The organism is Prochlorococcus marinus XMU1405 (assembly GCF_017696275.1).
GTDB classification, from domain to species: domain Bacteria; phylum Cyanobacteriota; class Cyanobacteriia; order PCC-6307; family Cyanobiaceae; genus Prochlorococcus_A; species Prochlorococcus_A marinus_AB.
Window position 1 is genome coordinate 1 of record NZ_JAAORF010000002.1, and the last position, 55723, is coordinate 55723.

Annotated in this window: 73 protein-coding genes and 1 other RNA gene (1 of these 74 cut by a window edge); 34 read left to right on the plus strand and 40 right to left on the minus strand. The window is 30.5% G+C overall.

All coding sequences use genetic code 11. The annotated features are described in order from the left end of the window. Window positions 1-2103 (minus strand): lectin-like protein (locus tag HA148_RS03410; protein ID WP_209130250.1); only part of this gene is annotated, 2103 nt, incomplete at its 3' end. Between the two features lie 302 nt (window positions 2104-2405). Here HA148_RS03410 and HA148_RS03415 point away from each other — a divergent pair. Genes HA148_RS03415 through HA148_RS03425 form a run of 3 tightly spaced genes read left to right on the plus strand, consistent with a single transcriptional unit; the run spans window position 2406 to window position 7038 of the window. Further along, entirely contained in the window at window positions 2406-3125 is a 720-nt protein-coding gene (locus HA148_RS03415) for a peptidylprolyl isomerase (RefSeq protein WP_209130252.1), read from the plus strand. A 2-nt stretch (window positions 3126-3127) separates the two neighbouring features. Continuing rightward, on the plus strand, window positions 3128-6040 hold the full coding sequence (locus tag HA148_RS03420) for an ABC transporter transmembrane domain-containing protein (protein WP_209130254.1): 2913 nt from the start codon (window positions 3128-3130) through the stop codon (window positions 6038-6040). Then, window positions 6040-7038 (plus strand): HlyD family efflux transporter periplasmic adaptor subunit, encoded by a 999-nt coding sequence (locus tag HA148_RS03425; RefSeq protein ID WP_209130256.1) that lies wholly within the window; start codon window positions 6040-6042, stop codon window positions 7036-7038. Before HA148_RS03420 ends, HA148_RS03425 begins: the two co-directional genes overlap by 1 nt. Window positions 7039-7049: 11 nt before the next feature. On the opposite strand, the gene HA148_RS03430 is transcribed toward HA148_RS03425, so the two are convergent. The 3 genes from HA148_RS03430 to HA148_RS03440 all read right to left on the minus strand — a co-directional run bounded on the left by HA148_RS03430 (window position 7050) and on the right by HA148_RS03440 (window position 7736). Then, window positions 7050-7277 carry a DUF6447 family protein gene (locus HA148_RS03430; protein ID WP_209130258.1) on the minus strand — a complete coding sequence of 76 codons (228 nt, stop codon included), beginning with the start codon at window positions 7275-7277 and terminating at the stop codon, window positions 7050-7052. A 76-nt stretch (window positions 7278-7353) separates the two neighbouring features. Next, window positions 7354-7503, minus strand: coding sequence for a hypothetical protein (locus HA148_RS03435; protein ID WP_179850896.1), 150 nt, complete (start codon window positions 7501-7503; stop codon window positions 7354-7356). Window positions 7504-7634: 131 nt separating this feature from the next. Then, the gene (locus tag HA148_RS03440; RefSeq protein WP_011862700.1) at window positions 7635-7736 is read right to left on the minus strand and encodes a DUF4278 domain-containing protein; all 102 of its coding nucleotides are present in this window, start codon (window positions 7734-7736) and stop codon (window positions 7635-7637) included. A 305-nt stretch (window positions 7737-8041) separates the two neighbouring features. On the opposite strand from HA148_RS03440, the gene HA148_RS03445 reads away from it, so the two are divergent. Beyond that, the gene (locus tag HA148_RS03445) at window positions 8042-8236 is read left to right on the plus strand and encodes a hypothetical protein (RefSeq protein WP_011818162.1); all 195 of its coding nucleotides are present in this window, start codon (window positions 8042-8044) and stop codon (window positions 8234-8236) included. A 5-nt stretch (window positions 8237-8241) separates the two neighbouring features. On the opposite strand, the gene HA148_RS03450 is transcribed toward HA148_RS03445, so the two are convergent. Continuing rightward, a complete protein-coding gene (locus HA148_RS03450; RefSeq protein WP_209130260.1) occupies window positions 8242-8499 on the minus strand; it encodes an RNA recognition motif-containing protein in 258 nt (85 codons plus the stop codon). A gap of 88 nt (window positions 8500-8587) precedes the next feature. Continuing rightward, entirely contained in the window at window positions 8588-10921 is a 2334-nt protein-coding gene (nrdJ, locus tag HA148_RS03455) for a ribonucleoside-triphosphate reductase, adenosylcobalamin-dependent (RefSeq protein WP_209130262.1), read from the minus strand. 134 nt (window positions 10922-11055) lie between these two features. On the opposite strand from nrdJ, the gene HA148_RS03460 reads away from it, so the two are divergent. From HA148_RS03460 to HA148_RS03470, 3 genes are read left to right on the plus strand one after another with little or no spacing between them, the layout of a single operon-like run. Next, window positions 11056-11748, plus strand: coding sequence for a class I SAM-dependent methyltransferase (locus HA148_RS03460; protein WP_209130264.1), 693 nt, complete (start codon window positions 11056-11058; stop codon window positions 11746-11748). Between the two features lie 31 nt (window positions 11749-11779). Next, a complete protein-coding gene (locus tag HA148_RS03465) occupies window positions 11780-13417 on the plus strand; it encodes a peptide chain release factor 3 (RefSeq protein ID WP_209130266.1) in 1638 nt (545 codons plus the stop codon). A gap of 51 nt (window positions 13418-13468) precedes the next feature. After that, complete coding sequence (locus HA148_RS03470; protein ID WP_209130268.1) at window positions 13469-14143, plus strand: CPP1-like family protein; 675 nt, start codon at window positions 13469-13471, stop codon at window positions 14141-14143. Here HA148_RS03470 and hslO read toward each other — a convergent pair. Both hslO and HA148_RS03480 read right to left on the minus strand, forming a co-directional pair. Further along, window positions 14138-15046: an Hsp33 family molecular chaperone HslO gene (gene hslO, locus HA148_RS03475; protein WP_209130271.1), complete on the minus strand. Its 909-nt coding sequence runs from the start codon at window positions 15044-15046 to the stop codon at window positions 14138-14140. The genes HA148_RS03470 and hslO overlap by 6 nt on opposite strands. Then, window positions 15036-15683 carry an ABC transporter ATP-binding protein gene (locus HA148_RS03480; protein WP_209130273.1) on the minus strand — a complete coding sequence of 216 codons (648 nt, stop codon included), beginning with the start codon at window positions 15681-15683 and terminating at the stop codon, window positions 15036-15038. The genes hslO and HA148_RS03480 overlap by 11 nt, the downstream gene beginning before the upstream one ends. 83 nt (window positions 15684-15766) lie before the next feature. Between HA148_RS03480 and HA148_RS03485 the strand changes: the two genes are divergently transcribed. Genes HA148_RS03485 through HA148_RS03495 form a run of 3 tightly spaced genes read left to right on the plus strand, consistent with a single transcriptional unit; the run spans window position 15767 to window position 17741 of the window. Next, window positions 15767-16210: a DUF3531 family protein gene (locus HA148_RS03485; RefSeq protein WP_209130275.1), complete on the plus strand. Its 444-nt coding sequence runs from the start codon at window positions 15767-15769 to the stop codon at window positions 16208-16210. Between the two features lie 7 nt (window positions 16211-16217). Then, window positions 16218-16991, plus strand: a complete 774-nt coding sequence (locus HA148_RS03490; RefSeq protein WP_209130277.1) for a 16S rRNA (uracil(1498)-N(3))-methyltransferase — start codon at window positions 16218-16220, stop codon at window positions 16989-16991. Window positions 16992-16997: 6 nt separating this feature from the next. Then, complete coding sequence (locus HA148_RS03495) at window positions 16998-17741, plus strand: TIGR00297 family protein (protein WP_209130279.1); 744 nt, start codon at window positions 16998-17000, stop codon at window positions 17739-17741. A 16-nt stretch (window positions 17742-17757) separates the two neighbouring features. Here the strand turns inward: HA148_RS03495 and HA148_RS03500 are convergent, their stop codons facing one another. Genes HA148_RS03500 through HA148_RS03520 form a run of 5 tightly spaced genes read right to left on the minus strand, consistent with a single transcriptional unit; the run spans window position 17758 to window position 22779 of the window. Further along, on the minus strand, window positions 17758-18402 hold the full coding sequence (locus tag HA148_RS03500) for a GDSL-type esterase/lipase family protein (protein ID WP_079317603.1): 645 nt from the start codon (window positions 18400-18402) through the stop codon (window positions 17758-17760). 48 nt (window positions 18403-18450) lie between these two features. After that, window positions 18451-19953, minus strand: a complete 1503-nt coding sequence (locus HA148_RS03505) for a PhnE/PtxC family ABC transporter permease (protein WP_245152004.1) — start codon at window positions 19951-19953, stop codon at window positions 18451-18453. A gap of 4 nt (window positions 19954-19957) precedes the next feature. Then, on the minus strand, window positions 19958-20698 hold the full coding sequence (locus HA148_RS03510) for an ATP-binding cassette domain-containing protein (protein ID WP_209130282.1): 741 nt from the start codon (window positions 20696-20698) through the stop codon (window positions 19958-19960). After that, window positions 20695-21588, minus strand: coding sequence for a putative selenate ABC transporter substrate-binding protein (locus tag HA148_RS03515; protein ID WP_209130284.1), 894 nt, complete (start codon window positions 21586-21588; stop codon window positions 20695-20697). The genes HA148_RS03510 and HA148_RS03515 overlap by 4 nt, the downstream gene beginning before the upstream one ends. A gap of 12 nt (window positions 21589-21600) precedes the next feature. Continuing rightward, window positions 21601-22779: a pyridoxal phosphate-dependent aminotransferase gene (locus tag HA148_RS03520; protein ID WP_209130286.1), complete on the minus strand. Its 1179-nt coding sequence runs from the start codon at window positions 22777-22779 to the stop codon at window positions 21601-21603. A 161-nt stretch (window positions 22780-22940) separates the two neighbouring features. Between HA148_RS03520 and HA148_RS03525 the strand changes: the two genes are divergently transcribed. The 3 genes from HA148_RS03525 to HA148_RS03535 all read left to right on the plus strand — a co-directional run bounded on the left by HA148_RS03525 (window position 22941) and on the right by HA148_RS03535 (window position 26097). Further along, window positions 22941-23444 carry a uracil-DNA glycosylase gene (locus HA148_RS03525; RefSeq protein ID WP_209130289.1) on the plus strand — a complete coding sequence of 168 codons (504 nt, stop codon included), beginning with the start codon at window positions 22941-22943 and terminating at the stop codon, window positions 23442-23444. A 35-nt stretch (window positions 23445-23479) separates the two neighbouring features. Then, window positions 23480-24697, plus strand: coding sequence for a (E)-4-hydroxy-3-methylbut-2-enyl-diphosphate synthase (ispG, locus tag HA148_RS03530; protein WP_209130291.1), 1218 nt, complete (start codon window positions 23480-23482; stop codon window positions 24695-24697). Between the two features lie 65 nt (window positions 24698-24762). Further along, the gene (locus HA148_RS03535) at window positions 24763-26097 is read left to right on the plus strand and encodes a S41 family peptidase (RefSeq protein WP_209130294.1); all 1335 of its coding nucleotides are present in this window, start codon (window positions 24763-24765) and stop codon (window positions 26095-26097) included. On the opposite strand, the gene nadA is transcribed toward HA148_RS03535, so the two are convergent. Next, on the minus strand, window positions 26094-27053 hold the full coding sequence (gene nadA, locus HA148_RS03540) for a quinolinate synthase NadA (RefSeq protein ID WP_075507860.1): 960 nt from the start codon (window positions 27051-27053) through the stop codon (window positions 26094-26096). The two genes, HA148_RS03535 and nadA, sit on opposite strands and share 4 nt — an antisense overlap. Window positions 27054-27171: 118 nt before the next feature. On the opposite strand from nadA, the gene HA148_RS03545 reads away from it, so the two are divergent. Further along, window positions 27172-27945, plus strand: a complete 774-nt coding sequence (locus HA148_RS03545; protein ID WP_245152005.1) for a TIGR04168 family protein — start codon at window positions 27172-27174, stop codon at window positions 27943-27945. Window positions 27946-27968: 23 nt separating this feature from the next. Here the strand turns inward: HA148_RS03545 and HA148_RS03550 are convergent, their stop codons facing one another. After that, entirely contained in the window at window positions 27969-28766 is a 798-nt protein-coding gene (locus HA148_RS03550) for a methanol dehydrogenase (RefSeq protein ID WP_079337248.1), read from the minus strand. 31 nt (window positions 28767-28797) lie between these two features. Here HA148_RS03550 and HA148_RS03555 point away from each other — a divergent pair, with 31 nt between their 5' ends. After that, a complete protein-coding gene (locus tag HA148_RS03555) occupies window positions 28798-29988 on the plus strand; it encodes an SAM-dependent methyltransferase (RefSeq protein WP_209130296.1) in 1191 nt (396 codons plus the stop codon). Here the strand turns inward: HA148_RS03555 and aroB are convergent. After that, window positions 29985-31076 (minus strand): 3-dehydroquinate synthase, encoded by a 1092-nt coding sequence (gene aroB / locus HA148_RS03560; RefSeq protein ID WP_209130299.1) that lies wholly within the window; start codon window positions 31074-31076, stop codon window positions 29985-29987. The genes HA148_RS03555 and aroB overlap by 4 nt on opposite strands. A 125-nt stretch (window positions 31077-31201) precedes the next feature. Between aroB and HA148_RS03565 the strand changes: the two genes are divergently transcribed. The 5 genes from HA148_RS03565 (at window position 31202) to HA148_RS03585 (ending at window position 33334) form a co-directional block, all read left to right on the plus strand. After that, window positions 31202-32392: a 5-(carboxyamino)imidazole ribonucleotide synthase gene (locus HA148_RS03565; protein ID WP_209130301.1), complete on the plus strand. Its 1191-nt coding sequence runs from the start codon at window positions 31202-31204 to the stop codon at window positions 32390-32392. Between the two features lie 17 nt (window positions 32393-32409). After that, window positions 32410-32594, plus strand: a non-coding RNA gene (ssrS, locus tag HA148_RS03570) — 6S RNA. A 161-nt stretch (window positions 32595-32755) separates the two neighbouring features. Then, the gene (locus tag HA148_RS03575) at window positions 32756-33055 is read left to right on the plus strand and encodes a DUF1651 domain-containing protein (protein ID WP_011818187.1); all 300 of its coding nucleotides are present in this window, start codon (window positions 32756-32758) and stop codon (window positions 33053-33055) included. Beyond that, complete coding sequence (locus HA148_RS03580) at window positions 33052-33192, plus strand: hypothetical protein (protein WP_209130304.1); 141 nt, start codon at window positions 33052-33054, stop codon at window positions 33190-33192. Before HA148_RS03575 ends, HA148_RS03580 begins: the two co-directional genes overlap by 4 nt. Next, the gene (locus tag HA148_RS03585) at window positions 33182-33334 is read left to right on the plus strand and encodes a hypothetical protein (RefSeq protein WP_011862727.1); all 153 of its coding nucleotides are present in this window, start codon (window positions 33182-33184) and stop codon (window positions 33332-33334) included. Before HA148_RS03580 ends, HA148_RS03585 begins: the two co-directional genes overlap by 11 nt. A gap of 123 nt (window positions 33335-33457) precedes the next feature. Here the strand turns inward: HA148_RS03585 and HA148_RS03590 are convergent, their stop codons facing one another. The 4 genes from HA148_RS03590 to HA148_RS03605 all read right to left on the minus strand — a co-directional run bounded on the left by HA148_RS03590 (window position 33458) and on the right by HA148_RS03605 (window position 35008). Continuing rightward, entirely contained in the window at window positions 33458-34207 is a 750-nt protein-coding gene (locus HA148_RS03590; RefSeq protein WP_209130306.1) for an NAD-dependent DNA ligase, read from the minus strand. Then, on the minus strand, window positions 34208-34414 hold the full coding sequence (locus HA148_RS03595; protein WP_209130308.1) for a hypothetical protein: 207 nt from the start codon (window positions 34412-34414) through the stop codon (window positions 34208-34210). Between the two features lie 30 nt (window positions 34415-34444). Then, complete coding sequence (locus HA148_RS03600; protein WP_209130310.1) at window positions 34445-34702, minus strand: Notch domain-containing protein; 258 nt, start codon at window positions 34700-34702, stop codon at window positions 34445-34447. 69 nt (window positions 34703-34771) lie between these two features. After that, a complete protein-coding gene (locus tag HA148_RS03605) occupies window positions 34772-35008 on the minus strand; it encodes a hypothetical protein (RefSeq protein ID WP_011862731.1) in 237 nt (78 codons plus the stop codon). A gap of 191 nt (window positions 35009-35199) precedes the next feature. Here HA148_RS03605 and HA148_RS03610 point away from each other — a divergent pair, with 191 nt between their 5' ends. Continuing rightward, complete coding sequence (locus tag HA148_RS03610; protein ID WP_075439804.1) at window positions 35200-35490, plus strand: DUF1651 domain-containing protein; 291 nt, start codon at window positions 35200-35202, stop codon at window positions 35488-35490. Between the two features lie 731 nt (window positions 35491-36221). On the opposite strand, the gene HA148_RS03615 is transcribed toward HA148_RS03610, so the two are convergent. The 8 genes from HA148_RS03615 to HA148_RS03650 form a co-directional block, all read right to left on the minus strand. Beyond that, entirely contained in the window at window positions 36222-36404 is a 183-nt protein-coding gene (locus tag HA148_RS03615) for a hypothetical protein (RefSeq protein ID WP_209130312.1), read from the minus strand. 6 nt (window positions 36405-36410) lie between these two features. Further along, entirely contained in the window at window positions 36411-36608 is a 198-nt protein-coding gene (locus HA148_RS03620) for a hypothetical protein (RefSeq protein ID WP_011818197.1), read from the minus strand. Window positions 36609-36704: 96 nt separating this feature from the next. Beyond that, window positions 36705-36959 (minus strand): chlorophyll a/b-binding protein, encoded by a 255-nt coding sequence (locus HA148_RS03625; RefSeq protein WP_025933361.1) that lies wholly within the window; start codon window positions 36957-36959, stop codon window positions 36705-36707. A gap of 525 nt (window positions 36960-37484) precedes the next feature. Next, window positions 37485-37658 carry a hypothetical protein gene (locus HA148_RS03630; RefSeq protein WP_011818200.1) on the minus strand — a complete coding sequence of 58 codons (174 nt, stop codon included), beginning with the start codon at window positions 37656-37658 and terminating at the stop codon, window positions 37485-37487. Window positions 37659-37758: 100 nt separating this feature from the next. Next, window positions 37759-37971 (minus strand): TIGR02450 family Trp-rich protein, encoded by a 213-nt coding sequence (locus HA148_RS03635; protein WP_025931683.1) that lies wholly within the window; start codon window positions 37969-37971, stop codon window positions 37759-37761. A 181-nt stretch (window positions 37972-38152) separates the two neighbouring features. Then, window positions 38153-38362, minus strand: coding sequence for a hypothetical protein (locus tag HA148_RS03640; protein WP_209130314.1), 210 nt, complete (start codon window positions 38360-38362; stop codon window positions 38153-38155). A 9-nt stretch (window positions 38363-38371) separates the two neighbouring features. After that, window positions 38372-38542, minus strand: a complete 171-nt coding sequence (locus HA148_RS03645) for a hypothetical protein (RefSeq protein WP_209130316.1) — start codon at window positions 38540-38542, stop codon at window positions 38372-38374. Between the two features lie 63 nt (window positions 38543-38605). Beyond that, window positions 38606-38812 (minus strand): hypothetical protein, encoded by a 207-nt coding sequence (locus HA148_RS03650; protein WP_209130318.1) that lies wholly within the window; start codon window positions 38810-38812, stop codon window positions 38606-38608. A 174-nt stretch (window positions 38813-38986) separates the two neighbouring features. Between HA148_RS03650 and HA148_RS03655 the strand changes: the two genes are divergently transcribed. Further along, a complete protein-coding gene (locus tag HA148_RS03655; RefSeq protein ID WP_209130320.1) occupies window positions 38987-39652 on the plus strand; it encodes an SDR family oxidoreductase in 666 nt (221 codons plus the stop codon). Between the two features lie 42 nt (window positions 39653-39694). Here HA148_RS03655 and HA148_RS03660 read toward each other — a convergent pair whose 3' ends face one another. The 5 genes from HA148_RS03660 to HA148_RS03680 all read right to left on the minus strand — a co-directional run bounded on the left by HA148_RS03660 (window position 39695) and on the right by HA148_RS03680 (window position 41182). Continuing rightward, the gene (locus tag HA148_RS03660; protein WP_245152007.1) at window positions 39695-39895 is read right to left on the minus strand and encodes a hypothetical protein; all 201 of its coding nucleotides are present in this window, start codon (window positions 39893-39895) and stop codon (window positions 39695-39697) included. A gap of 291 nt (window positions 39896-40186) precedes the next feature. After that, a complete protein-coding gene (locus HA148_RS03665; RefSeq protein WP_209130322.1) occupies window positions 40187-40441 on the minus strand; it encodes a hypothetical protein in 255 nt (84 codons plus the stop codon). After that, window positions 40441-40668, minus strand: a complete 228-nt coding sequence (locus tag HA148_RS03670; RefSeq protein WP_011862743.1) for a hypothetical protein — start codon at window positions 40666-40668, stop codon at window positions 40441-40443. The genes HA148_RS03665 and HA148_RS03670 overlap by 1 nt, the downstream gene beginning before the upstream one ends. A 91-nt stretch (window positions 40669-40759) precedes the next feature. Continuing rightward, the gene (locus HA148_RS03675; RefSeq protein ID WP_209130324.1) at window positions 40760-40915 is read right to left on the minus strand and encodes a hypothetical protein; all 156 of its coding nucleotides are present in this window, start codon (window positions 40913-40915) and stop codon (window positions 40760-40762) included. Between the two features lie 15 nt (window positions 40916-40930). Next, entirely contained in the window at window positions 40931-41182 is a 252-nt protein-coding gene (locus tag HA148_RS03680) for a hypothetical protein (protein ID WP_025931689.1), read from the minus strand. 947 nt (window positions 41183-42129) lie between these two features. Between HA148_RS03680 and HA148_RS03685 the strand changes: the two genes are divergently transcribed. Both HA148_RS03685 and HA148_RS03690 read left to right on the plus strand, forming a co-directional pair. After that, window positions 42130-42366 carry a hypothetical protein gene (locus HA148_RS03685; protein ID WP_209130326.1) on the plus strand — a complete coding sequence of 79 codons (237 nt, stop codon included), beginning with the start codon at window positions 42130-42132 and terminating at the stop codon, window positions 42364-42366. A gap of 21 nt (window positions 42367-42387) precedes the next feature. Beyond that, window positions 42388-42630, plus strand: coding sequence for a hypothetical protein (locus HA148_RS03690; protein ID WP_209130328.1), 243 nt, complete (start codon window positions 42388-42390; stop codon window positions 42628-42630). A 20-nt stretch (window positions 42631-42650) separates the two neighbouring features. Here the strand turns inward: HA148_RS03690 and HA148_RS03695 are convergent, their stop codons facing one another. Then, a complete protein-coding gene (locus HA148_RS03695) occupies window positions 42651-42842 on the minus strand; it encodes a hypothetical protein (protein WP_025893100.1) in 192 nt (63 codons plus the stop codon). 96 nt (window positions 42843-42938) lie between these two features. Next, complete coding sequence (locus HA148_RS03700) at window positions 42939-43250, minus strand: DUF3303 domain-containing protein (RefSeq protein ID WP_011818215.1); 312 nt, start codon at window positions 43248-43250, stop codon at window positions 42939-42941. Window positions 43251-43533: 283 nt separating this feature from the next. Between HA148_RS03700 and HA148_RS03705 the strand changes: the two genes are divergently transcribed. The 10 genes from HA148_RS03705 to HA148_RS03745 all read left to right on the plus strand — a co-directional run bounded on the left by HA148_RS03705 (window position 43534) and on the right by HA148_RS03745 (window position 50097). After that, window positions 43534-43917, plus strand: coding sequence for a DUP family protein (locus HA148_RS03705; protein ID WP_209130330.1), 384 nt, complete (start codon window positions 43534-43536; stop codon window positions 43915-43917). Between the two features lie 355 nt (window positions 43918-44272). Continuing rightward, window positions 44273-44626, plus strand: a complete 354-nt coding sequence (locus HA148_RS03710; RefSeq protein WP_209130332.1) for a DUF1499 domain-containing protein — start codon at window positions 44273-44275, stop codon at window positions 44624-44626. 77 nt (window positions 44627-44703) lie between these two features. Next, a complete protein-coding gene (locus HA148_RS09610) occupies window positions 44704-44835 on the plus strand; it encodes a hypothetical protein (RefSeq protein ID WP_257471501.1) in 132 nt (43 codons plus the stop codon). Window positions 44836-45018: 183 nt separating this feature from the next. Next, the gene (locus HA148_RS03715; RefSeq protein WP_011376270.1) at window positions 45019-46074 is read left to right on the plus strand and encodes a potassium channel family protein; all 1056 of its coding nucleotides are present in this window, start codon (window positions 45019-45021) and stop codon (window positions 46072-46074) included. Between the two features lie 54 nt (window positions 46075-46128). Further along, window positions 46129-46482: a c-type cytochrome gene (locus HA148_RS03720; RefSeq protein WP_209130334.1), complete on the plus strand. Its 354-nt coding sequence runs from the start codon at window positions 46129-46131 to the stop codon at window positions 46480-46482. A 117-nt stretch (window positions 46483-46599) separates the two neighbouring features. Then, the gene (locus HA148_RS09570; RefSeq protein ID WP_245152008.1) at window positions 46600-46806 is read left to right on the plus strand and encodes a hypothetical protein; all 207 of its coding nucleotides are present in this window, start codon (window positions 46600-46602) and stop codon (window positions 46804-46806) included. Between the two features lie 93 nt (window positions 46807-46899). Then, a complete protein-coding gene (pstC, locus tag HA148_RS03730; protein ID WP_209130336.1) occupies window positions 46900-47847 on the plus strand; it encodes a phosphate ABC transporter permease subunit PstC in 948 nt (315 codons plus the stop codon). A 6-nt stretch (window positions 47848-47853) separates the two neighbouring features. Next, the gene (gene pstA / locus HA148_RS03735; protein WP_209130338.1) at window positions 47854-48747 is read left to right on the plus strand and encodes a phosphate ABC transporter permease PstA; all 894 of its coding nucleotides are present in this window, start codon (window positions 47854-47856) and stop codon (window positions 48745-48747) included. Beyond that, the gene (gene pstB / locus HA148_RS03740; RefSeq protein WP_209130340.1) at window positions 48748-49557 is read left to right on the plus strand and encodes a phosphate ABC transporter ATP-binding protein PstB; all 810 of its coding nucleotides are present in this window, start codon (window positions 48748-48750) and stop codon (window positions 49555-49557) included. It begins immediately after the preceding gene. A 393-nt stretch (window positions 49558-49950) separates the two neighbouring features. Further along, window positions 49951-50097: a hypothetical protein gene (locus HA148_RS03745; RefSeq protein WP_002808068.1), complete on the plus strand. Its 147-nt coding sequence runs from the start codon at window positions 49951-49953 to the stop codon at window positions 50095-50097. Between the two features lie 183 nt (window positions 50098-50280). Here the strand turns inward: HA148_RS03745 and HA148_RS03750 are convergent, their stop codons facing one another. The 5 genes from HA148_RS03750 to HA148_RS03770 all read right to left on the minus strand — a co-directional run. Beyond that, window positions 50281-50583, minus strand: a complete 303-nt coding sequence (locus HA148_RS03750) for a hypothetical protein (RefSeq protein WP_209130342.1) — start codon at window positions 50581-50583, stop codon at window positions 50281-50283. A gap of 207 nt (window positions 50584-50790) precedes the next feature. Beyond that, window positions 50791-51441 (minus strand): ligase-associated DNA damage response endonuclease PdeM, encoded by a 651-nt coding sequence (gene pdeM / locus HA148_RS03755; protein WP_209130344.1) that lies wholly within the window; start codon window positions 51439-51441, stop codon window positions 50791-50793. Next, on the minus strand, window positions 51442-53928 hold the full coding sequence (locus HA148_RS03760; protein WP_209130347.1) for a ligase-associated DNA damage response DEXH box helicase: 2487 nt from the start codon (window positions 53926-53928) through the stop codon (window positions 51442-51444). Next, the gene (locus HA148_RS03765) at window positions 53928-55565 is read right to left on the minus strand and encodes an ATP-dependent DNA ligase (protein ID WP_209130349.1); all 1638 of its coding nucleotides are present in this window, start codon (window positions 55563-55565) and stop codon (window positions 53928-53930) included. The genes HA148_RS03760 and HA148_RS03765 overlap by 1 nt, the downstream gene beginning before the upstream one ends. Before the next feature lie 2 nt (window positions 55566-55567). Further along, window positions 55568-55723 carry the end of a ligase-associated DNA damage response exonuclease gene (locus HA148_RS03770; protein ID WP_209130351.1) on the minus strand. The gene runs 831 nt beyond the window's last position, so the window shows 156 of its 987 coding nt (coding positions 832-987); its start codon lies off the right edge, out of view — the gene reads right to left on this strand; the stop codon is at window positions 55568-55570.

Sequence of the window (55723 nt, forward strand, 5' to 3'; positions counted from 1 at the left end):
AGTTATGTCAAAGTAAAAACTCCCATCTCCTTGAGAAATATCAACTGAATTATTTTGGGATAGTTCAAAGGACTGTAATGTTGGTGCCGTTGTATCTTCCTGACCACCGACAACTTCAATATCAGCATTAAGACCTAATTCTTGAAAATCTTCTTCATTTAAACTTAAGCTGTTACCTATCTCATCCTTAAGGTAAATAGCACGTAAGTTCCAAGTTCCAGTCTCTGAGAATTGTTCTATTTTTACTTCAAGATCTTCCCAGGAAAAGTCGCTATTAGGTGTATATTCCAAGCTACCAACTGCAAAAGATTGGTCCACCGTTATAGTTCCGGAGGGACTTTCCCAAACCACATACCCATAGTCAAACCCACTTAAATCTTCAGAAACAGTTATGTCAAAGTAAAAACTCCCATCTCCTTGAGAAATATCAACTGAATTATTTTGGGATAGTTCAAAGGACTGTAATGTTGGTGCCGTTATATCCTCTAACGCAAGTGGGTTAATTTTTAATGAAGCTGTCATTTCAGTAATGCCAGTTTTTATTTCTACTATTCCTGAAGCTTTATATGTTCCCCCATAGATATTAATATCATTAGTATGATCATTCCAACTTCCGATATGACTGGTGCTCCATGGAGTATTCTGTTGCGAGATTAAAACATTATCTGCAGCATATTGACCATCATCTTGCTCGTCATTCGGTTCTCCAGTGTTCCAACTTGTAAAATCTACGCTTGAACCATCAGACCAGACCCAGTTTCCTTCTTGGTCTTTATCGTTTAATCCAATCCATTTACCATTCTCACCATCATCCTGACTCAAAAATGTATTAACAATAAAATCTTGCTCTTCTTGGCTATTAATCGAGACTAAATTTCCCCCTAATTCTTTTGCTGCAGCTTGTGCTTCATCCCAAGTTGAGGGGCCAAGTTTTAAATAAATTGAATCTTCAAATCTAAAGAAAGGAATTTCTGCAATTCCAGAAATATTCCCATCACCATTATTGCTGACGTCATTCCAGGATCCGACTGGGAAAATATTATTTAATTGATTTCCATAGTTTGCCCAAATCATCCCATAATGTTCTGGATTATTGTAGCCTCCATTGCTAGGTTCGCTTGGATTCCAGTTTGTAAAGTCAACGCTTGAACCATCAGTCCATATCCAATTACCCTCTTGATCTTTATCAGTAAATCCAATCCATTTTCCATGATCGCCGTCATCTATAGATGCGAAAGCTTCATTAATAAAATCTTGCTCTATCTGACTATTAATAGAAACTAAATTACCGCCATAGTCTTCGCTTTTATTTTGAGCTTCCATCCATGTTGAATTTCCAAGCTCAAAATAGAAGCTTTTTCCTAGAATTTTCCCATTAAGAGATCCATCATTAGTTTCATAAGAAATCTCTACATCTCCATACCAATTTTCCTCGGGAGTATATGTCCAAGTAGCATTATTGTTGTAGAAAATTGTCCCTTTATTGACTGTTAGATTTTCAATAGTGAGTTCAGAACTATTTACTCCAGTAATAAGATCTGATTTGTTGAGTGTATAAGGCGTATTAATTAATCCATCACTTAATGAATTTTTGGCTACGGTTAATAAGTTCGATGAATTTTGTTCAATTAATTGCTCCTCACCGTCAATAGTGATAATTTTATAGTCGTTTTCGGAAAGAACCTCTTTCAATAAGTCACTGCTTAAATCTTTTTCAAGGATTTTTGCTGAAAATAAATAACCTTCATCTCCAGAGGTATCTTTAGAATTAACTTTAGAATCAATATGATGACCTAATTCTTCCGTAATAACTTCAAAAAAATTATATTGGCTTGTTTCTTCTATCCAATTTTCACTTACATAAATAGTTTCTTTAGAAGATGAGTATGCTGCAGTTTGAACTTGTGAGTCTGAATTAAGGAGTTTTATCTCTGGAAGCAACTCATAGGATAGTTGTTCTAATTGCCTGTTTAAATTATTGATATATTTATTTGATTCGTTTTCAGAAATAGCAGAAAAAATTGCAGCTTTAAATTTCCCATTTTTAGCAATTTTACTTAGGAAAGTATGCCAATTATCAACGTAGTCGTGAAAGTTATTCATGACTATATTTATAAGGATCTAGAAGGGAATAAATTTTCAAACAATCTAATCAATTTTATAATTTTTCAAGGCTAATTTTTGATTACGAGGACATATTTTATTAAATATGTAACAATTTGTAAATTACCTATTTTGATAGGTTTATTTTCTGCTAATAATTTATATTTTTTACGAAAAAAATACATAAATTAAATTAATTTTTCCTATGTAATTTTTGTGAATTTGTGTATATTTACTATTTAACTTAAAATAAAGAATAATCGTAATCGAATGAAATTTTATAGTCTTAAATAAGATAAGAAATGAATGAGATTTCTAAACAAAAGTTATTAAGTTGGGGCCTTTTAAAACAGGTATATAGAGAGGAAATTATTGATCAAAATATAAAGGATATACAAATTCCCAGTGATTTCAAAATGGAACCAATAGTAGAAAAATGGCTAATTAATTATGGTATAAAATCAAATGATCTTTTACAAATTTGGATGAAAGATAAGGGTTTTAATAATGAACAGTGGAAGAAATTTGTTTTGAGAGATTATAAATGGAGAAGGTGGTGCAGAGAAAAATTTGATAATGAATTACCTAGTTATTATTTAAAAAGAAAGCCTTTATTAGATCGAGTTACATATTCACTCATAAGAGTTAAAGATGAGGATTTGGCATTCGAGTTATTTATGAGAATTAATGAAGAAGAAGAAGAATTTAGTGATCTATCTAGTAGATACTCTGAGGGACCTGAAGCAAAATCTGGAGGCAAAATAGGTCCTGTCACTTTAAAGCAGACCCATCCCGTACTAGCAAAGATATTATTAATAAGTGAAGAATGTCAATTATGGCCTCCAAAAAAAATTGATAATTGGTGGATAATTGTCAGATTGGATAAGCTTATTAATACAGAATTAAACGAAGAAATTGCTTTGTATCTTACCTATGAGATGGGAGAGCAATTTCTTAAGAAAGAAACATCTTTTTCTGTCGAAGAAATTAATTTAATTAATAAAAATAATCAACTTAAATAGAAATGAAAAATAATTTATACAGTAGTTGGGAAGATTTACTAATAAATTTTGATAAAGACAAATTATCTTTTAGTAAAAATATCAAACTAATAAAGATTCCAATAGGAAAGAAATTTACAGATATTGGATCGTTACCATGTGGTGTTTTATTAGTTAAAAAAGGCAGGATAAGAGAAATTAGCTTTGATGAAAATGAGAAGCCTTTTACCACCAAAATTTATAATAAAGGAGAATTTGTAGGTTCAGAGCATTTATTAAGGGGAGAGAACTCAATAGCCCTTACTGCTTCATCTAATGTTGAAGGCACTTTATTAGAGGCGGAGGCCTTCATAAATTTTGCTATAAAAAATCCTAAATTTTTGGAATATTTTTCAACAGTTAGCACACAGGAAATTTTTTATTCTCTTAAAAAAGATTCTAAATTTACTGAAATGGAATATAAACAATTTCAAAATTATTTAGATAAAGTTAAATATCAAAAAAAAATAATAAACATTTATCCTGAGTCAAGTTTAGATGGTGGAATGAAGGGTAAATATCTTGTAAGTAGTTGTAATTTGAGAGATTATAAAATTGGACAAATTGTTCAAGAACCAAAGAATTTAGTAATAAAAGGAAAGCTTCCAGCAAGATTAATCCCTCTCACTTTTGATTTGCCTGAAAGTAAAAAAATAAAAATTTCTGAAACTTTTGTTAAGGATCAAATCTCTGATAAGAGATTACAAATAGAAGCACTTCAAGATATTTATGGTTCCAATCCTAAAACAGATATTTTCCCTGATTGTCGTGGAGAAGGAAAAATTGAGGAATTATTGGCTTTATTAAGAATGATATGTCGCTTTTATGAAATTCCTTTTAAAAAAGATTTTTTAAAAAAAATCCTCAAAAATCAACTAGAGGAATCTCAATTCTCATTAGATTTGTTGGCGGCAGTAATAAACTTAATTGGTTTAAAGACAATATTTCTTAATCCAGAGGATAAAGACCAGATTCTTAGAATCCCAACTCCTTCCATTTTTATAAAAAATCAAAAGCCTTTAATTATTTGGGAAATAGTGAACGATCAGCTTTTAATAGGTGATCCTAATTCAGGACAATCATATATGGAGACGGATGATTTAAGTAGTTCATTTAAAGATGGAATAAAAATTTTATATGCCGAGAGAACTCGAAGATCCCCAAAAAATAAATTTGGATTAGGTTGGTTTTGGCCATCTATTAAAAAACATAAGATTTCTCTGATTCAGGTAGTTATTGCCAGTTTCTTTGTTCAGCTTTTGGCACTTCTTAATCCCCTTTTAATTCAACAAATAATTGATGCCGTAATTTCTCAAGGCAATTTTTCTAGTCTCAATATCCTTGGAGGTTTATTGATTTTTTTAGCATTTGGACAAGCTATATTAGGTTCTTTAAGAACTTATCTTTTTTCAGATACTACAAATAGAATAGATATCTCTCTTGGTTCATCGATAATAAGTCATTTATTAAGATTGCCTTTAGATTACTTTGCTAAAAGGTCAGTAGGTGAAGTAAGCGGGAGAGTTGGAGAACTTGAGAAGATAAGGAGTTTTTTAACTGGAACTGCTCTTTCGGTATTATTAGATTCAATTTTTTCAGTAATATATATTGCGGTTTTATTATCATATTCTGTCCAATTAACAATCTGGGCACTTGGAGTCCTCCCTATCTTTGTTGCATTAACAATATTTATTTCTCCTGTTTTGAGAGATCAGCTTAGAAAAAAAGCAGAAGCTAGTGCAAAGGTTAATAGTCATATGGTTGAAAGTTTGAGCGGTATTGAAACTATCAAAGCTCAAAATATGGAACTATCAAGTGAGTGGAAATGGGAAAAAATGTATTCTATGCAGGTTAAAGAGGGTTTTAGAAACACAATTACGAATACAGCAGCTAGCTCTGCAAGTAATTTTCTTCAACAATTATCTGGCTTAATAATAATTTGGGCAGGTGCTGCAATGGTTCTTCAAGGGAAACTTACACTTGGACAACTTATTGCATTCAGGATTATTTCTAGTTACGTTACTAGTCCCCTTCTTAGGTTGGCAAGCTTGTGGCAGAGCTTTCAGGAGACTTCAATATCTTTGGAAAGGTTATCTGATATCGTAGACCATCCAGAGGAGATAGAAATAATGGGCGATAATTTGCCTCCGATGCCTCCAATTAATGGTGATATTGTCTATGAAAATGTAAACTTCAGATTCGGTTCTAATGGACCTTATCAACTTTTAAATATTAACTTAAAAATTAAAAAAAATTCTTTCATCGGATTTGTTGGAAGTAGTGGCTCAGGTAAAAGTACAGTTTTGAAACTTTTAACAAGATTATATGAGCCTAATTCTGGGTTTATAAAAATTGATAGTCATGATGTTTCTAAAGTTGATCTTTACTCTTTAAGAAATCAAATAGGAGTAGTTCCTCAAGATAGTATTCTTTTCGATGGGACTATTCAAGATAATATTTCTCTAACAAAACCTGAAGTCTCTTATGAAGAAGTAATCTGTGCTTCAAAGATTGCATGTGCTCATGAATTTATTGAAAAATTCCCGTCAGGTTATGCAAATTATGTTGGAGAAAGAGGGACTGGATTATCTGGAGGTCAAAGACAAAGGATTGCTATAGCAAGAGTAATACTTACAAAACCTAAGCTTTTAATTTTAGATGAAGCGACAAGTGCACTTGATGTTGACACTGAAAAAAGATTATTAAAAAATCTTCTTCAAAACTTTAAAGATACAACTATTTTATTTATAAGTCATAGGTTATCAAACCTTCGAAATGCAAATAATATTTTTGTGCTTGATGATGGAACAATAGTTGAAGAGGGTGATCATAGTGAGTTAATCAAACTTAATGGACGTTATGCAACTCTTTATAAACAACAAGAGGTTGAAATTTGATGATTAAGTTTAAAAAACTTTTAAAAAAAAGAATTGATTTTAGTCCTCAAGAGATGCGTTATAAATCCTCAACTTTTTGGGGTGTGACTCTTACATGGACAATTATTGGGTCATTTGGATTAAGTTTTATTTTTGCATGTTTTGCCAGAATTGATGAAGTCGTTACAACAAGAGGAGAATTACAACCATATGGTTCACTAAGACCTATTAAAATGCCCTTTTCTGCAAAGGTAGATGAAATCTTAATAAACGAAGGAGAGGAAGTGATAAAAAACCAAGTATTAATAAAGTTAGATACTGATATTTTTGAATCGAGAAGAAACAAATTAAATGTTGAAAGCAAATCACTAAGAGATATAATTTCAAATGAAAAGGAACTGCTAAAGAGAATTGAAAGTGTCATTGATGAAGGAGCTGTTTCTTATTTTGAATACATAAAACAAAAAAATAAGATAGAAGAATTAATTTCCAGAGAAAATCAGATAAATGAAGAATTAAAAGAAATTAATTATCAACTAGATAATTCTTTATTAAAGTCACCTTTAAATGGAAAAATTTTTAATTTAATAACATTTAGTCCTGGTTATGCTGGTTCTGCAGGAGAAACTTTATTAGAAGTAGTTCCAAATGGTCCACTTGAAGCTAAAGTAACATTTAATAATCCAGATGTTGGATTTATAAAAACAAATATGGATGCAGAAATAAGGGTTGATGCCTATCCGTTTACTCAATTTGGCTCTGTCAAAGGGAACTTAAGATTCATTAGCGAAGAATCATTAGACCCAGATCAATTAAATAATCAAATAAGATTTCCCGGATATGTTTCTTTATCTAATCAATATTTGATAAAGGATGAAAAAAAGTATCTTTTAAAATCAGGTCAAACTGTATCTGTAAACTTTATAGTTAGAGAAAAACCTTTGATCACTCTTCTTACCGATGTAATAGCAAATTCTTGGGATAGTCTAAGAGGTATAAAGACAGAGGGAAGTAGATAATTATTATTTATCTAAAGTTCAAAAGGTTCAACATCTTTTAATTTATTTTTTAATTGATTTGTTATTGCCTGACGAGAAATTGTAAGAAGCTTAAGGGTATCTTGATGCAGCCTTAATTGTGATTCACAGATTCTTAATCCTGTTAGATCATTTTTAATCTCATCGCTCAATGTATCTAAATTATATTTTTTTTCGTCAATGGTAATGTATTTTGGAGATTCGTTTTCTTGATCAGCCATTAGTCTTTTTGTACATTTACTTTATCTTAATAAAACATATTTAAACACTTAGTTCAATACTATTTTTTTAATTCAATTATCCGAAATTTACATTTTCTTGGAATAAACCAAATAAGTTGTTACCAACTATGGCAGCGATTATTAAAACGAAGGCAACTATGGCGAAAAGAGCACTAACATCTTTTATGTCATATGGTGCTTTAAATAAAGGTTTTTGGTCTGCCATTGTTATCTAATCTATAAATGAAATTGAATCATATTATTTTAATGCTTGTGAGAAGTATTAAGTTATTGTTTAGTCTAAGAATGGATAATAAAAAAGCCACTGAAAGTGGCTTTTTTTAATGGTTAAATAAACTAGCTTGTGTAAGCTTTTCCTCTATAAGTTAGTTCATTGTGCTGCTTTTTAGCTGCTTCTTTGTTCTGGACGTACTTTTGTCCTCTGTAAATTAGAGTCATTTTTTTAGCTCCGGTTTCGCTTAAGTCCCCGTTCCATGGCTTAAGTCGATTTGCGGCTTGCTATACGCAAGTTGAACGTTTTGGTAGCGGTTGCTACAAATTTATATTAACATCCATTAAAATTATTTGTCTAGGTTTTTAATAAATAAACTTAATATATTAATGATAGATTAGGTTTCTTATAAAAATATTTATCATAATCCCGGCTTAATTTGTCACAGGTTACATTTTGTTCGTTTTTGAGAAGTATTTTTTATTTAATGAACTTTTAAATGTAAAATTCTTAAGATTATAAAATTTGTTTTATGTTTTCTAGAAGCAAAAAACCTACAGTAAAAAAATCTGCAATAGTTGAAGAGACTCCATTATTTGCTCAATTATTACCATTCGCAAACAGAATGAATGATAAGGTCCAATTGGTAAATGCTTTGGCTTTTACTTTTATTATGGGATTCTCAATTTTTGGAATTGCTCTATGGAAACTATCAGGGCTGACCTAAATATTTTATTTTTGCAAAGCATCAATTTTAGATTCTTTGTTTTCAATTATGGTTATTAACCATCTAGAGGCTACCCCTCTTGATATTGATCTATTTTTTAGAAATCTACATATATATACATGTAGATTTTTTTCGTTTTTGGAGTTAAATTTCTCCTCAAAATCTAAGATATCCTCTTCTGATATTCTTTTTCTTAGCTCATCAACCAATGCATGACTGGAGGAATCATTAAACAAGTTCCCAATATTTAAGCTTAATGTCATAAATAATTTATGTCCCTATTTAAGAGGTAGCCATAAATTAAATTTTTAAAAACTAATTTATATCTTTTATTTACAAATTATTCAAAATTTAATCTTTTGGTTTAGCAAGAGGAAGCAAGCACTTATCTGAATCACAACCTGCTGGTCCTGCTTCAGATAGTTCTCCAACATCATATTTATTAAGAGCGTCAAAGAAATCGTTATTTACTTTCCTTTCTATTACTTTATTTTGTAATGATATATATTCCTCTTTACTTATTGGTTCAAAGGGTAATCTCGGGAAAGTAGCGTTAGCACTAAATCTAGCTAGTAATGCCGCAGAAATATATCCTTCATTATTTTCTATTGCATTATGAATAGCTTTTGCTAAATCCTCGATTTCATTTTCTCTAAATTCTACGGTTGCAGAGGTATTATGCTCTGTGTAAAATTTCTGCACTTGCATGTAAAAATCAAATTGAGCTAATGCTGAGAAATTATTGATGTCTATTTGGTCTGCGCCGTCTATATTTGCCCAACTAACTTCTGTAGGGATTTCAACTAACCATTCTGTACATCTTGGATCAAATGGATTATCGAGCAAGCAACCATTTTCATCTTTATCAGATTGAGATGGAACAACTGAGTAACCATAATCCATGCAGGCTAAAGCGATTGGGTCATTTTTCCTGAAAGTTATTCTTCTTATGAATCTTTGAGCCTTTGGAGGATGCCAACCTGGAGCTGCTCCAGTAAGAAGACTTTTAGTTCCAGCTGGTTGAACTGTTGTGCATCTATTTGGTCTCCTTAGATTATGCTTATCACAATATTCCCATACAGTTTCTTTTACTATTTTTCTCCAAGAATCCAAGAATTTAGCTTCCTTTTCTTTGAAGGCCTTCCCTTCTTCGCTATTTGGCCTTCCTGCTTCCCACCATTTCAACCATGGCGTCCCAAAGGCATGGACACAAAAATCAAATAATCCAGTGAAACTTACTCCTACGATAGGATCATATTCCCTACTTTTTCTGTAACGCTCAACTTCAAATTCATGATTAAGTAAGCATGCTACAGAAAGAGCGGCTGCTTTAAAAGCTTTTTTTTGCTCTTCAAAATTTCCTGGATCAATCTGATTTAAATGAACTTCAGCCAAATTGCAATGAAAATCATTTCCCAAGATCTCCCCACAAGGGTTAAGTCCATATCGGCTCATCCTGTGGTCTAACTCTTCTTCTGAAAAAGGACCATAACTACTATTTATCCAATTTCTCGCTTCATCCTTACCTTGCTCTGAATAGATTTCAATAAATTCCTTTCTTAATTCATCATTATTGAGAATATCTGCATTTGACCTTGCGATTGCTTCAGGAGCAAATTGAATAGCCCCCTCACCTGAATGGAATTGTTTTATTACAGCATCCAAAATAGTTTGGTAAGTGGGCTTCGTATGGTAAACCCTAGTATGATTAGCCATCCTGAGAGCATCTTTTTCAGGATCTATTCTCCAATTGCCATTCTCATCTTGACTCCATAAATTTTCTTTTGCCGATGCTGCCTCCTTATCATCTGAAGCAAATTGTCTCATTCCAGCACTTCTTCTTATATTCCCGGCAACTATGGTTACTGCAGCTTCATCAATTAGTAAACAACATTCTACTGTACTTAATTTCCTGCCAATTGCCTTACCAAGAAGTGATGCGACTCTAGAGTATAGATCTTTCAATTTGATGGGATTTGCCATGCCACCAAAACCTTTTAATGATTCTCCTGCAGGTCTAATATCTTCCAAATTAATGTAAACATCAATTTCTCTTTCAAGACTTTCGTTACTTGATGCCTCAAGAAGATATTTATAACTATCTACCCAGCCTCTTCTGCTGTCTCCAACTTTGATATGAAGATCTTTTCCTTTGATTTCTAATGATGATTTTTCATCTCTTTGATCTTTAGGAGTTATTCCAACTTCACTAACTGATTTAATATTTATTTTGTTTATTACAGTAGGTAGATTTTTTATAAAATGAGGCTCAATTATTGCACCTGTTCCACATCCCATCATTGCTAAGTCCATCATTAAAGCGAAGGCTTCCCAATCAATTAAATTTGTTGATGTACAGTTGTATGCCCCAGAGTAATTTTGGTTTTTATTAATCCAAGGAGTTCCTCCAATCCATAGCCATCTCCCTGAAGGTTGGGCTTTTTGGTTGCCTTGCATCTCTCTCATTAGGGTTAATTCTTCATCAGAAAGTTTCCCTAGTTCTTTTAATCCCGATAAATTTCTTTCACCTACTTCACTCCAGTTCTCCCTTTTGCCAGAGGTAGTTTTCCTACTGTAAGATCTGAAAAAAACAGGATAAGCAGCTGGCGCATTCTTTGGAAAATCATCTTTTTTAAGATTATTAGAATTGCTCTCTGAAGGAGCTTTATTTGGTGCAACAGTCACGATAAAAAAAACGTATGTAAATAACCCGTACTGGAAGAATAACTCTACCTGTGGCGTCTGCAACCATTCTTACCACTATTTAACGGTTTGTGTAGAATTATGTTTAATATGAAATCTTTGTTTCAAGAAAGGATATGGAAAGAATCCCTGAACCTGAATTAATGGAAGAAAAAGAGCAGGTCATTTCTTATGACGAAGCTGATTTTTCAGAAGGTGAATTTAATCTAATTAATCAAATAAATCATTATCTTTTGAGAAAAAATATTTCTTTAGGTGAAAAAGATTTAATAGTTGACTTAGGATGCGGTCCAGGAAATATTTCTGAGAAGTTAGCAATAAGATGGCCTAATACTGAAGTGGTTGGAATAGATGGTTCTAAAGAGATGATTTTGAGAGCAGAATATAATAAAAATATTTCTTCTAAACAGAAAATATTAAAAAATTTACGCTATGTTTGTGCTGATATTAAAGACATAAAATCAAATAATTTCACTTTTAAAAAAATTAGTTTGCTTGTAAGCAACAGTTTGATTCACCACATTACCAATCTTGAAGATTTCTTCAACACCATAAGAATTTTGTCTAGCAATATCACTGTAAATTTTCACAAGGACTTAAAAAGGCCATTAGATGAAAAGTCTGCTTTAGAACTCAAAGCAAAATGTTCAAAAAAATATAATGAGATTTTAACAAATGATTATTATGCATCTTTAAGAGCTTCTTATACTTTTAACGAGTTAAAAAATTTCACTTTAGAGAATGATCTATCCTCTTTAGATGTGTTTGAAGAAGGTGATAATTATTTAATAGTCTATGGTAATGTTTAAGAATTAAGTGATAGCACCTTATATTGTATAAATGAGCTCAAGTACTAAAATTCTAAATAATAAAGACATACTGGAAGCGGTAAATAAAAGAAGAAATTTTGCAATTATTTCACATCCAGATGCCGGTAAAACAACTCTTACTGAGAAGCTTCTTTTATATGGAGGTGCCATTCAACAGGCAGGAGCAGTAAAGGCTAGAGGTAATCAGAGAAAAGCAACCTCAGATTGGATGGAACTTGAGAAACAAAGAGGTATTTCTATTACATCAACTGTATTGCAATTTAAATATGAAAAATCAGTAATCAATCTTTTAGATACACCAGGACACCAAGATTTCTCCGAAGATACTTATAGAACATTAGCTGCTGCTGATAATGCAGTTATGTTGGAAGATGCGGCTAAAGGACTAGAACCTCAAACTAGAAAATTGTTTGAAGTTTGCAAGATGCGAAAAATACCAATATTTACTTTTATAAATAAAATGGATAGACCAGGAAGAGAGCCATTTTCTTTACTTGATGAAATTGAATCAGAACTTGGATTAAACACTTTACCGATTAATTGGCCAATTGGGAGTGGAGAGGAATTTAGAGGGGTTATCGATAGATTTTCGAGAGAGGTGATTTTATTTGATAAAGCCGTGAGAGGGAAACAATCGAATGAGAAAAGATTAAGTCTTGAAGATAAAGAGCTATCAAAATATGTAGAGCGAGATTTACTCGAAAACTCACTTGAAGAATTGGAGGTTCTTGATGAGGCAGGATCTAAATTTGAAAAAGAAAAAGTTTTTAATGGCTCTTTAACCCCAGTTTTCTTTGGATCTGCTATGACTAATTTTGGTGTAAGACCATTTTTAGATAGTTTTTTAAAAATGGCACAAAAACCAACTTCAAGAAATAGTAATAAAGGGGATATTGAACCTGCAAGCGATGAATTTAGTGGGTTTGTTTTTAAGCTTCAGGCAAATATGGATCCAAAGCATAGAGATAGGGTTGCTTTTATAAGAGTTTGTAGCGGAAAATTTGAAAAGGACATGTCAGTTAAACATTCCAGAACTGGGAAAACAATCAGATTATCAAGACCTCAAAAAATATTTGGGCAAGACAGAGAAGTGGTTGATGATGCCTATCCTGGAGATGTTATTGGCTTGAATAATCCAGGAATGTTTTCTATTGGAGATACTCTTTATACTGGTACTCATCTGGAGTATGAAGGTATACCATCCTTTAGTCCTGAAATATTCAGCTGGCTAAGAAACCCAAATCCCTCAGCATTTAAAAACTTTAGAAAGGGTGTCAATGAACTTCGAGAAGAAGGGGCTGTTCAGATTCTTTATGACTTTGATGAGAGCAAAAGAGACCCCATACTCGCAGCTGTTGGTCAATTGCAGTTGGAGGTAGTAACTCACAGATTAAAAAGTGAATATGGTGTAGATTCAAATCTTGAAGCAATGCCATATCAATTAGCTAGATGGATTTCTGATGGATGGCCAGCCATTGAAAAACTAAGCAGAATATTTAATTGTAAAATAGTTAAAGATTGTTGGAATAGGCCAGTTATTCTTTTCAAAAATGAGTGGAATCTAAATCAATTTGTTGAAGATAATAATCAATTAAATTTAAACAAAGTTGCTCCCGTTGTTAGTGGAGTCGAACCAATTGTTTTATAAAGTCTTAATGGATTATAAAATTAGTTAATCTGTTAGTATTGGTAAAAAATTTTGGATTCAAACAGTAGTAAAAACAATAACGAAAAATCACCTTATGAAATTTTAGGTGTAAAACAAGGTGCTGCTTTTGAGGATATTCAGAAGGCTAGAGATATTAAAGTTAAAGAGGCTGGTGAAGATTTAATTTTAAAAGCGAAAATAGAATCTTCCTTTGATCAATTACTCATGGGGAGTTTGAAAGCCAGGCAATCAGGGAATGTAAGCTATGAAGCTGTGAGTGCCTCAAAAAAAGAAAAACAAATTAATCAATTTACCAATAATAATTTCCCACTGCTTTCTAAGATAAAAAATTTAAATAATAATTCTAAGAACTCCAGCCAGTATAGTCTTCCAAAAATAACCACCCCCTCCTTTGATAATCTTTCAATAAAAATATCTGTTGGGTTATTGTTTTTAATTTTGTTATGTATCAGTCCAGACTCTAATAATAGACTTTTACTCTCTATCTCAACATTAATACTTACCTATACTCAAATTAAATCGGGCAAAAGATTTATAGGTTCTCTGGGTTGGAGTGTCACCTTTCTCTCGATAGGATTAATATTTGGCGGATTACTTGAAAATAATTCTTTCATTCAGGAAGTATCAAACAACTCCTTATCAATACAAAAAATTCAAAGTATTCCAGCCATGATTATTTTATGGCTAGGCGTAATTTTTTTATGATTGATTTTCTATCATCGATTTAATTTCCTCATAATTTATAAGATATTTATTCTTACAAAATTCACAAATCAACTCTGCTTTGCCATCTTCCTTGAGGATGTCATCCAACTCTCTCTTATCAAGCATTTTCATCGCATTTAAACTTCTTTGTTTGGAACACTTGCATTTAAAACTAACTTCTTGGGAACGAGCTTTTTCAGAGATTGATTTATCGTCAATATCGGGAAATATATTTCTAATTAACGAAAGAAGATTATCTTTTGACTTAAAAAGGTCTTCGCTGAAGGAATTAATTTCTTTACACCTTTCTTCAAGTAGTGATACAAGTAAAGGGTCAGTATCTTTTTTAGGTAGAACTTGAGCTAATAAACCACCACTACAAATAACACTTTTATTTTGAATTTTTTCTCCAATAAATACAGCAGAGGGAGTTTGCTCTGAATGATATAAATATGAAGCTAAGTCTTCAGCAATGTTTCCATTTACTAATTCAACAGTGCTTGTAAAGGGTTCTCCAAATCCACTATCTCTAATTACATTTAAATATCCTGTACCTAATGCTTTTGTAAAATCAAAAGAATATTTATTGTTGCCTATTTTGACTAGGTCTAATTCTAAATTAGGATTCCCTACATAACCCCTAACTTTTCCATCTCTACCTGCATCAACTAGTAATCCTTTTAAAGGCCCGTCAGATCTAACTCTTAAAGTAACTCTCCCATGCATTATCTTCATTGAGCTTGCTAAAAGCAGTGAAGCACTAAATGCTCTCCCTAAGATACAGGTGGTTAAATAAGAAAGGCCGTGTCTTTTTTTTGCTTCTAAAGAAGATTCTGTTGTTAAGACCGCAACTAATCTTATTCCTCCATTGGCTGCAGTAGCCCGAACTATCCTATCCTGCATGATTTTCTTTCATGAAATTTTTGATTTTCCCTTTTTCCAAGAATAATATCCTAGAAGGAATTCCCTCAAATAAGGCAGGTTCATGAGTAACAATAATAATTGTATTTTTATTTTTTAAATCAAGAATTAAATTCTTCACATCCTTTCTCATTAAATAGTCTAATCCAGCAGTTGGTTCATCAAGTAAAAGAATTGAGGGGTTTCTAAGTAGTTGAACTGCCACAGCTAACCGCCTTTGTTGTCCGCCACTTAGCTGTTCTGGTGGTTGAGTCAGATTAATTTTTTTCAAACCAACTTTATTTAAAACTATTTCTATATTTTTTTCTCTTAAAGATTTATGGCCTATTTTTAATTCTTTCCCAATGGTTGTACCTATAAAGTACCTTTCAGGAAATTGGAATACTACTCCACAAAACCATCTTCTTTGTCTAGAAGACAAAATTTTATTCTTCCAAGTAATTTTTCCTTTTTGTGGATTTGTTAATCCGCTTATTATTTCGAGTAGTGTTGTTTTCCCAGAACCACTATTGCCGCAAATTAAAATGATTTCATTTTCATGAACTTTTAAATTTAAATTGTCAATTATTTTTCTTTCACCAGTTTGGGGTTGATAAGATATTTCTTTTAAATCAAGCATTATTAATTAAGTTATAGGTATGAATTTGAATCTAGTAATAACTTACTTATAATAGCTGTAGATCTAAAAAGATATTAGTCTATATGAATATTATTTTTAGGGAAGTTGATCCTTTTAATTGCTGGATATGGATCAGGTTTTCAGAATCACCAACTCAAGATGAAAAAAATTATTTAGATGGTGTTTTTGATAGTTGGTACGTTTTAGGAAGGTTAGGTGGATTTAATTCTGAAAATTTGCAAACTCATGAAGAGGGTTCCGATCTAAGTTGGATGCCCTACGATAATGAACAAAAAAATGAATCTCTTCCAGCCTTAATGCATAATTTAGGAATTATGGAATATCAAAACCTGTGGGGAAGATGTTGGGTTGATTTTGGAACTTCAGACTCCATTTCAATAGATATATTAATTAATTCTTTGAATGAGATATCAAATAATTATGTAAAAATTGAAGAGTTAATAATTGGGGGTGAAAATAATGATTGGGCAATTGAAGAACATGAAGATTTAGTTTTCAAAGATTAAGTGTTTTATGGAAGACTTAACAAGATTAATTATTTCCCATGAGAGAATTGAAAATATTAAGAACAAAAACTTAGAACTTTCTAAAGAAGAGGCTCATTATTTAAATAAAGTAATGAGGATAAAAAATGGTAAAGAAATATTTATTGGTAACGGAGAGGGTTCATTATGGAAAGCTATAAAAGTTAAAAATGATTGTTTAGAAATAATTCAATTAAAAAAACCTTACTTATTTCAAGAACAAGAAATTTTCTTATTAGGTATAGCTGTTGTTATACCAAAAAGTGGGTTTGAGGATATTTTAAAAATGTGTACTGAAATAGGAATTGATTTTATACAGCCATTATTTTCAGAAAGACAGGTCAACAAAAATTTAAATTTTTCTAGAAAACTTTTGAGATGGAATTTAATTATCAAAGAAGCGGTTGAGCAAAGTGAGAGATTATGGAAACCATCTATTTTAAATGGAATTGATATTTTTGAATGGCTAAAAAGTAGAGATAATCAAGAAAGAGTTTCAATTTCTATAACTAGAGAAGAAACACTATATGACTTAAATCAATGGTTAAGAAAACAAAAAGAATTTGGAAATAAGAAAGGAGGTATTTTTTGGAATGTAATTGGTCCTGAAGGAGGTTGGTCCTCTAAAGAAATTGATTTTTTTAATAGAAAAAATATTACCTTTGTTAAACTTTCCGACACTATCTTAAGAACTTCGACAGCTAGTATTAACGCATCATCAATTCTAAATCAGTGGAGAATTGATTTGAAATTAAAGAATTAGATAAATATGGATTTAATTAGAAATCAATTTTTTATAGGTTTTTGCATTAATTTTATTTTGATTTATATATTTTGCAGGATTCCTTTGATGACGAAAAGTGGTTGGGTAAGTGCAGGCATCTTAGGCACAATTTTGTGGGGATGTTTGTCTTGGCAGGGATGGATGTCAGTTGTAATTTATTTATTATTTGGATCCCTCGTTACCAAAATAGGTTTTAAATTTAAAAAAGCACAAGGAATTGCTGAAAAAAGAGGCGGGAGGAGAGGTCCTGAGAATGTATGGGGCTCAGCAGCTACAGGATTATTTCTTGCCATCATGACCAAATTTAATGCTGCCAATGTAGTGATGTTTAAAGTAGGTTTTGCTGCAAGTTTTGCTGCAAAGTTGGCGGATACTTTTGGTAGCGAAATTGGAAAAAGATTTGGTAAAGACACATACTTAATTACTTCACTTAAAAAGGTGGATAGGGGAACTGAGGGAGGAATAAGTATAGAAGGAACATTAGCTAGTGTTCTGGGATCAATATTTATGTCTTTTATAATGCTTCGTCTATCAATTATTTCTACAAAATATCATTTTATAGTAGTTGTAGTTTCTGGATTCTTGGCAACACTTTCGGAAAGTATTATTGGTGCTAAATTTCAAAACAAATATAAATTAAGTAATGAATTGGTAAATGCTATTCAGACAAGTATTGCTTCTGTTTTTGCTATCTTTGCTCTTATTTTATATTCATATTTTTTAAATTAATAATTTTTGGAAAGACCTAAGATCCCTTCCATTTTGTAAGAATCTCCCAGCTTTTAAGTCTTTGGAAAAGCCAGAAATGACCTTCGGAATTTAGATGAATTCCATCATGCGTAATCCAATTTTTACTCCTTTTATCAGAGTACATTTCTCTAAAAGTAGGAAGAAATGGGACATTCTGATTGAGGCATACTTCCTCCATTCTCCTTTCATAAGAATTACAAAAATCATTTGAGTACCATAGACATCCTGCGAACGGCATTTTGCTTTCGTCAACTGGTGTCAAACCAATAACAAATAAATTTGTTTGAGAGTTCATTTCATTAATTAGCCTCTCTAATCCATATTCAAATCCATCTATATCTAATTGATGTCTTCCATTTATCTGACCAATTGCTGCAGTGTCGTTAAGACCTACATTTAGTAGGATTGCTTTAGGTTTATTTCTTCTCGTTTCTCCTCTAGATGACCATTCTTTTTCCCATCTAGATGAAACTTTTTCTATCCCATCTCCCCTAACGCCAAGTTGATAAATAACTGGCCCATTTTGGTTATTACCCCAATCTTTTCTAAGCCTCTCACACCATCCACCACCCTCATTATCTCCCCATCCATAAACTGAGCTATCTCCAATTACAACAAGCTGTTTTGGTAAACTAATCACTATCACCGAAAAAAATAATTACTTGATTTAACAAATTATTCTTACAAATCAAGTTAAACTATTTTTGATTTTACCATTTATTAATTCTCCAACTATTGCGATGGAGCTATAAGCTATCAAAACTATGGTTACTTCTTGCCATGCGAAGGAACTTAGTGATTCTTGCAATTGCCAACCTAGACCAACACTTCCAATAACCCCAACAATTGCAGTTTCCCTAATAATGATGTCAGATCTATAAGCGCAATATGCTAAGTAACTTTTTGCTTGTTGAGAAAATAAACCTAAAAGCCAACTAGTCTTTTTTGATATTCCTAGAGATTTCATTGCAATATAATTTCTCTTGTCTTGGCTATCTAGATTTGTAAAAAGTAATTTGCTAGTAATACCAGCGTTGTGGAGACCTAATGTTAAAGCTGCTAAAGATAAAGAAGGATTATTAAAAGTTAATAGAGTTAGAAGTATTACAGGTGTAGGTATTAAACGTAATAAAAATGCAAAAATTTTTATAAAAATTTTAGAACTATTGTTGTTAAAAATTCCTATTACTAATGGAGGTAAACTAATTGCGATTCCTGTTGATAAAAGACTTAAAATTATTGTTTCTAATGTAAGTTTTAAGAAATCAAATAATCCTAAATCTGAGCTTGATTTAAAAAGAGAACTAACGTAATTAAAATTTTCAAAATTATTATTAAAAATAAAATAAAGAAAATATGAAAAAGAAAATAAAATTGTTATGAAAAAAACTGCAATAAAAAAAATAGATAGGATTTTATTTGTGGTATTTAATTTTATTTTTTTGAATATTAATCCAGAAAGAATAATCAAAATTGCTAAGGACCATAAATAAGTCCATAACTCTCTAAAATTCAAAGTTTGGAAAGATAAAAAAATACTGGTACCTATTCCTCCAATACCAAAAATTCCTAAAATCACAGTACTTCTTATTGAGCACTCTAATCGATATAAACCAAAGTTTTTAAATGTATTTATTATTGGATTCCATATTAAAGTTAGTAAAGAAGAAAATTTAGGTGCATTTATTTGATTTATAGATTCAAAACTTTTGTAGTCAATAGTTTCTAATTGTTCAGCAAAAACTTTTGAATTTACAGCAATATAAGGTATACATATAGCTATTATTCCTATCGAAAAATTTATTCCATATATTTGCATTAATATTATTCCCCAAACCACTTCGTGGATAGATCTAATTATTGTTAGAAAAAACCTTATTATGCGGTAGAAAAAATTTGGAATATTAAAGATTTTATAAAAAATATTTGAGGAAATTATTCCAAAAATTGCTCCAAAAATAATACTTACTAACCAACTAAAAAAACCAATAAAAATAGTTTCATTTAATCGCTTAATTACGGTAATAAAAATTTCATTATCGATCTTGGGATTAAATGCAGAAATTAAGAATTCTTGGAATAATTTAAATCCTCCAAAATGAATATTGTTTATTAATTGATACCCTAGAGGGATGCATACCAAAATTGGAAGAAAAGATAATGAGGTATAGTTTAATTTTAATTTGTTCAACTAATTAATATATTTTCTCTAAATGAATCTTCTTTAAGTTATTTCTTTTGATATTGAAAAAAATTTTACCATCCCTTATTCCAATAACTTTATCGAAATCGTTCAGCAAATCTAATCTATGTAATGCAACTAATGCCGTCTTTGGGGATTTTTTTGTATTATTTTTATCGACACTTTCTAGCATTAGGTTTTTAATTATTGTTATCAATTTGGGATCTAGATTATTAAAAGGCTCATCTGCAAGTAATATATTTGATTCTTGAATTAATGATCTAGCTATAGCCACCCTTTGTTTTTGCCCCCCAGATAGTTTTCTGATTTTTTTGTCGTAAATAGAGTTATGAAGCCTACATAATTTCATATATTTATGCGCCTTCTTAAAAGAACTTATATTTAGTAAATTTTTAAAAGCGAAATAAAAACTGTTTTCCGCTAGTAGTCCACAATTAACATTTTGTTCTGCAGAGAGATCTTCTATTAATCTTAAATCTTGCCATATAGTTGTTATTTTACTTTTCTGCTTTCTATCTAATTCCTCGAAACTTTCATTGAATAATTTAACCTCACCTTGAGTTGGCTTTATAGTGCCATTAAGTACTGATATAAGTGTAGTTTTTCCTGAACCGCTTTTACCTAAAAGTGCAATTTTTTCCCCAGAATTTATTTTTAAATTTATTTTATTTAGGATCAGATCATTTTTGTATTTATAAGATATATTTTCTAATTCTAAGACAGTATTATTCATCTAATTTTATTTAATTTCCTCCCGATTTCCTCTATATTTTTATATTGTTTTGCTTCTGCCTTTGTAAATCTTTTTGCATTGAACATATCTAATATCTGTTTATGTGATTTTTGCTTTATGTCTAAATTTAGAATTACTGATTTAAGTTTTTTTGTAAACCCTTCCCCGAATCTATTTTCAAGATCCCCTTGAGCTATCCAATGATAGTCAACATATTCTGGGGTGATCCAGAATAATTCTAAATTACTTGTTCTTTTGGGATTATTTTTAAGATTGTTTTCCCAAACCTGTTTATTTAAAGCTCCTGCATCAAATGCCCCACTATTAACTAAAGCTATAGTGGCATCATGACTCCCACTAAAACCTGCTTTTTTTCCTTTAAAATGTTTAATTTCTACCCCTGCTTGATTTAAAAAATATTCTGGCATTAATCTTCCAGAAGTTGAGTTTTCAGAGCCAAAAGTAAATCTTAAATTCTTTAGTTTTTTAAGTCCTTTAATGTTTGAAATTGAGTTAAGTTCTAAATTTTTGTTTACTATAAAAACACTTTTAAATTCCTTATCGATATCTCTTTGAGCTAAGACAATTGAATTAGGTGTTTGTAATCTTGCTTGAACTCCTGATAAACCGCCAAACCAAACTAAATCTAAATCTTTAGTTCTAAATCCAGTTACTGCTGCAACATAATTAATAACAGGAATGTATTTAACTTCTACATCAAGTTGTTTGGATAATTCTTTTGAAAATAAATTAAATCTTTTGTCCAAAACATCTTGGTTTTGATCAGGTATTGCTCCAACTTTTAAAACTTTGGGATTTGAAAATACAGGTGATGAAAAAACAGAAAATAATAGAGATGAACTTAGTAGGAAATTCTTTAAATTAAACATAACTTATTTAAATTAATAGTATTCAGAGATTGCTTTTTCAAGCCTTTGTAGTCCATCTGTTATTTTAATCTCTGAAGCTGCACAAGATATTCTTATACATTGATCAGCTCCAAAAGCTTTTCCAGGTACAACAACTAATCCGTAATCTTGAAGAGCTTTATTGCAGAAATCAACAGAAGTAATTGAGGAGTTGGGTAATTTTGGAAATGCGTAAAATGCTCCGTTAGGTTCTTCAATATAAATCCCATTTATATTATTAAGGCCCTCATAGAGAAGTCTTCTTCTTTGATCATAATGGCTATTTATCATTGAGAAAAACTCATTATTAATTTTTAAAGCCTCTAAAGCACCTTTTTGAACAAAAGAGCAAACATTACTTGTACTTTGACTTTGTAATGCTGAGGATGCTTTGATTACATCTTTGGGACCTACTAAATAACCTATCCTCCAGCCAGTCATAGCCCATCCTTTCGCAAACCCATTTATTATAAAAATTCTATCTTTTAAGTCATTTGCTAATGAAGATAAACTGTAGTGTTTAAATTCTTTTTTAAGGATTAGTTCGTAAATCTCATCAGAAAGAATATTGATATTTGGATTTTCTCTAGCTAAATCGGCAATTTGTAATAATTCTTCCTTTGACATAACTCTTCCAGTAGGGTTATTAGGAGAATTGATAATTATAAATTTAGTTTTTGAAGAGATTTTAGACTTCAAATCTTCTATATTTATTTTGAATCCATCTTCTGCAGAAGAATTTGTAAAAATTGGCTTCCCACCCGCCAATCTAACCATCTGGGGATAACTTAACCAATGTGGAGAAGGGATAATAACTTCGTCTCCAGTATTTAACAATACTTGGAAAAGATTATATATTGCTTGCTTAGCACCATTTGTGACCATTACATTTTCAAATTCATAATTTAAATCGTTTTGAATTTGAAGTTTATTTGCAATTGCTTTTCGGAGATCTAAATTCCCCGCTGCGGGCCCGTACTTTGTAAATCCATCAAATATAGCTTTACTTGTAGCCTCTATAACTTCTTTTGGGGCATCAAAATCAGGTTCACCTGCACTTAAATTGCAAATATCTACTCCTTCTGCAGATAATTGATTTGCTTTAGCACTTATCTGCAATGTAAGAGAAGGCTCAATTGAAAGTGCCCGATCAGATAAATTAACTTGACTCATTGACTTATGACTTTTCAAATATGACTTTTAATAATGACAAATGCATAAATTAAGAATAAATAAAACTATCACACTATGGTTTAATTTAGTTCATTTTCTTAATCTATTTTATTTTCATGTTTTGAGTTCTTAAGATAAAAATATTTAAAGTTTTATTTTCGGTGAAAAGGTTAGTAATTGGGAGAGGAAGTGTATTTGCAGATTTGTTAGTAATTGGTGAGGCTCCTGGAGCCCAGGAAGATTTAGAAGGAAAACCTTATGTAGGTAAATCTGGTAAGTTATTAAACCAATTATTAATAAAAGCAGGGATTGACTATAAGCAGGATGTTTATTTTTGTAATGTAATTAAATGTCGTCCACCAAATAATAGAAAACCCACTGCTAGAGAAATTAATATTCATAAACCTTGGTTATTACAGCAAATAAAGTTAGTCGATCCAAAATTTATATTACTTACTGGTTCTACTGCTATGAGAGCTATTTTAGAAGTTAAAGATCCTATAAGTAATTTAAGAGGTCAATGGATTAAAAAAGATGGGAGAGAAATTATGGTAATTTTTCATCCATCTTATTTGTTGAGATTTCCTTCAAAAGAAATCAATAAACCTTACCATCTAACTTTGAAAGACCTAGAGAATGTAAGTGGTAAACTATATGCCGTATAATTTAGTGAAATCCTTTTTGAATATCAAGAATTTTAATGTCATTAACTCAATCTAAAGAGGTTAATAGTCTCTCCAAAAGATATTCAACTCATATTGAGAGAAGGATAACTAGAACAGTAATGGTGGGTGATATAGCTATTGGAAGTGATTATCCAGTAAGAGTTCAATCGATGATAAATGAAGATACTATGGATGTCGAAAATGCTTACTTAGCTATCAAAAGACTTCATAATGTGGGTTGTGAAATAGTAAGGTTAACTGTCCCTTCCTTAGCACATGCCAAAGCAGTAGGAGATATAAAGGCAAAATTACTAGAAAATAATATCAATACCCCCTTGGTGGCTGATGTTCACCATAATGGTATGAAAATTGCAATGGAAGTTGCAAAACATGTTGATAAAGTAAGAATTAATCCTGGATTGTTTGTTTTTGAAAAATCAGACCCTACAAGAACTGAATATACAGATGAGGAATTTGAAACTATTAAGCAAACAATACTTAAAAGATTTACCCCTTTAGTTGAAGTTTTAAAGGCTGAAAACAAAGCTCTAAGGATTGGAGTTAATCATGGGTCTCTATCTGAGAGGATGCTTTTTACTTATGGAGATACGCCATTAGGAATGACAGAATCTGCGATGGAGTTCGTCAAAATTTGTGATGAGCTTGATTTCCATAACATAATTATTTCTATGAAAGCTTCTAGGGCTCCGGTCATGATGGCAGCTTACAGAATGATTGCAGATAGGCTTGACTCGGAAGGATATAACTATCCCTTACATTTGGGAGTGACCGAAGCTGGTGATGGTGATTATGGAAGGATTAAAAGTACTGCTGGAATTGGAACGCTTTTAGCAGAGGGATTAGGAGATACCATAAGGGTTTCCTTAACAGAAGCTCCAGAAAAGGAAATACCAGTGTGCTATTCAATTTTGCAATCTTTAGGATTAAGAAAAACAATGGTTGAATACATCAGTTGCCCTAGTTGTGGTAGAACACTTTTCAATCTAGAAGAAGTCGTAGATAAAGTTAGGAACGCCACTTCACATTTAACGGGTCTAGATATAGCGATAATGGGATGTATTGTTAATGGGCCAGGAGAAATGGCAGATGCTGATTATGGCTATGTTGGGAAAGGTAAAGGAACTATTGCCTTATATAGAAGGAAAGAAGAGATAAAAAGAGTACCTGAAGATGAGGGTGTTAATGCTTTAATCCAACTTATTAAGGATGATGGGAAGTGGATTGATCCTTAATTAAGGATTTGTCAAATTTTTGAATTATAAATAAATTCTTTTTATAATAAAAAATATCGAATTATTTGAAGATAAGAAAATTGCTTAAAAAAAAATATATATTTCTGTTTGCGACATCCTTTTCTGGGTTATTTTTAAATAATTTTGCAGAGGCAACAGTTTTAAATCATAGTTATAAAGAAGTAATTGATCATGTTTGGCAAATTGTATATAGAGATTTTCTTGATTCAAACGGCAAATTTCAAAAGTCCAATTGGATTAATCTAAGAAAAGAAGTTTTATCAAAAACATATTCAGACAGCAATGAAGCTTATGATGCGATTAGAGATATGCTTTCTAATTTAGATGATTCTTATACAAGATTTTTAGAACCTAAGGAATTTAATCAAATGAGAATTGATACCTCTGGCGAATTAACTGGAGTTGGTATCCAAATAGTTAAAGATAAAGAATCTGATGATTTAATAATTATTTCTCCCATAGAGGGCACCCCTGCATTTGATGCTGGAATTAAAGCTAGAGATAAAATATTATCCATAGATGATATTTCTACTGAAGGTATGAATATTGAGGATGCAGTGAAATTAATAAGAGGACAAAGAGGTACTAAAGTAAAGCTTGAAATTCTTAGAGGTTCTCAATCCTTTTTTAAGACTTTATCAAGAGAAAAAATTGAAATAAAATCTGTATCAAGTAAAGTCAATCAAACCAAAAATGGCTTATCAATTGGCTATGTAAGAATTAAACAATTTAATGCAAATGCATCCAAAGAAACTAGAGATGCTATTAAGGATTTAGAAACAAAAAAAGTCGCAGGATATGTTCTTGACTTGAGAAGTAATCCTGGAGGTTTATTAGAATCAAGTATTGATATCTCAAGGCACTTCATTAACAAAGGAGTAATAGTAAGTACAGTAAGTAAAGATGGTTTAAAAGAAACAAAAAAAGGAAATGGTCAAGCTCTAACAAAAAAGCCCTTAGTTGTCTTAGTTAATGAGGGTTCTGCTAGTGCTAGTGAAATAGTTTCTGGTGCAATAAAAGATAACAAAAGAGGAAAATTAGTTGGGAAGAAAACATTCGGTAAAGGTCTAGTTCAATCCATGAGAACTTTAGTTGATGGTTCAGGTCTAACTGTTACAGTCGCTAAGTATTTAACTCCGAACGGCACTGATATAAACAAATCTGGAATTATTCCAGACATAGAAGTAAGAATGAATATAAACCCTATACTTCAAAGAGAGATAGGGACTAGAAAAGATAAACAATATAGAGCTGGTGAAAAAGAGCTAATAAATATAATTAATAGAAAGAATCAGATAAGCGAATTTAATCCAGACACTACAAACCTTAATGCATTCCTAAAAATTAATAAGGAAGATAAAGTATTTTCATTAAATTAATTACTCATGTCCAACATTCTCTTTATTGGCACATAAGCTCTTCTTATTATTTCTGGGTCTAGTTCAATAGATGGGGAATTATTTTTCAAACAATCAAGAATTTTTTCTAAAGTATTTAATTTCATATATGGACACTCGTTACATTTACAACCTTCTACATCGGGAACTTCAATAAAAATTTTATTAGGTTCTTTCTTTTTCATTTGATGAATTATTCCAGGTTCAGTTAGTACCATGTAAGTTTTAGATGGATCTTTACTTACGAAATCAAGCAGCTTACTTGTTGATCCAATAAAGTCTGAGAGAATTAGTAAATTTTGACTACATTCAGGATGAGCAATTACTTTTGATCCTGGATTTTGATATTTTAATTTTAGAAGTGCTTCTTCACTAAATGATTCATGAACAATGCAGCTGCCAGGCCATAATTTAAGATCTCTTCCTGAATTTTTCTGTACCCATCTCCCAAGGTTCTGATCTGGCGCAAATATTATCTTTTTATCTTCAGGTATCTTTTTAATTAATGAGACTGCATTACTGCTTGTACATATCAGATCACTTTGAGCTTTTACTTCTGCAGTGCAATTTATGTAACTTACGACATAGTGATCTGGATTTTCTTCCCTGAATTTTTGAAATTTATCTGAAGGACAATCGTCTGCTAATGAGCATCCTGCGTCAATATCTGGTAATAGGACTGTTTTATTAGGGCTAAGTATTTTTGCGGTTTCGGCCATAAAGTGCACACCGCAAAAAATTATTATATCTGCGTCATTATTTGCAGCTTTCCTAGATAGATCTAATGAATCGCCAATAAAATCTGCAATTTCCTGAATCTCTGGAGCTTGATAATAGTGCGCAAGAATAATTGCATTGGCTTTTCCGCAACGCTCCTTTATTTCAGAAATCAAATCCTCTTCGTTTTGAACTGATTTCTGTTTTGCAGTAGAAGTTATACTGGTCAGGATTTAGAATATCTCTAAATAGATTATATGCCTTTAAACAGAAAAAATTCTGACAAATTTAAAAATTGCTATTGTTGGCGACTGTCATGGTCAATGGTCTGAATTAGACTTGAAAGTCTTATCGATTATCAAACCAAATATTGTTTTATTTGTTGGTGATATTTCTGATGGAAATGTCAAAATAATTAAAAAAATCAATGAGATCAAAATTCCTACTTTTGTTATTTTAGGAAATCATGATAGAGGGAAAGATTCTACAGGCGAAACTCTCTCAAAGCAGATACGTGTTCTTGGTGAAAAATATTGTGCATGGGATTTGAAAGTTTTTAATAATCAAATAAATTTATTGTCTGCTAGACCATGTAGTTCTGGCGGCGGCTATTATCTTTCAAAAGAAGTTAAAGGCGTTTATGGACCTATAACCGAACAAGATTCAATAAATAAAATTATCAAATGTTCAGAAAAGACTATTGAAGAAATACCTCTAATAATTATGTCTCATGCTGGTCCTTCGGGTTTAGGTTCAGAACCTAAAAGCATTTGTGGGAAAGACTGGAAATTACCCTCTTTAGATTGGGGAGATAGAGATTTGTCTGCTGCTATTTCAAACATACAAAAGAGAAGAAAAGTTGATCTTGTAATTTTTGGTCATATGCACAACCGGCTTAAAAGAAATCTTGGTTTAAGAGAGATGTTTAGAATTGATAGCAAAGGAACAATTTATTTCAACACTGCTGTAGTACCAAGATATAAAACTGATGAAGATGGGAAATTGCTAATTAACTTTTCATGGATTGAGTTTAAAAATAAGGAATTAAGGCATGTTTCTCATCGATGGTATTCAGAGTCTGGTGAAATTCGTGAAGAAGATAAATTTATTTAGGATTAAATATCTCTGATCATATTTTAAGTATTATTGGGCTTTTCATATCTTGAAAATAATGTTTGAGACAAGATATAACCCGCAATTCCTGCGGCTGTAAAAGCTAAACCATTTTTAAATAAAGGTAATAAATCATTTGTTCTGGATATTATCGGTGCCAAACCAAAAATTCCAAATAACATTCCCCATAAAGGAGAAAGAAGAGCTAAAAATCCAATTGAAATGACTTGACCTTCTTTTCTTGGGGCAGATGCAAAACCTGCTACTAAACCTCCAAGAATCGATGTACATAAAGTCCATACATATTGCTCTTTGGGTAGGCCAGGGACAACTTGGCATCCTCCTCTTTCGAGACAAATCTTTACTGAATCAATTGCATCTAATACTGCACCATCCTCACCGTGATCTTTAACATAGTATTGGTTGCCAAATCTTGTTTGAAGTTCAACCCAAAATAACCTTGGCATAAAATTAAAATAAGCCTCTCCGACGTTAAAGTTCAGCAAATTTCCCCCTCTAGGATCCGCAACTATCAACAAACTTGTCTCATCTAAATCCCAATAGTCCTTAATTGCACTACCAGGTGAACTTTCAAACTGAGATAAATATTTAATTTTCCACCCACTTTCAATTTCTAGATTATTGAGCTTTTCCTCTAAAGATTTTTTCTGATTAGGGCTTAATGTTTTAGCTAAATCAATTACTGGTGTTTTTTCTTCTGGTAAGAGATTTGGATTATTTATAGCGAAAACGGGTTTATGTGAAATTAAAACTAATATAGATAGAAATATTCCTAATAAATAGTTAATCTTTGAAGGCATAAATAAGTTCTGTCTTTTTATATTTTCGCCGATGAATAGCTTACCCGCGAATAATCCAGATTGGTTAGTAAAAAAAATAATAAAAATGGGGGGGACTATAAGTTTTTATGACTTTATGAATTTCGCATTAAATGATGCTATTAATGGTTATTACGGTAGCGGTAAAGCTGAGTTAGGCGTTCGAGGAGATTTTGTTACATCACCCTCTTTATCTGATGATTTTGCTTTTTTGGTTGGTAAACAAATGGAAGATTGGTTGATTCAGTTCAAAAATAGTTTTTTATCTAATCAGAAATTAGCTGTAATTGAATTTGGAGCAGGAGATGGAAGCTTTATGAGTGGATTAATTAAATATTTTTTAGAAAATAACAAGAATTTTTTGGAAGGAGTTTCTTTTGTAATTATTGAACCTAATGAAGGGATGGTAGAAAAACAAAAAAACAAATTGGAAGAATTTTTAAACTTAGGCATCGATATTTTATGGAAAGGTTTGGATGAAGTAGAGGAAAATAATATAAATGGAATAGTGATTGCAAATGAGGTTTTGGATGCTTTGCCAGTAGAGAGAATAACCTTCTCAAAAGGAAAATTACTTCGACAAGCAGTTTCTATAGATAAAAAATCTCATAAATTATATTTTGATGAAATGCCAATTACAAGTGAATTGGAAAAAAGTTTTGAACTTGCTAAAAGTAAGTTGGGAATAACTATTCCGCCTGAAGATGCTCTTGAAGGATGGACGACAGAATGGCATGTAGATAACTCAAAATGGTTAGAAGCTATTTATGGGAAAATCAATAATGGCATTTTATTGATAATTGATTACGCTAAAGAAGCTAAAAAATACTATAACTCTAAGAATTCTGATGGGACGATAGTTTCTTATGAAAATCAAAAAATGATAAATAATGTCCTGGATTCTCCTGGAAATTGCGATTTAACATCTCATGTTTGTATAGAAACTTTAATTAATGATGCTGAGACTCTTGGATTTAATACTCTTGGGATAACTAAACAAGGAGAGGCTTTGTTGGCACTTGGATTGGCAGAAAGACTTTATGGAATTCAGAAGGAATTTAAGGAGGATTTATCAAATGCTCTTTTAAGAAGAGAGGCATTACTTAGACTCGTTGATCCTGTATGTTTAGGTAATTTTAAGTGGTTTGTTTTTAAAAAGTTTAAGGAGAAGGAAATGAATATAAATTCAACCTGTTTGCGTTAAGAAAAAAACTTTAAAAATAATGAATCTTCTACGTCATCATAAATATCCACGGCACCAATTTCTTTCGGTAATATAAATCTCATTTTGCCATCACGAACTTTCTTGTCGCCCATAAGTATTGTTAGAACCTCTTCTTTATTTATTTTGGGGATCTCGGTAGGAAGATCGTAACTCTCTAATAGAATTTGCTGTCTTTCTAATTCTTCTTGAGACCATAACCCTTTCTCAATTGCTATTTTTCCCGCAATATTCATACCAATTGATATTGCCTCACCATGTAGAAATTTGCCGTATCCACACAAATTTTCAATAACATGACCAAAAGAATGACCATAATTCAATATTGCTCTTAGACCATTTTCATGTTCGTCTTGAGAAACAATATGAGACTTTGTTTTTATTGAACTATTAATTATTTTAATAAGATATTCATTCTTGAGATTTATAAGTTCATTCTTGTTTTTTTCAATTTCTAAGTATTCGAAAAGTTCTTTGTCTCTTATTACTCCGTATTTTATTACTTCGGCCATGCCTGCATTAAATTCTCTTTTGGGCAAACTTTTTAAAGTTTCTGGATCAATAAAAACTGCTTTAGGTTGATTGAAAGCCCCAATTAAATTCTTACCTTTTGGATGATTGACTCCTGTTTTTCCTCCCACAGATGAATCAACCATTGATAATAATGTTGTTGGAATCTGAATATATTCGATACCTCTTAGCCAAGTAGCAGCTGCAAAACCGCTTACGTCTCCAACAATTCCTCCTCCAAGGGCAATAATTACGGAATTTCTATCTAAGCCAAATTCAAATGCAATATCATATATTTCACTCAATGTTTTTAAGTTTTTATATGATTCCCCAGCCTTGATAAGGAACATTTTGGCCTGAAATTGATTATCTTTTAAATTATTTAAGAATTTTTCACCATACAAATTTGATATTTCTTCATTTGATATCACAAGTATTTTTCTATTTTTTGTTATTCCAATTTTTAAGAGTTCTTCGCTGATATTATTCAGTATCCCTGCTTCTAGAGTTACTTCGTATGACTTATCACCTAATGGGACTAATATTTTTCTCTTATTCACAATTGATTACCTAGTTAAAATTTATAAATATTTGGTATTAAATACTTTATATATTAGCAAAATCTAAGCTCTAGATACTTAAAAATTCAGTTGTTAAGAATTAGAAATGGTAATAAAATCATGCTATGAGTTTTAAAAAAAATATAAACGATATTAAGAAAAATTATTCCCTAGGAATAATTGGAGGTGGTCAACTGGCATTGATGTTAACCGAGGCAGCAAAAAAAAGAGATTTAGAAGTATGTGTGCAAACAAAATCTTGTGATGATCCTGCTGGTTCAAAAGCAGATCATGTCATAGAAGCTGATCCTTTAAAGATAAGAGGTAATAAATCATTAATTAATGAGTGTGAAAAAATAATTTTTGAAAATGAATGGATAAAAATCGATAAATTAAATTTAATTGGTAATAACGATATTTTTGTTCCAAGCCTTAATGCAATTAAGCCATTAGTAGATAGGTTTTCTCAAAAAAAATTAATCGATAGAATGAATATTCCCTGTCCAAAATGGATAAGTATTGAAGATTTTAAAAATCTCTCGGATGAGGAAATCAAAAATTGGACTTTTCCTCTAATGGCAAAATCAAATAAAGGTGGATATGACGGTAAAGGGAACAAAAAAATAAAGACAAGAGAAGATTTAGATTCTTTTTTAACAGAGAATAATTCTGATGAATGGTTAATAGAAGAATGGATAGAGTATGAAAAAGAACTGGCTCTTGTTGGTTCCAGAGATAGGACCGGTAAGATAAGATTCTTTCCAATAGTTGAGACATTTCAATTAAACCACGTTTGTGATTGGGTTCTTGCACCTGGAATAAATGAATATGATTTGAACTTATTTGCAATAAATATATTCTCTTCAATAGTCAATGAACTTAATTACGTTGGAGTTTTAGCTATTGAATTCTTCTATGGAGATAATGGTCTTTTAATTAATGAAATAGCTCCTAGAACACATAACTCAGCTCATTTCTCTATTGAAGCTTGCACTTCAAGTCAGTTTGATCAATATGTTTGCATTTCTTCTGGGATAATGCCACCTGACATCAAAATGATCTGTGAAGGGGCAATTATGATAAATCTACTGGGATTAAGAAAGAATTTCTCAATCTCAATGGAAACCAGAATTAAAATGTTATCTGAAATTGAAGGTTCTAATATTCATTGTTATGGCAAATCTCGTGAAATTCTGGGAAGAAAAATGGCTCACATCACATTTTTATTAAATGGTAAAACGCATTCAGAAAGATATGATGAGGCTCAAGTTTTATTAACTATGGTAAGAGACATTTGGCCATCTCCAAATGCTTAAAAAAATAAGTTAGAGTTAGGTTACTGGATCTTTGGTTAAGTTCTTCTTTATGTGCTCTGATCTGACTCTCTTTCGACATGAGGAGACTGTCGTGATGCGGTAGTAAACCGATCTTGTAATCGGAAACGAAAGCCCACTTTGAATCCTCTTCTGGCATTTCCAGGTCGATGCAGCAGAGAACTGACGGGGATCCGGTGTTACCTATCAAAATGCTTGCTAAAACAGGCTTTTGGTGGGTATTTTATTTTTTGGAATAACTGAGCTGTTTTTATTCTCTATCAGTGTAAATAATTTATTTGCCAAAATACTTGACGATCCATTTCTAATGCATTTATATTAATAGTACATATGTATTACTAGGAAATGACTTTAGGAGGAGCTAATGTTTGGACTAATTTTTCTTACGGTTATCGTAATGAGTCCCCAAGTGGTTGGTTGCTTAGCCCAGACCGTAGCAGATTAATTTTATTTACGAGGAACAAAAAATCTCCAAGAAATAGTATGAGAATTTTTGCTCATACTTATTATGCAAATGATCTTGGTGAGCCAATGGCAATTAAATCATCAACTCAAATGTATTTGGATAATGCTTGGGATAAATGGCATGACCTTCAATTAGAAGGTTGGACTTTTGAAGAACTTGAATTACCTGAATCAGTATGACTAACTTAAATCCAATCAAAAAGAAACTATCAAAAGCAGATAGAAAGGTATCTATACAAGACCCATCAAAATTATTAGCAGAATTTTTTAATGGTGTTGTCATTGAACTTGATGAAGAATATAAATATGACTCATAAAGAATTGATAGATCAAGTTTCCGCGAATTTATTTAAACAAAGTGGAAAGTTAGAAAGCAGAAGATCTTGGTTGGCAATGAGAAATTATCTTGAACAATTAGACACCGAACAACTTAAATCTATGCTTAAGGACCACGGATGATTTAAAAATTTTATTTAGTTTTTATTTTTTTCTTAATTCTTAGAAAACCATATGTTGCAAAGCCAACCAAAAACATATCCAAGTAAATATGCCAAGGAGGAAAAATCTGGTGTATTAATTCCATTAACTTTTTATTGCCACTTGCCAATAAGGATAATCTAAATTTGATTTTTCTCTAATTAATTGTAATTTTCTAGAATTTATTTTTACCACTATTCCATCTGTTGGATATTTACTAAAAAGCTTTCCTTCTAACCATTGTTTTCTAAATACTTCAACTTGGCTCGTAAAGTTGCATGAAATATCCTGAGGGATCGTGAAGCCAAGCTTTGAAAGAATCTTTTTGGACTCATATTGGTTAAGTGTTGAATTAAGTATTTGAAATGCGCAGAAGCTAAGACTTTCCGAAAATCCTTCTTTTGCTCTTAGAAATCCTGAAGCGATTCTTTGGGAGATATTTGGACTTTGGTTGGGTGCATATAACTCACCTCTAACTTGAAGAACTCCTCGTAAAGGGAGATTATTGGGAATGTCTTGGACTTTAATAACTTTACTAGTAACGTCGGCCCCTTTTCTTGAAATTGCTTTCTCCAAGGTTCCATCCCTATATTGCAAAGCAACAGCACAACCATCAATTTTCGGTTCAATTAATAATCTGGTATCTACTAATAATCCTTTCAAAAATTCATCTATTGAATCCTTTTCTAATGAGGGTAAAACTAGTTTATTTTTCTTTTTAAAGTAATCACAATTAGGGTTTGTTCTTAATAAATTTTTTTCAAGTTGGTCGAACTGCTTATCAGAGATTAAAGCATTACCATTTCTATAATTATCGTCATACCATTCAATTCGTTCTTCTAAATAAGTCTTCATTTAATACGATGGCTTAAGTTTTTGGTCAGGTATCCAACTTGGTTTATCTATAATCCATTTTTCTCTATCTTCATATTTAACAGTCCATAAAAGAAATGAAGAAATTTCTTTTAGAGTTATGCCAGCCAAATATCTTGTTTTTGGACTTATTGATATAAATCCAAATAATAATATTAATAAAATAAGTTTAAAAATACCTTTAATCATTAAAAAATCAGCGTAATTTTTGCGAACTTTTTAATTAATGCAATTCTTATAACCTTCAATCTTTGCTAGTTCATCAATATTCAAACCTGTTTCTTCCAGTAAAGTTTCTCCTATATCGTCCTTATTAAATTTAGTTAAAGCTCCTTTAGTAGAGTACTTAATACATTGGTTTTTGTATTTTGCTTCTTTGACTAAAGGAGATAAATAAAAACCAAACAAGATGATAAAAGCCCCATAGGTTACAACTTTTCTATGGTTTTTCCACCATTCATAAAATTTATTGGACACGAAAAATAAATGATTATTTTCTATTTTAAATTGACTGTCAACAAATTACTTTAGAAATTTAAGGATTGGTTAATTTATTGTTTTTTCATTAATAGATTTAACCCAAGAATAATATCTTGATTTTCTAATCCTTTGCTCTTTTGAGACTAATCTATCTGCAGATTCTAGGGGTGATTCTCCTTTCTCAACTTTTGTTGTAATAGAAATACCAAAACCTTTTGCTTCAATTTTTGCAATGCCACCCTCTAAAAAAAATAAAAAAGACCAACCTTTGTTCCATCCTAAATAGAAGGGATTTCGATACATTGCATTCTTTTGGAGATACCCTTTAAATGATATTTTCCTTTTCAAGGAGTTACTTGTATTCACTATTACCAAATAAGAACTTTACGGCTGATTATTTCTGGAAAGTAATTTTGTATTTAAATAATTACCAGAGGAATACTTGACGTCTGCGAGTAGTACATTTATATTAATAGTACAACTGTATTATATACATGACCTCAGGAGTCGCTAATGTTCGGACTTATTTTTATCGTGGCAGTCTTATTGACCCCCCAACTGGCTGGTTGTTTAACAAAAAAAGTGGTTTATTAATTTTTTTTGAGAGTTATAAGAAATCTGTATCTAATAACTTACAAGTATATACTCATCTTTTCTATGCAAATGAATTAGGTGAACCAGCCCAAATTAAAAATTCAAGACTTCATTCTATTGAGTGTGCTTGCGAAACATGGAATGAATTAATTTCAGGAGGTTGGCAAATTGTTACTAATAAATTCCAGTAATCATGATCAAGGTAAATCCTTCAAAATGGGAATATCTAAAAGAATCTACCCTAAAACGAAAACGAACAAAGATTTGTATTACTTGCAATCACTTTCGCTACAGCACTACAGAAACTTTTGCTACTATCTTGATCTGTCCAAAATACGAAAAACGTATACCACAGGGTGATCATTTACTTAAAGGTTGTGAGTATTGGCAAAAAAATAGGACGATATTTTCTCCTGAAGCATCTTAATTATTCTCTAATTAAACTTCTCTAGGTAGAGATATTTAGTTATGTAAACAAAGCATTATTTTATACAACTTAAAAAGTTCTTTTTAAGTAATTTTGAAGCATGATTCAATTCTACTTTTCCATATTTTTATTAGTTGTGCTTACATTTTTTGCACTTTTAATAGATGCACCAGAATTGGCTTCTTTAATTCAAACATTTTAGAAAATAATAAATCAGCATTTTTACTGATTTACTTTTTTAATAAGTAAGGCGTAGGTTTAACTTGTTGAATAGGAGGGATCTAATGATTGACAGTCCACCAGAGGAGTTAAATTATAAAATTTAAATCTAAATAAAACTAATGCTAAATCTGGAATGAATTTTCTATTTGAGATTCATTCCTTTTTAATTTCTTTCTAAAAAATGTAAATTATAAATATTAAATTTTAAAAGTAAAAATCTGTTCATATTAAAATGTTTTAAGGCCTTAGTCTCTTCTCAGATAGTGGGTAACTTTACCTGAATCCAAAACCAGTTTTTTGTTCTTCTTTTTCTTCCCATTCAATAATAATTAATTTTAGTAAACTTTTAAGTTCTGAATTTGAAGCGTCAGTGTCTTTTTGAAGATTTATACAAATGCTTTTTATTTCCTCATAAGCATTATCAATTAATATTGTTTTTTGATCTGGATTAGCCATAGAATTTTAAAATGCTCCATTACAGTTGAACCCGCTGCAGTTAATAACCCTGAAGATATTCATTACAAAGTTGTGAAATCTTTCATCGTAAAAAAATGCCCAAGTTGTAAATATAGCAAAACCAGAGACAGCAAAAGCAGCATATTGAAGCCAATGTATTCCATAGCTATCCAATCCATTTTTATCAAAATCAGAATTACTCAATTGATTTTTTTACTTATAATAAAAATTTTTTACTTAAAAGGAGAGTTTGTTTTGAACGCGAGATTTATTTTTTTTAAATCTTAATGTATTGATAGTTTAAATAAAACCAGGTATTATCCACCCAAAAAAACCGTAGTTTATTATCAAAGCTAAAAAACCAATCATAGCTAATCTCCCATTTGTTATTTCGGCATTTTTCCAAAATTTACCCATGTAGTTTTTAATTTTTTTCGAATTTTTATCTATTAAATAATTTGGTTCTAAAGGTTCCTGCAACCTTTTGATGGCGTATAAAGAGAATTGAATTGTAATTGCAATAATAACAACTATAAAACTAGTAAGTGCATCCATTTTTAAATTTCATATGTGATCAATTAGTAAGCCAAAGAGTAAATGACGTTTGTATACATCAAACATTTCCTCATTTCTGCTTTATTGACAGAGGAAACCTTAATTTGAATTATTAAAGAATGTAACATATTTAAAAAAAATTAGTATGAATTCTTACTTTTTCTTTGGATTTCAGAATTTTAAGGACTTTATTGTTACATTTATGTGTCAGTTACATCCCAGGACTAGTCTTAATTGAATTAAAGAGTTAGCTTTGAAGTTTTTAATTTAAATCAGATAAAATATTGAATATTTTTTATAAGGAATATATTTTTAATGTGATTTATTTAAAATATATTTAATAACTAGAAATTATTACTTTTGTTTGATTTCAGGAAGGTAGAATTTATTGCCTAGTGTGTAACCAATTGACATCAGTACGAACCCAATAAGTTGAGGTAAATGAGAATTTGCTATAGAGATTTTTTCAATCATTTCTCAATCCATAAATTTATATTTTAATAAAAAATTTTAAGTACTGTAAGTCTATTTTCTTTTTGATTCTTTAATCTCCCCAGATTTTTTTAGTGAATTAACAAGTCTTTCATTTTCTGTTTTTAAATTTTCTAATGCAGATTTTGTGAATTGTTCTTTAGCCTCAAATTTTGCTGAACTTATAACTTTTTTATTAGGAAGTTTTTTCTTCGGTTCTGACTTCATATTAAACAGCAATTTAAAAAAATTTTAGAAGTTATTTTTTTTGAGTTAGGTATTATTTTTTACAGTTTGCTGGTTAATAATATTTGTTTACATAGACAAATTAATCTTTATCTTTTGGGAGCCTTAACCATCCAGTAGTCCATTCTGATTTTAGTTTTGCCCATGAGATTCTTTTAATATCTTTTTTATTTTTGGTAGGAAAAATATCAACCCACCTATCTTCATTTTTTCCACCATAAGCTTTAACTTGAAAATGCCTATTACCATTAATTGTTTTTGGTGCTGTCCAACACAAAGTAGGAGGCCATTTCATGAGAAATTTTTAAAAGTTAACAAACTAAAGGTTGCTTTGCCCAGTTAACACTAAACCATAATATGCAATCGTACCAAGGATAAGTACGATTCCTAGTATTCTAATAATCATGATTTAATATTTTTAAATTCAAATTATATTAGAGAAATTTTATAAATTTGCGTTGAAGATTTAATATTTTCTAATTTTTCCTTTTTTTATTTCTAACTATGGAGTGGCAAGATTCAGGATGCCATTCATTCTGAATCTTGCCAATAAAATCATAAATAAATGAATCAGGACATCCAGTTTTTTTTTGAAGTTCTGAAAGTTCTTCTTTAATTAATTCATATACACTCGTTATTACCCCTAAATTTTCTTCTTGCGAGGGAGCCCATTTTTTATTCTCCATTAATATTTTTTAAATTATTTTCACAATATCGTAATAGGTTATGTCTCCATAATCAGCATCTGAGCAACATAAATCTCCATATAATTCTTCTAACAAATCGTACGCATCTGAATACTTATCAAAACTTTGAGTTGTTAATTCGTCATCTTTCCCATCAATTCTAATTATTTTGTAGGTCATATTTTATTTAGATGCAAAAAGTATTTTTTTTTGATTCATAAGATCATCTTATAAATAAAAATCTTATTTAGGAGTATTAGTTGGGTAAAGCTTCTGAATTTTATTTTTCTGAATTTCTATTTTTCTTCTTTCATATTTTTTTGCCATTATTTGTCTGATAAATAATTGTGGGATAAGCCAAACTAACGCGATAGCTATAGCCATGAAAGCAGGATTTCTCCACGTTATCCTAATAATCTCTTGTATAAATTCTTGATTGAAAATTTCCATAAATTAAATTTTGATGATAAAAATATCTTTGCTTTCTTTTATAAAATCTTTTAAATTTCATAATCCATCATAACCTTAAAAAATCTAATAAGGAATTTTATAAATTTTTTCTTTTTATAGTTCGTTTTCACTTATATTTGGATTTAGATTAATTTCTTATTTTTTAGTTTAGAGATGTCAACTTATCTAATTACAGGATCAAATAGGGGTATTGGATTAGAACTATGTAGGCAAATCCATAAGAGGGGAGATAATGTAATTGCAGCTTGTAGGAAAGCTTCAAAAGAACTTAGAGATTTAGGAGTGAGAATTGAAGAGAATATAGAAATTGCTTCAGATGAGTCGATAACAAATTTGTGTAAAAAACTATCTGGAGTTAATTTAGATTGCTTAATTCATAATGCAGGAATATATGAATTTAATTCTTTGGAAAACTTAGAAAAGAAAAGTATTTTGCGTCAATTTGAAGTCAATGCATTGAGCCCAATATGTATGACTCAAACACTTAAACATCTTTTAAAAAGATCTTCTAAAGTTGCTTTTATCACAAGTAGAATGGGATCTATTGAAGATAATACATCAGGAAGTTCTTATGGTTACAGAATGTCTAAGGTCGCCTTGTCCATGGCAGCAAAATCACTTTCCATAGATTTATCAAGGGAAGATATTTATGTAGCTATTTTGCATCCTGGGTTAGTGAGTACAAGAATGACTGGCTTTACAAGAAATGGAATTAGTCCTGAAGAATCAGCAAATGGCCTTTTAAAACGTATTGATTCTTTAAATAAAAATAACTCGGGTACGTTTTGGCATGCCAACGGAGAAGTTTTGCCTTGGTAATATCAATACATTCATATTGAAGAGATTTATATCTTTAATTTGTTAAAAAAATTTTAAATTTTTAACGAATTTCTTTCCTTGTTTAATTCTTTTAGTTATCTTTAAAAAAAACATTAGTAAAGGAGGTGATTCATTGTCGTATCTACCGAAAAATGCGGTTAAAAAAGAGGCCGTGAATTCAGTATCTTCATCAAATTCATCGGTCTCTTTTTCTTTGATTAAGAAAAAAGGTTTTATAATCAATAGATTTATATAAATCAGTAACTTAATAATTAAAAGCTCTGCATCTCAAGTAGTCGCAGGGTTTTTTTTATGAATTTTAATAATCTTTCAGATTGTACTCTATCTTTTTTGGCCAAAATAAATTAAGGCTAAAAAAGATATTGTGCTTACAAAAGCGATTAAGTACCACCCTGTTGAGGAGTTGCTAACTACTTCTGTCATTTATTTTGATTTATCGGAGGAATTGATTATTTGGGTAAATATCACAATTGATATGATTAAAAAAACTAAAAGGATGTAAGTTACGTTCATTTATAGAAAAAAGCTAATTATCAAAAAGATTATTCCTAAAACTACCGTGACAATTGCTCCATCTACTAATAAGTCTTTCCATGTATAACTTTTAAGCATCCTTGTTTTATCTTCTTCACTCATAAGGTTCTTTAACCACGTCCAATCTAAAAGCTGTGTCAATGCAACACCAAAAATTAAATGACCAAACAAAATGCCAATTAGATCAATTCTAGAAATATCTTTAGTGAGACTTGTAATAATAAAAAAGTCCACTAGCTTTTTTCTTTATTAGATAAGGCACCACCTTCTTCTTTGTATTTTTCCCAAGCTTCGCTTATTTTTGCTTTAGAAAAATTTTGTTTTCCCTCAGAGAATTTATTTTTGAGGTTATTTAAACTATTAGTCAGCTCTTTTTTTGTTGGTTCATCAAGAAAGTTTGATGTTAATTTCCATAAGTACCAGCTACTTGCTAGAAGAAGAATTAATCCCAGTAGTTGCATATTGGTTTTTTTACTATGCTACAACTTTTTAAATGGTTTCGATAAATTAATTTATTTAATACCCGCAGAATTTTTTTTACTTAAATAAAAATTAAAACTTCAACCAGTGGAAAAATATTCTATCAAGTAACCATATAGTTAAACCCCCTTCCAGGAAAGCCAACCAGTACATCGCATAATCAGAAAATCCCATTTGTTCTTTAACTGTTTTAATTAATTTTTTATGAGCTTGAATGAGATTTTTCATGAATAATTAAATTTTTTAAACCTGCTGAATTTCTTTAATCAAAAAACCCTTCCCATAGCAAGATAGACATGTCTTAGTCTCATCTAAAGAAATTCTTAGAAAACCTGCTCCATTACATCTAAAACAATTTACTTTAGTGTTTGAATAGATTTTTGATTTAATTTTAGCAGCACGATTTAAGTAAGAAACAGTTTCTTTACGACCGTTTGCCTTGGCAGCTTTGTTTAAAAGCTTTTTGTAGTTGACTTTAAGTTCTTGGATATTCATCTTTTATAGAAAATAAATACTATTACAGGAAAAACTAAATGTTTAAAAAATTTAAAAATTGGGATTTCCCGTTGATATTTCTAATCTGATCTCTATCTGAGATTTTTATAATATAACTAGAATTTTTTTGATATGTTTGGTAGCAAGAGTATTAATTTGTATATTTAATAGAAATTTTATATTTGACAAATTAGAAATATTTTGGGCGATCATTTAATAAATCATTATTTCGCCATAGAAAGTAATTTTTGAAAATTTTGTTGTTTAAAAATATTTAACTCTAATAAATCATCCAGCCTTTTTGAGGTTTTTTACTAAAAAATCATTTTCATTAGTAAGAACTTTAAGCTTAGATTTTTCCAACTCTTTTTTGATTTCGGGATTCAAATCCTTTTTTGTCTCATGTAGATTCATAAGATTTGTTCTTAAAATTATTTAAAAGACATTTGCGATCATAGTGATCCCAAAAAAAAATTGTGGATAGTTTTTTCCTAAAAGAAGATAATATTTTATTTTGCACATAGAAATTTAAATTTAATCAACATATTGTGGAAAACCCTGTTGAAAAACACCTAAAAAGTGGATAACTCTTCGGGAGCATTCCCAAAACAAGCTTTTCTGGAATAATTTTTAAGTATTAATACTTCATCAAAAAAAATAAAATATAGTTTAAAAAGTATCATAATCTGTTGTTATAACTGTGGGATCATTACTTTTAAAAAAAGACAAAATATCTATATCAGAAGCTCATGTTGATAAAAAATTAAAAACGTTTTTTCTTCATCATGTATCAAATTGAAAATTAAAGTGAAGAAAAATCAATCTAAACTTGAAATTTTTAATTTTTGTCATAGCTGATTAAAAATTGTTTAATTCGGTTTTCTCTATGGCAACACTTCCCAAACGAAAGATTAATCTAATATGTTTGTATAAGCTAAATATTTAAAATGACAGAAGAAAAAAAAGATTTAAAAAAAAGTTCTGGGAAGAAAAACATTATGTTTGCCTATGGTTTTATACAACTTGGTTCTAGTTTCGTATCGGCAATAGCTTTAGCTGCAATCGCTTTTGGATTCTGTTCAGTAAAAAAGGAATCTAAACTTTTTAATAAATGTGTTGCGGAAATAATTGAAGATGGTGGCACCAATTCTGAGGCCGTAAGGTATTGCAATGGGGGCAAATAAAACCCCTTTCAGATGAATTAAATGGATTCAACTTGTGATTTGATTATTGATTCTTTAAAAGAAGAGCCAATTGGAGAAACTGATCATTTTATTTGGTTCATAACAGATATTGGTATTGTTGCCCTATTTAAAAGAGATGAGAACTTTGAAAGTTATAGTTCGAATGTCGGAATTGAGGCAAATAAAATTGCTATAGATATAACTAAAGAAGAGAAAGAGTACCTAAAAATAAAAGAGAGACAGCTTTTCTTGTTTTATTCATAATATAGGATTTAGTTCTTAATTTAGTAAGATGGCTCAAGGTTAAAGGCCGGCTCCATAATATTATTTTCGCTAATTAATTCGTAGGTTAGCTCTTTATTTAGGGCATTTATATAGGATGTATAAAGTTTTCCCCAAACAAATTCAAATTCATCTTTACTTAAATTCTTGAAAAGAATTTCTCCTTTGAAGTAAATGTGATAAGAATCATTCATCATGGAAAAGTAATCTTTCCCTTTTTAACGCAGTGAGATATGTATGTAGTATTAGGTGCTACTAAAAAGAAATCTATATTTGAAAGTCAAATACTTTTAGACTATCCGTGTATTCATTTTTTGTTTTTTGAATAATCCAACTGTCTCATCAAGATCCATACACGGCTGAATACTTATATCCATTAACCTTCTCCAGGGATGCCATTGCTTCCAAATTGTCTCAAGAGAATCTGCACTTACTACAGAATGTCCAATCCCATTTTGAACCATAAAAATCCAAGAATGAACCTCATAGTTTTCAGGTCTGTTTTGGGGACCACCTGATTCATACCAATTAATTAGCATTTCTGCCCCTTCTTCTTGATCCTCACCATCAGTAAATTCGTAGGAAATCAAATACCTTTGCATATAGATTATTATTAAGATCTCTAAACTATTTTAACTCTAGATTTAGATATTGCTTCTCAATTTAATTAATGCTATTAAGTTTATAGAAGTGATTGTTTTAAATGACTGAAAGATTTGGGAAAATTAAAAAGAATATTTTGACTAATTTATCTTTTATAAATAAGACAATCTTGAGGTATTTTCAAAACCATGATCTGTTCGTATAGCTCCAGTTAGCAGATAAAATTTGATACTTTTTAAAATATCCTAAATTAGTTACCATATTTTTACTGTATAGATACCAATGATAAATAAAAATGATAGTAGTGATCCAATTGATAATTTAGAGTATGAAAAAGTTCTAGAAGAAGAAATAATAAATTCATACGAAAGTAAATTTCAGAAAGATACTGAAGAAGATAGTAAAAAGATTAAATTTTACAGACTTAAAAGAACTCCATTAGAAATACTAAATAGGACATTTTTCTTTTTCTTTATTGGAAGCTTTCTTTTCTCTTTGTTTTTAGCTTATTCAGAAAGTAAGTTGTGGTTCATACTTTATGTAGCAAGTGCATTGTCTTGTGTTTTTTATACTCCTAATAGAAAAGCACTTAAAGAATTAATAGCAGCTTGGCCAAATATAGAGGATCTCATTAAAGGAAGGAGTTTATGGAGAAAAGGCAAGTAAATAGATTATGAAACCTTTAAGTTCATTTAAAAAGTGGTTATTAAATATTCTTGTGCCATACATAGAGGGTACCAACAAGAAAAAGGAGGATAAAAAATGAGCCTTATAAAGCTTGGAATTATTATTGAAATTTTTTTGTTTGTGGGAGTTTTTTTATGGGTTAGGAAACTAAATAGTAAACAAAGTAGGCAACCATCTTTATCAAAAAAAACAATAAAAAATCTCAAATTCTAGAATTTTGATCACAAAATAAGGAATTTTTATAAAGAGATCTAATTTATGGGAAAATTCTTGATTTTTTTCTCTCACTTTGTATGTGAAATCGGTTAGAACATCTACATCGTTCTTATAAAATATGGTTTCCTCCATTCAAGGTCTTGCTCCAATAACCAATCCATTAAATAGTGTCTTAATAGAAAAGAAATTAATAAATGTTGATCAGAAATTTATTCAACTTGTTTCTCTGGCAGAAGGGTTACCTCGGACAGAAGTCATCGAAAGTGGAAGGAATTATTGGAGAGGTGTTTGTAGAAGCTTGATTTTTAGATTTCCTGACGATCTTGAAATCTTAAAGCTTGATGTAAGAAGTTATGTAGATAGATCAAAAGGAATTATTCAGATAAGATCTGCAGCAAGATTAGGGCAATCAGATTTAGGCGTTAATTTAAGAAGAGTTGAATACTTGTTTGATCAATTAGAAAAATTTTAATTAATCTATTTTTTATAAATTTAAGGTTCTTTTTACTAAATAGGTGTGCTTTAATTCATAAGAATATTTGAATTGCCATGTTAAAGATAATCTTAGTTGGAATTATTATCGCGCTTGTATATTCTCAACCGGACCTTCGTCTTACAGTCGCTGATTGGTTAAAAGCAGCTTCTGATTTTCTTATTGAATCAGTACAAGTAAAACCTTGAATTTATTTTTAATGAAGCATTAAAAAAGACCTGAGACAGTAATCATTTGTTTAATGCATACAGCTACGAAAATAAATATTATTATCCTGCTCAATATGTATTTCACTTAAACAAATAAATAGTTTTAGGAACATAATAGAAAATTTTTTTGAAATTTTTGAATAGTTAACGATAATAAGGGATATGAAGCTTAGATTATTTGAATTCTATTTTATTAAAGACTATTTAAGGCCTTGGTTTGGTCTTATTTATTCTTTATTCTTTCTGTTTTTTTTAGGTGCAATTGGCTATCGAATAACAGAGGGATGGGAATGGAGTGATTGCTTATGGATGGTTTTGATCACAATAACCACTATTGGTTTTGGAGAAGTTCAACCTTTAAGTCCTGAAGGCAGGATCGTAACTGTTTTAGTAATCGTTGGCGGATTGATCTTTATTCAATTTACCTTTCAAAAAGCTGTTAGATTATTCGAATCCGGCTATTTTCAAAGAGTAAACGAATTACGTTTTAAAAGACTTCTTAGAAAAATGGAAAATCATGTAATTTTGTGCGGATATGGAAGGGTAGGACAGGAAATATCTAATCAAATAAAAACACAAAATATCCCAATTATTGTTGTTGAGAGTGATGAAGATAGAAAAAAGATTGCTGAAGAAAATGGTTTAGAAGTACTTTGTGCTGATGCAACTCTTGATGAGACGTTAAAACTTGCAGGATTAGAAAAATGTAAAAGTTTGGTTGTTACTTTGCCTAATGACGCTGCAAATTTATATGTAGTTTTAAGTGCTAAAGGGATAAGAAGTTCTATAAGAGTAATAGCAAGAGCTGGAACGGAAGAAGCCGCAAGTAAGTTGAGATTGGCTGGGGCAAGTATAGTTGTAAGTCCTTATATTGCAGCAGGAAGAGCGATGGCATCAATGGCTCTAAGACCAATTGCAATTGACTTTCTTGATCTGCTCGCCGGAAGTGAATGTGAAATTGAAGAATTTGAATTAAGTAATGATATTAGTCTTTTTGAAACTGCAGAGAAAAGATCACTTTCTGAACTAGGAATAGGTAAAAAAAGTGGTGCGAAAATATTAGCCATTAAGGAAAACGAAAAGTTGTTTACAAATCCTGGCGGTAATTTCATCCTTCAGCCAGGTCAGGTTTTAATAGCATTTGGTAGTAAAGAACAACTAAATATCTTGAACGGATTATTAGGAAATCTTGTTGTAGCAGTAGAGTTATTAAAATAGATAGATTTAGATTAAGAATTAATAGCTAAATTAATTTTGGGTCAAATAAATCAAATGAAAATATTTAAATTTCTATTCATAATTCCTGTAATAACTTTAATAATTATTTTTCAAACCTCTGTGCAAAATAGATATCTAATGGCTTCTGATATTAGAGATGGAGAAACAGTTTTTAGAAATGTTTGTGCAGGCTGCCATGTAAGAGGTGGATCAGTTGTTCTTAAAGGATCTAAATCATTAAAACTTTCCGACCTTGAAAAAAGAGGAATAGCAGATGTAAATTCAATAACAAAAATTGCTAATGATGGGATTGGGTTTATGAAGGGTTATAAAAATAAATTAAAGGATGGTGAGGATAAGGTTCTATCACAATGGATTATTCAAAATGCAGAAAAGGGTTGGGAGTAAATGAAAAGCGTGCTTCTGGCATCGTTTTTATTTCTATTAGCTTAATTTTCTTTTGCTGAGGAATTAACTAATTACAAAATTACATCTGATTCTCAAATAAATACTTTAGAAGGTGATTTGGAGGCTAAGGGAAATATAGTCATTAAAAGTAATAGTGGTAATTTTGAGGCTTATTCTGACAAGCTTTCTTTTGATAAGGATGATAAATCTCTAAAACTTATTGGTAATGTTTATGTTAAAAATTTAGAGTCTGAAGGAATTTCAATTGAAGAAAAATCTGGAGATGAATTGATAATATTTACTGATGCGGCAATTTTTGAATAGATGTCAAATTATCATGACTTTCATATACCTTTAAGTCCTCTTAAAGTCATTTACAGCATTTAGTAGTAGATTTAAAGAGGTATTCTTTTTTTAATGGAAGAGAAATTAACTCTTTTCAAGAATCGTAAAAGATTCGGTATCGAAAAAAATATAGATATTATCTTCAAGAATACTGCTCTAGTCTTGTCTAGTTTCGTAGCAATAATACTTTTAGGAATAATTTTAGTAGTCTTTTTTCAGTCATTCGAATCCTTTTCAAGGTATGGATTGAAGTTTCTCATAACCTCTGAATGGAATCCAGTAAAAGATGAATACGGAGCTTTTACTGCAATATATGGCACATTGGTAACTTCTTTTCTTTCGTTATTAATAACTATCCCTTTGGGTGTTGGAACTGCCATATTTATTACCGAGGACTTTGTGCCGAAAGCTTTTAGAGAAATAATAGGTTCTTTTGTTGAATTATTAGCCGCAATTCCATCAGTTGTATTGGGACTTTGGGCAATATTTGTAATGGAACCTTTTTTTAGAGCCTTTTTTGTCTTTTTACATAATTTCTTTGGTTGGGTACCTTTATTCAGTACAGAACCTACAGGTAGGAATTCATTGTTAGCAATATTTATTTTAGTAGTAATGCTTTTGCCCATAGTGACCTCCATTGCAAGGGATTCACTTAATCAGGTTCCTAAAAAGTTAAGAAACGCAGCTTATGGTATTGGAGCTAGTAGATGGAAAACAATATTTTCAGTAATTTTGCCAGCTGCATTATCAGGAATTATGGCAGGTGTTCTTCTTGCTTTAGGTAGGGCAATGGGTGAAACCATGGCTGTCACAATGATTATTGGTAATTCCAATGCATTTAGTTTGTCTCTTTTATCTCCTGGATATACCATTTCTTCAATGCTTGCAAACCAGTTTGGTGAGGCTGATGGAAGTCAGGTTTCATCACTGTTTTATGCGGCTTTTGTACTTATGATCCTCTCTTTGGTAGTGAATATCTTTGCGCAGTGGCTAGTTAAGAAATTTAGTCTCAAATATTAGATAATTATGAATTCACTGTATTACCAGAAAAGATTATCCAGAAATATAGGAGATAAATTCTTTACTTCTTTATCAGTAATTTGTGCATTGATTGCAATACTTCCATTGATTTTTCTGGTAACTTATATTCTTATCAAAGGTGGATCTCAAATCACACCAGAATTATTTACTTTAGAACCAAATCCTCCTGGAGATGATTTAGATGCAGGAGGTATTAATCCTGCATTGATCGGGACATTGATAATTACTACCATTGCTTCAATTATTGCAATACCAGTAGGTGTTGGCGGTGGCATATATCTAGCTGAATATTCTAAAGGTGGTTCTTTTTCAAGGTTTATTAGATTTGGAGTAAATGTTTTAGCGGGAGTCCCTTCAATTATTGCCGGTGTATTTATTTATGCCTTAATTGTTTCAACAAAGATCTTATTTGGAAGTATGTACAGTGGCTTAGCAGGAGGAATGGCACTTTCAATATTGATGTTGCCCACTGTGATTAAGACTACTGACGAAGGTTTAAAGCTGGTGCCTAATGAGTTGAGATATGCTTCTCTTGGAGTTGGAGCAAGTATGTATACAACTATATTGAAAGTTACTTTGCCTTCTGCCTTTAGGTCTATTGCTACTGGCGTTGTACTTGGAATCGCAAGAGCTGCAGGTGAAACAGCACCTTTGATATTTACGGCTTTATTCTCTTATTACTACATAACAGGCTTTGGAGACTTGTTTTATGAGATGGGTTCTTTGGCTGTATTGATATACAACTTTGCACTTGAACCTTATGATGCACAAAATAAATTAGCCTGGGCAGCTTCCTTTATTCTTGTTTTGTCGATACTATCAGTAAATATATTTTCAAGGATATTAGCTGCTTTTACTGAGAAAACTAAGAGAGTATAAATGATTAAAACTACTAAAAAAATACCAAAGAATATCATTTTATCTCTTGAGAATGTATCTATTAGCTATGGAACTTTTGAAGCAGTAAGAAATGTTTTTTGTAATTTCAAAAAAGGAGATATAACCTCCCTTATTGGACCTTCAGGTTGCGGTAAATCAACTGTTCTTAGGTCATTAAATAGAATGAACGACTTGATTCCTAATTGTTCATTAAAAGGTACTGTCCTTTTTGATGGAACTAATATTTACGATAAAAGAGTAGATCCAGTTGAAGTGAGAAGAAGAATTGGGATGGTTTTTCAACAACCTAATCCTTTTCCTAAATCTATCTATGAAAATATTGCATTTGGGGCAAGAATTAATGGCTTTACTGGAGATATGGACGAATTAGTGGAAAGTTCACTAAGAAAAGCTGCTTTATGGGATGAATGTAAGGATAAATTAAATGATAGTGGTTACTCTTTATCTGGCGGACAACAACAAAGACTATGTATAGCAAGAACCATAGCAATTGAACCTGAAATAATTCTCATGGATGAACCATGTTCAGCATTAGATCCAATCTCGACTTTAAAAATTGAGGAGACGATGCACGAACTTAAGAAGAATTACACAATAATAATTGTTACCCATAATATGCAGCAGGCTTTAAGAGTTAGCAATATGACGGCATTTTTTAATGCAATTGAATATGAAGATGGTGATGGAGGAAAAGTTGGTTATCTTGCAGAATTTAATTCGACAAAGAAAATTTTTAATTCTCCCAAAGAAAAAATTACTCAGGAATACATATCTGGTAAATTTGGTTGATGTTTAATTTTTACCTTTAAAAGAAATATTTTTACTTTCAAGAAAGCTTAGGGGTAGACAAACAGTATAAATACCTATATAGTTATTTCGAATTAGTAAGTTTATCTTTGAAAAACTACCCTTTTCTACCTTTCTTGATTTTTGCAGGTGCTCTCATAACAACTGCAACAATAGGGTTACCTGTATTTACTTCATAATTTAGAAGTATTTCTATTTCAGGTAATTTTATGGTTTCATTAATAATTAAAGAATTAATTGGAAGTCCTCATAAAACTTTAATTAAGGAAAATTTATTTGACTTTACAAAAAAAAGAGAGAATATGAATCTGTGTGGGAGTGACAAATCTGTATCAAAACCATTTTTAAGAGTGGTTAATTTCTAATTTATTTATCATGGATAAAACTAAAGAACAGTTAGAAAAATTAAGAGAAGTAGCAGAGGCCTCTCTTACAAAAACGGATGAACTTCAAAAAGTTCTTGCTCAAATCGAAGCTTTAATGTCTAGAGAAGAATCACAAACATTATCAAAGAAGAAATAAAGATTTAAAAAATAATTTTAGGTTTTGTACTTTTAATAACACCTTTGCAATTCCATTGTAGTTATTAATTGGGTAAGCAGAACCCGTTCCAAAGTTTTCTGTTAGGTCTCGAGGTCTTACCTTCTTTAAGTAAAAGACCTCTTTAATTTGTTTGTTTTTATTATATTTTTATAACCTGATTATTTAGTTGATTACTTTATAGATTTCTTTTAAGCAGACATTTACATCAAAAGATTCAGTATTTACGACCTCTAATCCTGTTTTTTCTGTAACTTCAACGGTGGCATTGCATTCGTCTTGTTTAAGAGCCATGTAACTTGGTTTTTTATCATCTATATCTAATTCAACACTTGATTCATTATCTTCCTTATATTGCTCCATTACCAGTGTAAGTGCCTCTATTTCAACGGAAAAATTATCATTTGCTTTTGCCCCAAATGGGATCACAAGAAATGGAAATAAAATCAAGGATATTAATTTTTTCATTTCTATAAAATGTGTTTATTTTTTTTATAACGTGGATTGCTTTCTAAAGAAAGGGGCATTAGCTGAATAAAGTTTTATGTTTTCTATTTTTACTTTTAAAAATAAATTAATAAATTTAAAGTAATTGATAAAAAAACTAAACGAGACTTTTAAGTATAAATTGGTATATCTAAATGAAAAATTTATTTCACTTCAATAGGATTATTCTTAGGATTTTATTTCCACAATTTCTTCTTCAGAAATAATTGCCCATTTTTTAAATGAATTTTTGCAGGGATAGCCTCCTGTTAAGTCTCCAAATGCAGGCAAGAATAAAGTATTTTTATTCTTATCCATTGCAAAGCACCTAAATGATAATTGATCTCCATTATTTTTTATATTGATTTTTGGATGATAATGACCACAAATATTTAAGTTTTTTTTGTTTTCTGAATTAACTGGCTCATGGCTAAAAGTAATATTTTTAGTTTTTCTAATATTAAAAATTTTTATATTTTTAATATCACAACCTACATCGTGATTTCCTAGGACTAGTTCAACGTTAGTTTTTAGTAGTTCAGGAAGATCCTCAACTGTTTTTTGAAGAGTTTTATCTATTGAATATTTGCTGTGGAATAAATCTCCCAATATAATTAACTTTTCAGGACTATATTTTTTTACTATTTTTTTTATTCTTGCAAAATTGTTTTTATCTGAATTATTAGTAAGAGGTATACCATTTTGCTGAAAATATTCAGCTTTCCCAAGATGAATATCGCATATTAATAACTCTTTTGTTTCCGGTAGAAATAACGCTCTTGAAGGAAGCATCTCTAACAATGTATCTTCCCAACAAAATTTAAAAGAACTTTTTTTCATTTAATCACTATATTTTTTTATAAGTTTTTCTACTCTTTTTTCTATTGGTTCATTGCTTAAAGTATTTTTAAGTCTTTCAACTAATAAAGGAAAAGCAAAAGGAGTTGGAGTTCTTATCTCGTTTAATAGCATTTTTAAATTTTTTAATCTTTCTAATGATTTAGATATTCTTTTATTTTCTAATTGATATTCTTTAACTTCTTGATGCGATTGTTTTATCAAAAGATGGCCTTCTTCATATTTAGTGAAGACATCGTAGAAAAGACTTGAACTTATTTGAAGTTGAGAAGAAGTTTTTGTTTTGGTTGGATTATTTTGATTTACTAGTCCACTTATCTGGGCAATATTTTTAAATCTACGTTTTGTTAATTCTGAAAAATTAATTGCATTTTCTAGATCTTTCTCTAATTTTTTGTTATCCAAAAAATAATCAGCTTCTTTTTTAATTATGGAAAAATCATAATCTTCTGAGGTAGTTAAGCTGAATCCAAAATCATTAGCAGCAATACTAAATGTAGTTTGTTTTAATTTTGCTAATCTTAAAGCCCATAGAAATGCAATTCCTTCATTTACAAATTTGCCGTCAAGTGTAAAAACAAAAAGATTTGATAAATCCTTGGTTTTGTATATTTCTATAAGAAATTCATCTTTCTTTGGAATATTTGAAAGAAACTGTTGTTTCTTCAATATTGGGCGTAATGAATTTAGTTCTGGGTTCAAGTAATAATAATTTTCTGATTCATTGCATATATCTATTTCTTTTCTCAAACTTTCACAAAGTAGATCAGAAATTGCCATTTGACCTCCAACCCATGCAGGAATGAGAGAGCTTTTTTTTGTTGATTTTTTAACGTATAAAATCATATCTCTGATTCTTATAAATTGAAGCATTTTACCAGCAAAGTAAAAGGTATCTCCAGGATTTAATTTTGAGGCAAAATTCTCTTCTAAATTTCCTAAGGATTTCCCTTTCATATATTTAACATTCACAAATTTATCGCTTGTTATTGTCCCAATATTGAACTTATGTATTCTTATTAAAGATTTGTCTTTAACAAAATATTTAAAGTTTTCATTATTATTTTTTGATTTTTCTTTAATTATCTTTTTATATTTTGGGTATGCTCTAAGACATTTTCCTCCATATTCCAAAAAGTCAAGACACCAATTCCAATCTTGATCTTTTAAGTTTCTATAACTCCAACAACTTTTAATTCTTTCTTTCTCAATTTTCGGATCAAAGCCATTTCCGCATGCCAAACTTATTAGATGTTGAAGAAGTACATCATAAGATAATTCAGGAAGTCTAATTTCCTCAGATATACCACTTTTTATTATTCTTCTCATTGCACTAATCTCAAATAACTCCAAAGAATTAGTAGGCATAAAAATTATTTTTGATTTCCCGCCTGGTCTATGAGCACTTCTTCCCGCTCTTTGGATAAGTCTAGCTAAATTCTTTGCACTACCAATTTGAACTATTTGATCTACAGGTTGGAAGTCAACTCCCAAATCTAAAGAGCTGGTGCAGACTACCCATTTTATTAATCCGTCTTTAACTCCTTCTTCAACTCTTTTTCTATCTTCTTTATCGAGGGAGCCGTGATGAAGTGCGATTTTGTCTTCCATCTCTGGCAGAAAAAATTTAAGACATTGATACCATCTTTCAGATTGGTTTCTTGTATTGGTGAATAATAAGGTGCTTTTATTTTTATCTAGGATTTTTAAAAGTGAAGAATGACTTCTGATTCCTAGATGGCCACTCCATGGAAAAGTCGTTTCCTCCTCTGGCAAAACGCTTATAATTTCTATCTCTTTTTGGATATTTGTACTTACAATTTTGGGTTTAATAGCGCTCATTCCAACTATTGCTCTTGCTGCTTCTTCAATATTTCCAATAGTTGCAGACATTGCCCAAATTTGTAAATTTTTTATATTACCTCTTAGCCAACTTAAAGATAACTCGCACTGGTTTCCTCTTTTACTACCCATCAATTCATGCCATTCATCAATAATTATTGATGACAACTCCTTGAACAGATTATTAGATTCTTTATTAGAAAGTAAAAGAGATAAAGACTCTGGAGTGGTAATAAGAATATTAGGTGGTTTAGCTAGTTGCTTTTTCTTTTCATATGGGGTTGTATCGCCGTTCCTAATTTCAACAGTGATTTCTTTATTAAAATGCAAAGCTGCTAATTGTATGGATTTTTTTAAATCTCTACTTAGTGCTTTTAAAGGAGTTATTAATAATATATTCACACTTTTATTATTTTTGGGATCTTCTATCTTTGATAGAGGTCCCATTAATGCAGCATAAGTTTTGCCGCATCCAGTAGGAACTTGTATTATTCCACTCTCTCCATTTAAAAATGCTTCCCAAGATTCGATCTGATAGGGTAGTGGCTCCCATCCATTTGTGGAGAAAAACTGTTTAATTTTAAAAATTAAATTATTTTGCTTATTATTTTTCGCAATATTTTTCATTATATTTTTTTCATTAGTTCATAAGCATTCTCTAGGCTATCTGCATCATTAATTTTTTTATCTTTTCTCCATTTAGTAATTCTTGGAAATCGTACTGCTATGCCTGACTTATGACGTTTAGAAATTTGTATTTTCTCAAAAGATATTTCGAATACCATTTCTGGTTTTAACGATCGAACAGGACCAAATTTTTCTATTGTATTTTTTCTTATCCATTTATCTAGCTCTTTAATCTCAATATTGGTTAAACCAGAATATGCACTTGCAAATTTAATTAATTCTTTGTCTTTCCATAATGCAAAACTGTAATCTGTATACAGACCAGCTCTTCTACCGCTGCCGCCCTTAGCGTAAATTAGAACAGCATCCAGTTGCATAGGATTAACTTTATATTTCCACCAAATACCTTTCTTTCTTCCAGAAGAGTATATAGAAGTTTTTTTCTTAATTATTAACCCTTCAGTATTATTTTCTCGAGATTTTTCTTTATAAGTTAAAGCATCAGGCCAATCTTTAGGAAAGATTAAATCACATATTTTGAAAATATCAGAGATATTATTCTCAGTTTTAATTTGCCATTTTGAAAAATATTTTTCTAGCTTAATTCTTCTATTTTGTAATTTAATTTCTCTTATATCTCTCCCATTAATTTCTAAAAGATCATAAGCAATAAAAATAATTGGATATTTTATTTGTATTGATCTAGTGGGAGATTTTCTATTTATTCTTTTTTGAAGTAAAGCAAAATCAAAGGCAATTTGTTCTTTAAAATTCCAAACTAATAATTCCCCATCAAGAACAAAATCATCTTTTATATATGAAATTTTCTCTACTAATTCTGGGAAAGATTCATTTACTAATTCTTGCCCTCTTGTCCATAACGAAACATTGCCTGATCTTTTAATTAATTGCATCCTTATACCGTCGTATTTCCATTCAAATTGAAAATCATTTATTGAATTTTTGAAGATTTTATCTTCAATAGTATTTGCTAGAAGAAATGGAAATGGTTTTGAATTTAACTCTTGAAGATTGATATTCTTTTTAATTAAAAATTCATATGAATCAACTGAAGGTTTAAAATCACCCATCAATCTATGAGAAATAATCTCTTCCTCAATATTAATTAGTTTTGATATTGATTTTGTGATTAATCCGATAGAGACTCCTACTCTAAAAGTTCCTGTAAGAATTTTATTAAATATTAGATGATTATCTTCTGGTAATGTTTCCCAAAGATTTTTAATTTCTAAATTTTTCTCCTCCTCATTAAGTTTTGATAATGCAGGTATTGTTTCGCTTAATAATTCATTGAGGCTTATATTTGATAATTTCTTTTTTCTAGAATTAGTTTTATTTTTAAGTAATAACGTTATTACCTCAGCAGAATCACCAACTTTTAAATAACATGTATCAATTAACCATTGAGGATATTCATATATTTGAGAAAAAAGATTTTTTAAATACCTTCCACTAATGAATCTCTTATTACTTTTTCCAGTTAGTAAATATATTGCCCATGAATTATCTATTGGATCATTAGATAAAAAATAATTCTTTAAAACTTCAATTTTATTATTTGTACTATTAATTGAATCTAGATCGCCAAATAATTCTGAAAACTTTTTTAAGCTCATATTTATTTACCGAATAAAAGGACATTTATTGATTCCTTTTCAACTAAATATTTACTTAAGGCTTCACTATCTCCATGATGAAAAAATACATTTTTTGCTTCAGACTTTTTTACTACTTCCAGAATTCCATCCCAATCGGCATGATCAGAGATTGCGAA

Coding starts and splice junctions, on each gene's coding strand:
- HA148_RS03415 (WP_209130252.1), top strand. CDS start 2,406: ATGAATGAGATTTCTAAACAAAAGTTATTAAGTTGGGGCCTTTTAAAA.
- HA148_RS03420 (WP_209130254.1), top strand. CDS start 3,128: ATGAAAAATAATTTATACAGTAGTTGGGAAGATTTACTAATAAATTTT.
- HA148_RS03425 (WP_209130256.1), top strand. CDS start 6,040: ATGATTAAGTTTAAAAAACTTTTAAAAAAAAGAATTGATTTTAGTCCT.
- HA148_RS03430 (WP_209130258.1), bottom strand. CDS start 7,277: ATGGCTGATCAAGAAAACGAATCTCCAAAATACATTACCATTGACGAA.
- HA148_RS03435 (WP_179850896.1), bottom strand. CDS start 7,503: ATGGCAGACCAAAAACCTTTATTTAAAGCACCATATGACATAAAAGAT.
- HA148_RS03440 (WP_011862700.1), bottom strand. CDS start 7,736: ATGACTCTAATTTACAGAGGACAAAAGTACGTCCAGAACAAAGAAGCA.
- HA148_RS03445 (WP_011818162.1), top strand. CDS start 8,042: ATGTTTTCTAGAAGCAAAAAACCTACAGTAAAAAAATCTGCAATAGTT.
- HA148_RS03450 (WP_209130260.1), bottom strand. CDS start 8,499: ATGACATTAAGCTTAAATATTGGGAACTTGTTTAATGATTCCTCCAGT.
- HA148_RS03460 (WP_209130264.1), top strand. CDS start 11,056: ATGGAAAGAATCCCTGAACCTGAATTAATGGAAGAAAAAGAGCAGGTC.
- HA148_RS03465 (WP_209130266.1), top strand. CDS start 11,780: ATGAGCTCAAGTACTAAAATTCTAAATAATAAAGACATACTGGAAGCG.
- hslO (WP_209130271.1), bottom strand. CDS start 15,046: ATGCAGGATAGGATAGTTCGGGCTACTGCAGCCAATGGAGGAATAAGA.
- HA148_RS03480 (WP_209130273.1), bottom strand. CDS start 15,683: ATGCTTGATTTAAAAGAAATATCTTATCAACCCCAAACTGGTGAAAGA.
- HA148_RS03485 (WP_209130275.1), top strand. CDS start 15,767: ATGAATATTATTTTTAGGGAAGTTGATCCTTTTAATTGCTGGATATGG.
- HA148_RS03490 (WP_209130277.1), top strand. CDS start 16,218: ATGGAAGACTTAACAAGATTAATTATTTCCCATGAGAGAATTGAAAAT.
- HA148_RS03495 (WP_209130279.1), top strand. CDS start 16,998: ATGGATTTAATTAGAAATCAATTTTTTATAGGTTTTTGCATTAATTTT.
- HA148_RS03510 (WP_209130282.1), bottom strand. CDS start 20,698: ATGAATAATACTGTCTTAGAATTAGAAAATATATCTTATAAATACAAA.
- HA148_RS03515 (WP_209130284.1), bottom strand. CDS start 21,588: ATGTTTAATTTAAAGAATTTCCTACTAAGTTCATCTCTATTATTTTCT.
- HA148_RS03520 (WP_209130286.1), bottom strand. CDS start 22,779: ATGAGTCAAGTTAATTTATCTGATCGGGCACTTTCAATTGAGCCTTCT.
- ispG (WP_209130291.1), top strand. CDS start 23,480: ATGTCATTAACTCAATCTAAAGAGGTTAATAGTCTCTCCAAAAGATAT.
- HA148_RS03550 (WP_079337248.1), bottom strand. CDS start 28,766: ATGCCTTCAAAGATTAACTATTTATTAGGAATATTTCTATCTATATTA.
- HA148_RS03555 (WP_209130296.1), top strand. CDS start 28,798: ATGAATAGCTTACCCGCGAATAATCCAGATTGGTTAGTAAAAAAAATA.
- HA148_RS03565 (WP_209130301.1), top strand. CDS start 31,202: ATGAGTTTTAAAAAAAATATAAACGATATTAAGAAAAATTATTCCCTA.
- HA148_RS03575 (WP_011818187.1), top strand. CDS start 32,756: ATGACTTTAGGAGGAGCTAATGTTTGGACTAATTTTTCTTACGGTTAT.
- HA148_RS03580 (WP_209130304.1), top strand. CDS start 33,052: ATGACTAACTTAAATCCAATCAAAAAGAAACTATCAAAAGCAGATAGA.
- HA148_RS03585 (WP_011862727.1), top strand. CDS start 33,182: ATGACTCATAAAGAATTGATAGATCAAGTTTCCGCGAATTTATTTAAA.
- HA148_RS03590 (WP_209130306.1), bottom strand. CDS start 34,207: ATGAAGACTTATTTAGAAGAACGAATTGAATGGTATGACGATAATTAT.
- HA148_RS03595 (WP_209130308.1), bottom strand. CDS start 34,414: ATGATTAAAGGTATTTTTAAACTTATTTTATTAATATTATTATTTGGA.
- HA148_RS03605 (WP_011862731.1), bottom strand. CDS start 35,008: ATGTATCGAAATCCCTTCTATTTAGGATGGAACAAAGGTTGGTCTTTT.
- HA148_RS03610 (WP_075439804.1), top strand. CDS start 35,200: ATGACCTCAGGAGTCGCTAATGTTCGGACTTATTTTTATCGTGGCAGT.
- HA148_RS03615 (WP_209130312.1), bottom strand. CDS start 36,404: ATGGCTAATCCAGATCAAAAAACAATATTAATTGATAATGCTTATGAG.
- HA148_RS03625 (WP_025933361.1), bottom strand. CDS start 36,959: ATGGATGCACTTACTAGTTTTATAGTTGTTATTATTGCAATTACAATT.
- HA148_RS03630 (WP_011818200.1), bottom strand. CDS start 37,658: ATGAAGTCAGAACCGAAGAAAAAACTTCCTAATAAAAAAGTTATAAGT.
- HA148_RS03635 (WP_025931683.1), bottom strand. CDS start 37,971: ATGAAATGGCCTCCTACTTTGTGTTGGACAGCACCAAAAACAATTAAT.
- HA148_RS03640 (WP_209130314.1), bottom strand. CDS start 38,362: ATGGAGAATAAAAAATGGGCTCCCTCGCAAGAAGAAAATTTAGGGGTA.
- HA148_RS03645 (WP_209130316.1), bottom strand. CDS start 38,542: ATGACCTACAAAATAATTAGAATTGATGGGAAAGATGACGAATTAACA.
- HA148_RS03650 (WP_209130318.1), bottom strand. CDS start 38,812: ATGGAAATTTTCAATCAAGAATTTATACAAGAGATTATTAGGATAACG.
- HA148_RS03655 (WP_209130320.1), top strand. CDS start 38,987: ATGTCAACTTATCTAATTACAGGATCAAATAGGGGTATTGGATTAGAA.
- HA148_RS03670 (WP_011862743.1), bottom strand. CDS start 40,668: ATGCAACTACTGGGATTAATTCTTCTTCTAGCAAGTAGCTGGTACTTA.
- HA148_RS03675 (WP_209130324.1), bottom strand. CDS start 40,915: ATGAAAAATCTCATTCAAGCTCATAAAAAATTAATTAAAACAGTTAAA.
- HA148_RS03680 (WP_025931689.1), bottom strand. CDS start 41,182: ATGAATATCCAAGAACTTAAAGTCAACTACAAAAAGCTTTTAAACAAA.
- HA148_RS03685 (WP_209130326.1), top strand. CDS start 42,130: ATGACAGAAGAAAAAAAAGATTTAAAAAAAAGTTCTGGGAAGAAAAAC.
- HA148_RS03690 (WP_209130328.1), top strand. CDS start 42,388: ATGGATTCAACTTGTGATTTGATTATTGATTCTTTAAAAGAAGAGCCA.
- HA148_RS03695 (WP_025893100.1), bottom strand. CDS start 42,842: ATGAATGATTCTTATCACATTTACTTCAAAGGAGAAATTCTTTTCAAG.
- HA148_RS03700 (WP_011818215.1), bottom strand. CDS start 43,250: ATGCAAAGGTATTTGATTTCCTACGAATTTACTGATGGTGAGGATCAA.
- HA148_RS03705 (WP_209130330.1), top strand. CDS start 43,534: ATGATAAATAAAAATGATAGTAGTGATCCAATTGATAATTTAGAGTAT.
- HA148_RS03710 (WP_209130332.1), top strand. CDS start 44,273: ATGGTTTCCTCCATTCAAGGTCTTGCTCCAATAACCAATCCATTAAAT.
- HA148_RS09610 (WP_257471501.1), top strand. CDS start 44,704: ATGTTAAAGATAATCTTAGTTGGAATTATTATCGCGCTTGTATATTCT.
- HA148_RS03715 (WP_011376270.1), top strand. CDS start 45,019: ATGAAGCTTAGATTATTTGAATTCTATTTTATTAAAGACTATTTAAGG.
- HA148_RS03720 (WP_209130334.1), top strand. CDS start 46,129: ATGAAAATATTTAAATTTCTATTCATAATTCCTGTAATAACTTTAATA.
- pstC (WP_209130336.1), top strand. CDS start 46,900: ATGGAAGAGAAATTAACTCTTTTCAAGAATCGTAAAAGATTCGGTATC.
- pstA (WP_209130338.1), top strand. CDS start 47,854: ATGAATTCACTGTATTACCAGAAAAGATTATCCAGAAATATAGGAGAT.
- pstB (WP_209130340.1), top strand. CDS start 48,748: ATGATTAAAACTACTAAAAAAATACCAAAGAATATCATTTTATCTCTT.
- HA148_RS03745 (WP_002808068.1), top strand. CDS start 49,951: ATGGATAAAACTAAAGAACAGTTAGAAAAATTAAGAGAAGTAGCAGAG.
- HA148_RS03750 (WP_209130342.1), bottom strand. CDS start 50,583: ATGAAAAAATTAATATCCTTGATTTTATTTCCATTTCTTGTGATCCCA.
- pdeM (WP_209130344.1), bottom strand. CDS start 51,441: ATGAAAAAAAGTTCTTTTAAATTTTGTTGGGAAGATACATTGTTAGAG.
- HA148_RS03760 (WP_209130347.1), bottom strand. CDS start 53,928: ATGAAAAATATTGCGAAAAATAATAAGCAAAATAATTTAATTTTTAAA.
- HA148_RS03765 (WP_209130349.1), bottom strand. CDS start 55,565: ATGAGCTTAAAAAAGTTTTCAGAATTATTTGGCGATCTAGATTCAATT.